This is a genomic window from Aestuariibaculum suncheonense, from assembly GCF_014596935.1.
GTDB lineage: Bacteria > Bacteroidota > Bacteroidia > Flavobacteriales > Flavobacteriaceae > Aestuariibaculum > Aestuariibaculum suncheonense.
This window is the reverse complement of the sequence record NZ_JACVXC010000006.1, coordinates 115344-173014: the sequence shown is the minus strand read 5'-3', so window position 1 is coordinate 173014 and position 57671 is coordinate 115344. Positions and strand designations below refer to the sequence as shown.

47 protein-coding genes and 2 tRNA genes (1 of these 49 only partly in view) are annotated in these 57671 nt (G+C 35.4%); 26 read left to right on the top strand and 23 right to left on the bottom strand.

All coding sequences use genetic code 11. The annotated features are described in order from the left end of the window. Nucleotides 1-7: 7 nt before the first annotated feature. Nucleotides 8-403, top strand: coding sequence for an SPOR domain-containing protein (locus ICJ84_RS14535; protein ID WP_188217140.1), 396 nt, complete (start codon nt 8-10; stop codon nt 401-403). A 134-nt stretch (nt 404-537) separates the two neighbouring features. Here the strand turns inward: ICJ84_RS14535 and infB are convergent, their stop codons facing one another. From infB to rimP, 3 genes are read right to left on the bottom strand one after another with little or no spacing between them, the layout of a single operon-like run. Beyond that, nucleotides 538-3375: a translation initiation factor IF-2 gene (gene infB, locus ICJ84_RS14530; RefSeq protein WP_188217139.1), complete on the bottom strand. Its 2838-nt coding sequence runs from the start codon at nt 3373-3375 to the stop codon at nt 538-540. A gap of 31 nt (nt 3376-3406) precedes the next feature. Then, nucleotides 3407-4639 (bottom strand): transcription termination factor NusA, encoded by a 1233-nt coding sequence (nusA, locus tag ICJ84_RS14525; RefSeq protein WP_188217138.1) that lies wholly within the window; start codon nt 4637-4639, stop codon nt 3407-3409. Nucleotides 4640-4652: 13 nt separating this feature from the next. Then, a complete protein-coding gene (rimP, locus tag ICJ84_RS14520) occupies nt 4653-5114 on the bottom strand; it encodes a ribosome assembly cofactor RimP (RefSeq protein WP_188217137.1) in 462 nt (153 codons plus the stop codon). 225 nt (nt 5115-5339) lie between these two features. On the opposite strand from rimP, the gene ICJ84_RS14515 reads away from it, so the two are divergent. Next, the gene (locus ICJ84_RS14515) at nt 5340-6170 is read left to right on the top strand and encodes a universal stress protein (RefSeq protein WP_188217136.1); all 831 of its coding nucleotides are present in this window, start codon (nt 5340-5342) and stop codon (nt 6168-6170) included. A gap of 73 nt (nt 6171-6243) precedes the next feature. Here ICJ84_RS14515 and ICJ84_RS14510 read toward each other — a convergent pair. Further along, nucleotides 6244-6316, bottom strand: a tRNA-Gln gene (locus tag ICJ84_RS14510). A 152-nt stretch (nt 6317-6468) separates the two neighbouring features. On the opposite strand from ICJ84_RS14510, the gene ICJ84_RS14505 reads away from it, so the two are divergent. Then, complete coding sequence (locus tag ICJ84_RS14505) at nt 6469-9780, top strand: glycosyltransferase family 117 protein (protein WP_188217135.1); 3312 nt, start codon at nt 6469-6471, stop codon at nt 9778-9780. 3 nt (nt 9781-9783) lie between these two features. Beyond that, a complete protein-coding gene (locus tag ICJ84_RS14500) occupies nt 9784-10437 on the top strand; it encodes a polysaccharide deacetylase family protein (protein WP_188217134.1) in 654 nt (217 codons plus the stop codon). Here the strand turns inward: ICJ84_RS14500 and ICJ84_RS14495 are convergent. The 3 genes from ICJ84_RS14495 to ICJ84_RS14485 form a co-directional block, all read right to left on the bottom strand. Continuing rightward, entirely contained in the window at nt 10434-10730 is a 297-nt protein-coding gene (locus tag ICJ84_RS14495; protein ID WP_188217133.1) for a thioredoxin family protein, read from the bottom strand. The two genes, ICJ84_RS14500 and ICJ84_RS14495, sit on opposite strands and share 4 nt — an antisense overlap. 179 nt (nt 10731-10909) lie before the next feature. Next, nucleotides 10910-12145 (bottom strand): metallophosphoesterase, encoded by a 1236-nt coding sequence (locus ICJ84_RS14490; protein ID WP_188217132.1) that lies wholly within the window; start codon nt 12143-12145, stop codon nt 10910-10912. Between the two features lie 90 nt (nt 12146-12235). Further along, entirely contained in the window at nt 12236-12967 is a 732-nt protein-coding gene (locus ICJ84_RS14485; protein ID WP_188217131.1) for a copper homeostasis protein CutC, read from the bottom strand. A gap of 239 nt (nt 12968-13206) precedes the next feature. Between ICJ84_RS14485 and polA the strand changes: the two genes are divergently transcribed. Next, nucleotides 13207-16059: a DNA polymerase I gene (gene polA / locus ICJ84_RS14480; protein ID WP_188217130.1), complete on the top strand. Its 2853-nt coding sequence runs from the start codon at nt 13207-13209 to the stop codon at nt 16057-16059. A 40-nt stretch (nt 16060-16099) separates the two neighbouring features. Here the strand turns inward: polA and ICJ84_RS14475 are convergent, their stop codons facing one another. Together ICJ84_RS14475 and ICJ84_RS14470 are read right to left on the bottom strand one after the other, a co-directional pair. Continuing rightward, nucleotides 16100-16864 (bottom strand): LytR/AlgR family response regulator transcription factor, encoded by a 765-nt coding sequence (locus tag ICJ84_RS14475; RefSeq protein WP_188217129.1) that lies wholly within the window; start codon nt 16862-16864, stop codon nt 16100-16102. Next, nucleotides 16851-18686, bottom strand: a complete 1836-nt coding sequence (locus ICJ84_RS14470) for a sensor histidine kinase (RefSeq protein WP_188217128.1) — start codon at nt 18684-18686, stop codon at nt 16851-16853. Before ICJ84_RS14470 ends, ICJ84_RS14475 begins: the two co-directional genes overlap by 14 nt. A 179-nt stretch (nt 18687-18865) precedes the next feature. Here ICJ84_RS14470 and ICJ84_RS14465 point away from each other — a divergent pair, with 179 nt between their 5' ends. After that, on the top strand, nt 18866-21655 hold the full coding sequence (locus ICJ84_RS14465) for an alpha/beta hydrolase family protein (RefSeq protein WP_188217127.1): 2790 nt from the start codon (nt 18866-18868) through the stop codon (nt 21653-21655). 64 nt (nt 21656-21719) lie between these two features. Here ICJ84_RS14465 and ICJ84_RS14460 read toward each other — a convergent pair whose 3' ends face one another. After that, nucleotides 21720-23663 (bottom strand): YgiQ family radical SAM protein, encoded by a 1944-nt coding sequence (locus ICJ84_RS14460; protein WP_188217126.1) that lies wholly within the window; start codon nt 23661-23663, stop codon nt 21720-21722. Between the two features lie 324 nt (nt 23664-23987). Here ICJ84_RS14460 and rplM point away from each other — a divergent pair, with 324 nt between their 5' ends. The 11 genes from rplM to ICJ84_RS14405 all read left to right on the top strand — a co-directional run bounded on the left by rplM (nt 23988) and on the right by ICJ84_RS14405 (nt 35686). Next, a complete protein-coding gene (gene rplM, locus ICJ84_RS14455; protein WP_188217125.1) occupies nt 23988-24443 on the top strand; it encodes a 50S ribosomal protein L13 in 456 nt (151 codons plus the stop codon). After that, nucleotides 24443-24829: a 30S ribosomal protein S9 gene (gene rpsI, locus ICJ84_RS14450; RefSeq protein ID WP_188217124.1), complete on the top strand. Its 387-nt coding sequence runs from the start codon at nt 24443-24445 to the stop codon at nt 24827-24829. Before rplM ends, rpsI begins: the two co-directional genes overlap by 1 nt. 162 nt (nt 24830-24991) lie before the next feature. After that, on the top strand, nt 24992-25756 hold the full coding sequence (gene rpsB / locus ICJ84_RS14445; RefSeq protein WP_188217123.1) for a 30S ribosomal protein S2: 765 nt from the start codon (nt 24992-24994) through the stop codon (nt 25754-25756). A gap of 85 nt (nt 25757-25841) precedes the next feature. Next, a complete protein-coding gene (gene tsf / locus ICJ84_RS14440; RefSeq protein WP_188217122.1) occupies nt 25842-26816 on the top strand; it encodes a translation elongation factor Ts in 975 nt (324 codons plus the stop codon). Between the two features lie 147 nt (nt 26817-26963). After that, nucleotides 26964-27671, top strand: a complete 708-nt coding sequence (gene pyrH, locus ICJ84_RS14435) for a UMP kinase (RefSeq protein ID WP_188217121.1) — start codon at nt 26964-26966, stop codon at nt 27669-27671. Nucleotides 27672-27719: 48 nt separating this feature from the next. Beyond that, a complete protein-coding gene (gene frr, locus ICJ84_RS14430) occupies nt 27720-28277 on the top strand; it encodes a ribosome recycling factor (RefSeq protein ID WP_188217120.1) in 558 nt (185 codons plus the stop codon). 61 nt (nt 28278-28338) lie between these two features. After that, a complete protein-coding gene (locus ICJ84_RS14425) occupies nt 28339-29610 on the top strand; it encodes a hypothetical protein (protein WP_188217119.1) in 1272 nt (423 codons plus the stop codon). Between the two features lie 47 nt (nt 29611-29657). Beyond that, nucleotides 29658-32048: an efflux RND transporter permease subunit gene (locus ICJ84_RS14420; protein WP_188217118.1), complete on the top strand. Its 2391-nt coding sequence runs from the start codon at nt 29658-29660 to the stop codon at nt 32046-32048. A 65-nt stretch (nt 32049-32113) separates the two neighbouring features. Then, complete coding sequence (asnS, locus tag ICJ84_RS14415; protein WP_188217117.1) at nt 32114-33553, top strand: asparagine--tRNA ligase; 1440 nt, start codon at nt 32114-32116, stop codon at nt 33551-33553. A gap of 67 nt (nt 33554-33620) precedes the next feature. Then, nucleotides 33621-35081, top strand: coding sequence for an RNA polymerase factor sigma-54 (gene rpoN / locus ICJ84_RS14410; protein WP_188217116.1), 1461 nt, complete (start codon nt 33621-33623; stop codon nt 35079-35081). After that, nucleotides 35078-35686 carry a hypothetical protein gene (locus ICJ84_RS14405; protein ID WP_188217115.1) on the top strand — a complete coding sequence of 203 codons (609 nt, stop codon included), beginning with the start codon at nt 35078-35080 and terminating at the stop codon, nt 35684-35686. Before rpoN ends, ICJ84_RS14405 begins: the two co-directional genes overlap by 4 nt. Here ICJ84_RS14405 and ICJ84_RS14400 read toward each other — a convergent pair. The 9 genes from ICJ84_RS14400 to ICJ84_RS14360 all read right to left on the bottom strand — a co-directional run bounded on the left by ICJ84_RS14400 (nt 35681) and on the right by ICJ84_RS14360 (nt 43418). Then, nucleotides 35681-36376, bottom strand: coding sequence for a porin family protein (locus ICJ84_RS14400; RefSeq protein ID WP_188217114.1), 696 nt, complete (start codon nt 36374-36376; stop codon nt 35681-35683). The genes ICJ84_RS14405 and ICJ84_RS14400 overlap by 6 nt on opposite strands. 124 nt (nt 36377-36500) lie before the next feature. Continuing rightward, nucleotides 36501-36977: an ExbD/TolR family protein gene (locus ICJ84_RS14395; RefSeq protein WP_188217113.1), complete on the bottom strand. Its 477-nt coding sequence runs from the start codon at nt 36975-36977 to the stop codon at nt 36501-36503. A gap of 17 nt (nt 36978-36994) precedes the next feature. Further along, the gene (locus ICJ84_RS14390) at nt 36995-37585 is read right to left on the bottom strand and encodes an ExbD/TolR family protein (protein ID WP_188217112.1); all 591 of its coding nucleotides are present in this window, start codon (nt 37583-37585) and stop codon (nt 36995-36997) included. Nucleotides 37586-37596: 11 nt separating this feature from the next. After that, nucleotides 37597-38019: a hypothetical protein gene (locus ICJ84_RS14385; RefSeq protein ID WP_188217111.1), complete on the bottom strand. Its 423-nt coding sequence runs from the start codon at nt 38017-38019 to the stop codon at nt 37597-37599. 21 nt (nt 38020-38040) lie between these two features. Then, the gene (locus tag ICJ84_RS14380) at nt 38041-38817 is read right to left on the bottom strand and encodes a MotA/TolQ/ExbB proton channel family protein (RefSeq protein ID WP_188217110.1); all 777 of its coding nucleotides are present in this window, start codon (nt 38815-38817) and stop codon (nt 38041-38043) included. A gap of 72 nt (nt 38818-38889) precedes the next feature. Further along, a tRNA-Ser gene (locus tag ICJ84_RS14375) sits at nt 38890-38977 on the bottom strand. 198 nt (nt 38978-39175) lie between these two features. Next, on the bottom strand, nt 39176-41470 hold the full coding sequence (locus ICJ84_RS14370) for a glycosyl hydrolase family 95 catalytic domain-containing protein (protein ID WP_188217109.1): 2295 nt from the start codon (nt 41468-41470) through the stop codon (nt 39176-39178). A 130-nt stretch (nt 41471-41600) separates the two neighbouring features. Beyond that, a complete protein-coding gene (locus tag ICJ84_RS14365; protein WP_188217108.1) occupies nt 41601-42632 on the bottom strand; it encodes an asparaginase in 1032 nt (343 codons plus the stop codon). An 18-nt stretch (nt 42633-42650) separates the two neighbouring features. Further along, a complete protein-coding gene (locus tag ICJ84_RS14360) occupies nt 42651-43418 on the bottom strand; it encodes a TatD family hydrolase (protein ID WP_188217107.1) in 768 nt (255 codons plus the stop codon). A 151-nt stretch (nt 43419-43569) separates the two neighbouring features. Between ICJ84_RS14360 and ICJ84_RS14355 the strand changes: the two genes are divergently transcribed. After that, nucleotides 43570-44019 carry a retropepsin-like aspartic protease family protein gene (locus ICJ84_RS14355; protein WP_188217106.1) on the top strand — a complete coding sequence of 150 codons (450 nt, stop codon included), beginning with the start codon at nt 43570-43572 and terminating at the stop codon, nt 44017-44019. Between the two features lie 46 nt (nt 44020-44065). Beyond that, a complete protein-coding gene (locus ICJ84_RS14350; RefSeq protein ID WP_188217105.1) occupies nt 44066-44698 on the top strand; it encodes a response regulator in 633 nt (210 codons plus the stop codon). Nucleotides 44699-45334: 636 nt separating this feature from the next. On the opposite strand, the gene odhB is transcribed toward ICJ84_RS14350, so the two are convergent. Further along, nucleotides 45335-46546 (bottom strand): 2-oxoglutarate dehydrogenase complex dihydrolipoyllysine-residue succinyltransferase, encoded by a 1212-nt coding sequence (gene odhB, locus ICJ84_RS14345; RefSeq protein ID WP_188217104.1) that lies wholly within the window; start codon nt 46544-46546, stop codon nt 45335-45337. Nucleotides 46547-46587: 41 nt separating this feature from the next. Beyond that, nucleotides 46588-49329, bottom strand: coding sequence for a 2-oxoglutarate dehydrogenase E1 component (locus ICJ84_RS14340; protein WP_188217103.1), 2742 nt, complete (start codon nt 49327-49329; stop codon nt 46588-46590). A gap of 163 nt (nt 49330-49492) precedes the next feature. On the opposite strand from ICJ84_RS14340, the gene ICJ84_RS14335 reads away from it, so the two are divergent. From ICJ84_RS14335 to ICJ84_RS14315, 5 genes are all read left to right on the top strand, one after another. Then, nucleotides 49493-50017, top strand: a complete 525-nt coding sequence (locus tag ICJ84_RS14335; protein WP_188217102.1) for an alpha-ketoglutarate decarboxylase — start codon at nt 49493-49495, stop codon at nt 50015-50017. Between the two features lie 166 nt (nt 50018-50183). Then, nucleotides 50184-50693, top strand: coding sequence for a c-type cytochrome (locus ICJ84_RS14330; RefSeq protein ID WP_188217101.1), 510 nt, complete (start codon nt 50184-50186; stop codon nt 50691-50693). Nucleotides 50694-50929: 236 nt separating this feature from the next. Further along, nucleotides 50930-51325: a hypothetical protein gene (locus ICJ84_RS14325; RefSeq protein ID WP_188217100.1), complete on the top strand. Its 396-nt coding sequence runs from the start codon at nt 50930-50932 to the stop codon at nt 51323-51325. 133 nt (nt 51326-51458) lie between these two features. Continuing rightward, nucleotides 51459-52304, top strand: a complete 846-nt coding sequence (locus tag ICJ84_RS14320) for a hypothetical protein (protein WP_188217099.1) — start codon at nt 51459-51461, stop codon at nt 52302-52304. Between the two features lie 60 nt (nt 52305-52364). Next, nucleotides 52365-54365 (top strand): TonB-dependent receptor plug domain-containing protein, encoded by a 2001-nt coding sequence (locus ICJ84_RS14315; protein WP_188217098.1) that lies wholly within the window; start codon nt 52365-52367, stop codon nt 54363-54365. 48 nt (nt 54366-54413) lie between these two features. Here the strand turns inward: ICJ84_RS14315 and ICJ84_RS14310 are convergent, their stop codons facing one another. Next, on the bottom strand, nt 54414-54764 hold the full coding sequence (locus ICJ84_RS14310) for a hypothetical protein (protein WP_188217097.1): 351 nt from the start codon (nt 54762-54764) through the stop codon (nt 54414-54416). Further along, nucleotides 54764-55738 (bottom strand): polyprenyl synthetase family protein, encoded by a 975-nt coding sequence (locus ICJ84_RS14305; protein WP_188217096.1) that lies wholly within the window; start codon nt 55736-55738, stop codon nt 54764-54766. Before ICJ84_RS14305 ends, ICJ84_RS14310 begins: the two co-directional genes overlap by 1 nt. Before the next feature lie 123 nt (nt 55739-55861). On the opposite strand from ICJ84_RS14305, the gene ICJ84_RS14300 reads away from it, so the two are divergent. Both ICJ84_RS14300 and ICJ84_RS14295 read left to right on the top strand, forming a co-directional pair. After that, the gene (locus ICJ84_RS14300) at nt 55862-56467 is read left to right on the top strand and encodes a TetR/AcrR family transcriptional regulator (protein WP_188217095.1); all 606 of its coding nucleotides are present in this window, start codon (nt 55862-55864) and stop codon (nt 56465-56467) included. Nucleotides 56468-56557: 90 nt separating this feature from the next. Beyond that, a protein-coding gene (locus ICJ84_RS14295) for a TolC family protein (RefSeq protein WP_188217094.1) crosses the window boundary here: on the top strand, nt 56558-57671 show its 5' portion. The gene runs 233 nt beyond the window's last position; the window shows 1114 of its 1347 coding nt (coding positions 1-1114); it begins with the start codon at nt 56558-56560; the stop codon falls past the right edge of the window.

The window sequence follows — 57671 nt, the reverse complement described above, 5'->3', positions numbered from 1 at the left end:
ATATAAAATGAAACCTTTGAAATTAAAAATCAAGCTATTAAGTCTTTTTTGCTTCGTAATAACCTCTGGTTTTTGTTATGCGCAGCAAGGCAATGTGACTATAAATCAAGATAAAAACATTCCTACATTGCTTAGTTTAAAGAAGCAAATTAACAGTAGTGAAAACGATTCTGAGAGATATAGAATCCAAATTTATTCGGGTAACCGAGCCAAAGCAGAGTCTACTCAAACGGAATTTACAAACCTTTTTCCTGACTGGCGAGCTTCTATTCAATATGAAACACCAAATTTCAAAATCTGGGCTGGTAATTTCAGAACGCGTTTGGAAGCTGACAGAGCTCTGAAAAAAATTAAAACAGAATTCCCTACAGCTTTTATTTTCAAACCTAAAAAGTCCAGTTAATCAGTAATCAAAACTTATATAAAAAGCGACCTTTTTAGGTCGCTTTTTTATTGAATGTCATTCGATTATTCATTGTCTTAAAACATAAAAAAGGCGCTTATCTCCATAAGCGCCTTTTCATTTATTATTAAGCTTTATTTAAGCTTTTTCTTAACTTCAACTTCGTGGAATGCTTCAATAATATCGCCTTCTTTGATATCATTGTAATTCTTGATTTGCATACCACAGTCGTAACCTTTAGCTACTTCCTTAACATCATCTTTGAAACGTTTAAGAGAGGCCAATTCTCCTGTATAAACAACTACTCCATCTCTAATGATACGAACACCAGAACTTCTAAAGATTTTACCATTCGTTACCATACATCCGGCTATGCTACCAATTTTAGATACTTTGAAGATTTCTCTAATCTCTGCAGTACCAGTAACCTCTTCTTTGAACTCTGGAGACAGCATGCCTTCCATCGCATCTTTAAGATCGTTAATTGCATCGTAAATAATTGAGTAGGTTCTAATATCGATTTCTTCTCTATCTGCCGTTGCACGAGCATTTCCTACAGGGCGCACGTTAAATCCGATAATTATCGCATCTGAAGCCGAAGCTAATAACACGTCACTCTCTGTAATTGCTCCAACTCCTTTATGTAAGATGTTCACCTGAATTTCCTCAGTTGATAATTTCTGGAACGAATCGGTAAGTGCTTCAACAGAACCATCCACGTCACCTTTAAGGATAATGTTTAATTCTTTAAAGTCTCCTAAGGCGATACGACGACCAATCTCATCAAGTGTGATGTGACGTTGGGTACGTACTGACTGCTCACGTTGTAATTGAGATCGTTTGGCTGCAATTTGTTTTGCTTCGCGCTCATCTTCGAAAACGCTGAATTTGTCACCTGCCTGTGGTGCACCATCTAAACCTAAGATTGATACCGGAGTAGACGGACCAGCTTCAACAATATCGTTACCACGCTCGTCGTGCATGGCTTTTACTTTTCCACTGTTTTTACCAGCTAAAACGTAATCTCCAACTCTTAAAGTTCCAGCCTGAACTAATACCGTTGCTACATACCCTCGACCTTTATCAAGGAAGGCTTCAACAACTGTACCCACAGCCGGTTTGTTAGGATTTGCTTTAAGCTCTAATAACTCCGCTTCAAGTAATACTTTTTCTAATAATTCTTTAACACCGGTTCCCATTTTAGCAGAAATATCGTGTGATTGAATTTTACCACCCCAATCTTCAACTAAAAGGTTCATGTTTGCCAATCCTTCTTTAATTTTATCAGGATTCGCTGTCGGCTTATCTATTTTATTAATCGCGAATACAATTGGAACACCCGCTGCCTGCGCATGAGAAATCGCCTCTTTTGTTTGTGGCATGATATCATCATCGGCTGCTGCAACAATAATAGCAATATCGGTAACCTGAGCTCCACGAGCACGCATTGCTGTAAAGGCCTCGTGACCCGGTGTATCTAAGAATGCTATTTTTTGTCCGCCATCTAATTCGACACCATAGGCTCCAATATGCTGTGTAATTCCTCCAGACTCACCTGCGATTACATTTTCCTTACGGATGTAATCTAAAAGCGATGTCTTACCGTGGTCTACGTGACCCATTACCGTTACAATCGGTGCTCTTGGTTTTAAATCTTCTTCTTTATCTTCTACAACTTCAATTGATTCTTCAATATCAGCCGTTACGAATTCTACCTGATAACCAAATTCATCAGCAACAATAGATAAAGTTTCTGCATCTAAACGTTGGTTCATGGTTACCATCATACCTAGTGACATACATGCCGAGATGATTTGCGTTACCGGAACATCCATCATAGTTGCAACTTCGTTTGCTGTAACAAACTCGGTTACCTTAAGGATTTTGCTTTCTGCAGCTTCCTGTAACAACTCTTTCTGAGTTTGATCTCTGTGCTGATCTCTTTTATCTCTACGGTATTTAGCGCCTTTACCTTTAGCTGATTTTCCTTGAAGTTTTTCAAGTGTTTCTCGCACTTGCTTTTTAACATCTTCTTCGCTAGGGTCTTCCTTAATAATAGGACGTCTGGCTTTGTTACCACCTTTATTAAAACGATCGTTTGGTCTGTTAGTATTTCCTCGGTTATCACCACCCTGACCTGGCTGTCCTGGCTGGTTTGGTCCTCCAGCTTTACTTATACGACGACGTTTTTTCTTGTTGGCATCAGCACCACTAGGCTTGTTATCGGCTTTTTTATCTTCCTTCTTCTTCTTAGGTTTATTAAATTGAGATAAGTCAATTTTATCACCTGCGATTTTAGGACCGGTAAGTTTTTGGTACTGTGTTTTTACCTTCTCTTCTGCAACGATTTCTCCGTTTTCGTTAGTCACAAGGGTTTTCTCTACTTCAGGACCTTTATTTTCTTTAGGTTTGTGCTCTGTTACAGGCTTAGAAGGTTCTACTTTAGGTTTCTCCTCTTCTTTAGGTGCTTGTACAGGTGCTTCTGCTTTAACTTCTGGTTTTGCCACTTCTTCCTTAGAAACTTCGGTTTTTACAGGCTCTTCTTTAGGAGCTTCAACCTTTGGTTCTTCTTGTTTTGGTGGTTCTGGTGTTTCAGCCTGAGGTGTTTCAGTAGGCTTTTTAGGTTCTAAATCTATCTTACCTACCTGCTTAGGACCAGAAAGTATTTTAGTGGCTTTTACAATTTCTTCCTTTCTAGCTGCCTCTTTTTGTTTTTCTTCAAGTTCACGCTCACGTTGCTCTCGCAGCACCTCTTTTTCTTTCTGCTTAGCCTCACTAACCTCTTTAGATGCTACTTTTTTGTTTGCATCTACCTGAAATTCACTAGAAAGCACATTGTAGACTTCCTGAGAAATTTTAGTGGTTGGTCGTTTCTCTATTTCGATACCTTTAGAATCTAAAAACTCCACGGCACGATCTAAAGAAATATTCAGCTCGCGTAATACTTTATTTAATCTAATTGTTTCAGCCATAAATTGCCTTTAAAATACTCAAATATATATGTTATTCTTCGAATTCTTCTCTTAAAATTCTAATAACTTCTTTAATTGTTTCTTCTTCTAAATCGGTACGTTTTACTAAATCTTTAACATCCTCTTCCAAGATACTTTTTGCTGTATCTAATCCAACTCTGCTAAATTCTTCAATAATCCATCCTTCTATTTCATCTGAGAACTCGCTTAATTCAACGTCTTCCTCAGCACCTTCTCTAAACACATCGATATCGTAACCGGTTAACTGACCAGCTAAACGGATATTATGACCACCTCTACCAATCGCTTTACTTACTTCCTCTGGCTTTAAGATAACCTCTGCTCGTTTGTTTTCTTCATCGATTTTGATAGAAGTTACTCTCGCAGGACTTAATGCTCTGGTAATGTATAATTGTAAGTTATTAGTATAATTAATAACATCGATATTTTCATTTCCTAATTCACGAACGATACCATGAATTCTTGATCCTTTCATACCTACACAAGCTCCAACAGGATCGATTCTGTCATCATAAGAATCTACCGCTACTTTCGCTTTTTCTCCTGGAATTCTTACAACATTTTTAATTGTAATTAAACCGTCGAATACCTCAGGAATTTCTTGTTCGAAAAGTTTCTCTAAGAATGAAGGCGCTGTTCTAGACATGATAATGGTTGGTTTCGCACCTTTAAGCTCCACACTATCAATAACACCTCTTACGTTATCTCCTTTTCTAAAGAAATCTGAAGGAATTTGTTTTTCTTTTGGTAATACAATTTCGTTACCTTCATCATCTAACAAAATAACTGCTCTGTGACGAATATGGTGCACTTCGGCAGTATATATTTCACCTACCAAGTCTTTAAATTGTTTAAAAACTATAGTATTGTCATGTTCGTGAATTTTTGAAATTAAATTTTGGCGTAATGCTAAAATAGCACGTCGTCCTAAATCTATAAGCTTTACTTCTTCTGACACGTCTTCACCTACCTCAAAATCCGGTTCAATTTTACGAGCTTCAGTTAATGAAATCTCCTGATTTGGATCTTCAACCTCGCCATCAGCAACCACAACTCTGTTTCTCCAGATCTCTAAATCTCCTTTATCAGGGTTTACAATAATATCGAAATTATCATCATCACCATATTTCTTCTTTAAGGCACTTCTAAAAACTTCCTCTAAAATCGCCATTAACGTAACACGGTCAATTAGCTTATCGTCTTTGAATTCTGAAAAAGATTCAATTAACGCGATATTCTCCATAACTCTTATTGAATTAAAATTTAATCATAACTTTTGCTTCTACAATATCCTCGTAAGCGATAGTCGCTTGTTTAGTTACAGTTACTTTACCTTTACCTACTGGCTTAGGCTCTCTAACTTTCCACTCTAATATTATATCTGTGTCGGTGGCTTGAGCAAGTGTGCCTTCAAACTTCTCTGAAGCTGTTCTTACTTTCAGGTCTCTATTCAGATTCTTTTTATACTGTCTTTTATTTACCAATGGTGATGCTGCTCCTGCCGACATAACTTCTAAAGAAAAATCATGTTCTTCTCTGTCAATATTATGCTCGATGGCACGACTTACAAACATACAATCTTCAACCAACACGCCATTATCGCCATCAATCACAATTTTAATATGATTATCACTGCCAATGGTAAACTCGATTAAAAACAAGTCTGAGCGTTCTTCCAACGCTGCATCTAGTAAATTTTTTACGGTTTCTTTAAACATTTTTTATTATAAAAAGAGGGGACTCCATGTCCCCTCGTTCTTAATTTCGCCTTTCAACGCTGCAAATATATAACATTTTATTGATTTTTAAAGGAATATTTCATAAATTTAGATGTAGACGGTATGTGTAACAAGCAAATTAAAATCACTAAATTCATACCATATTTATTAAAAATCAAACAACGATAACACCCATAAAACTCAAAATATTAAACCACAAAACCAATGAAAAAAATTCTTGTCCCTACCGATTTTTCAACCGAAGCTGAGAACGCCTTAAAAGTTGCCGCACAACTGGCAAAAAAGCACAATTGCGAACTTCACCTCCTACATATTCTTGAAATACCATTACATCAAGTAGACCCCATTAGTGGATTCAGCGAATTGCCTGAGGCTCTATTTTTTATGAAACTGGCTCACAAACAATTTACCGAACTTAGAGAAAAAAATTATTTAAAGGATATTAAAATTCAGGAACACGTAGAATTTCACGAAATCTTTAAAGGCGTTTTTCATGTTTGCAAAAAACAACACATCGATTTAGTGATTATGGGATCAAGCGGCGCCAACGGTTTAAAAGAAATTTTTATTGGCAGCAATACCGAAAAAGTGGTCCGCACATCAGAAACACCCGTTTTAGTTATTAAAAATGAGCACAATAATTTTAGTGTGGATAACATGGTTTATGCCTCAGACTTTGAAACCGATAGTCAAAGTGCTTTTGAAAGCGCTGTTAGTTTTGCCAAATTATTTCAAAGCAAACTTCATTTAATAATGGTAAACACCCCGAATTATTTCATCACAACCGAAGAAGCTAACGCGAAAATTGAACATTTCACCAAAGATTTCAATTTAAAAGACTACACCACAATCATATATAATGATGCCAGTGTTGAAAGCGGGATTTTAAATTATGCCAAATCCATTTCAGCAGATTTAATTGGCATTAGCACTCACGGCCGAAAAGGACTGTCTCATTTCTTCAACGGGAGCATTAGTGAAGATCTGGTTAATCACGCCAACAGACCAATTATCACCTTTAAAACCAAGGAGTAAACAATAAATCAAATCCTTAAATTTACAACATAAAAAAATCCTAACCTTATTAGATTAGGATTTTGCAATTTTGTTGGCCTACTAGGGCTCGAACCTAGACTCTTCTGGACCAAAACCAGACGTGTTGCCAGTTACACCATAGGCCAATGCTTGATTGCGGGTGCAAATTTATAACAAAGTTTGGTTTCTGCAAGTTTTTTTTAAAAAAATTTTCATTCCTTCCTTAACGTTTACTTAAAAAGGTAACGAATACCATATTTATTATTAAATTCGCCTTCATAAAAATAAAGAAAAATTCATGACCAATTTCAACTTTAAGAAGTGGAACACCATTTTAGGATGGTTTACTTTTTTAATTGCTCTTATCACATACACCCTAACTACCGAGCCTACTGTAAGTTTCTGGGATGCCGGAGAATATATTTTAACCTCTGCTAAATTACAGGTAGGTCACCCTCCAGGAGCCCCTTTATTTCAAATGCTAGGTGCCTTTTTTTCTATGTTTGCTCTGGAGCCATCTCAGGTTGGTTTCATGATGAATATGATGAGTGCAATTTCAAGTGCTTTCACTATTTTATTCATGTTCTGGACCATTACTTTATTATTAAAAAAATTAGTAGGTAATAACAAACCGTTAAGCCAGAATAACGCTTTAGCTATTTTAGGAAGTGCTTTGGTTGGCAGTTTAGCCTTTACCTTTACCGATTCATTTTGGTTTAATGCAGTTGAAACCGAAGTTTATGCCATGGCAACTTTAATTATGTCTGTGTTGTTCTGGTTAGGTTTACGCTGGGAACAAGACATGGATAAACCAAGAGGCAACCGTTGGTTAATTTTAATCTCCTTTATCATTGGTCTTTCTTTTGGAGTTCACTTTATGGGATTATTAACAATCCCTGCCATAGGTTTAATCTACTACTTTAAAAATTACAAAACCACAACTATTAAAAACTTCATCGTTGCAAATATTGCATCGGTAGCTGTTTTATTATTTGTCTTTAAATTATTAGCACCTAATATTCTTAAAATATTTAGTGCTTCCGAAATATTCTTTATTAACACTATTGGCTTACCGTTTAACTCAGGAACTATCATTGCTGGTATTGCTTTGGTTGCTCTTATCTATTATGGCTTAAAATACACCAAAACTAAAGGCTATGTACATTTAAATACCACGGTACTTTGCTTAACGTTTGTTATTGTTGGATTCTCGACCTGGTTAATGCTTCCTATACGTGCTAACGCCAACACGGTAATTAACGAAAATAATCCATCTAGTGCACGTGAGTTATTGGCATATTACAACTTAGAACAGTATCCTGAAACCCATTTGTTTTACGGACCACAGTTTACCGACCAATATGCTTTTCTTGATGAAAACAACCCGTATGTAGACGACAAACCTAAATACGAAAAAGACGAAGAAAAAGGAAAATATGTTATTGTTAACGACTACAAAAATGCAAAACAAAACTATAATTCTAAGCATGCTTCCTACTTACCGCGTATGTGGAGTGCAGAACATGCCGAAAACTATATGATGTTCACCGGGTTTTTAAATTTCAAATTAAAAGCCGAACATCAAATGGATAACCAGCTACGCAGTGCCGTTAATCAGTTTAAAAATGATGTAGCACAAGGCAATGTAGACCGTGAAGGCTACAACACCTTTTTAAAGCGTTTTAAAAGTTATATTGATATTGAAAAGCCAAGTTTAGCCGATAACATCAAATACATGTTCCAATACCAATTGGGTTATATGTACTGGCGTTATTTTATGTGGAACTTCTCCGGAAGACAAGACGACATCCAAGGAAAATACGACAACCACGGTAACTGGATTACAGGCATTAAACCTTTAGATGAAAAACTTCTTGGTTTATCGCAAGACAATCTGCCAAGCGATGTAAAAAACAATAAAGCAAGAAACACCTATTACTTACTACCCTTTTTATTAGGTTTAGTTGGTTTCTTCTTTTTATTCAATAAAGACAAAAAAGTTTTCTGGACGATGTTAGTCTTCTTCCTGTTTACAGGTGTTGCTATTCAGGTGTACACCAATGTACGTCCGTTTGAACCAAGAGAACGCGACTATTCGGTAGTAGGCTCATTCTACGTGTTCGCGCTTTGGATTGGTTTCGGAGTTTATGCCATTTACGACGCCGTTAAAAAATTAGCCCCTTCAAAATTCACCGCTCCCGCTATAACTATTGCTTGTTTAATTTTAGTACCGGGTATTATGGCTGGTAACAATTGGGATGATCACGACCGCTCAGGAAAATACACTGCCAACTCTATGGCTAAAATGTATTTGGACTCTTGCGAGGAAAACGGCATTTTATTCACCATTGGTGATAACGATACGTTTGCCCTTTGGTACGCTCAGGAAATTGAAGGCTACCGTACCGATGTTCGTGTGGTAAACACCAGTTTATTCCAAACCGACTGGTACATCGACCAAATGAAACGTCAAGCTTACGAGAGCGAACCTATTCCTTCACAATTAAAACATGCCAATTACCAATACGGAACGAATGACTATATAGTTATTGAAGAAGTTATTCCTGACACTTTAATGGTAAAACAGTTTTTAGATTTTGTAGCCAGCGATAACCCTAAAACCAAATACAAATACGTTTTACAACAAAACAATATCGACCTATCTCAGGTTCGACGTCAGGATTTAAATGCTACTTATTTACCAACACGTCATTTACGTCTTCCAGTAAACAAAGAAAACGCTTTAAAATCGGGGATTGTTAAACCAAAAGATGCCGATAAAATTGTTCCCTATATCGATCTTACAATTACCGGTAACGCCCTTTATAAAAACCGTTTATTGATGTTAGATGTTATTGCTAACAACGACTGGAAACGCCCTATTTATTTCACTGGTGGAAGTTTTGGTGACGACGATTACATCTGGATGAAAGACTATTTACAATTAGATGGTTTATGCTACAAATTAGTACCTATTAGAACACCTATCGATAAATCGAATCCGTTTGACATGGGGCGTGTAGATAGTGAATTGATGTACGAAAAAGTGAAAAACTGGTATTGGGGTAATAGCGGAAGTCCTGATATTTACCACGATCCTGAAACGCGCAAAAACTCTATTACCTATAGAAGTAATTTAGCCCGTTTAATCGAGCAATTATTAAATGAAAACAAACTGAAGAAAGCTGAAGAAATAGCAGATATCGCTATGACTAACATGCCGGTAGAACATTTCGGTTATTACACCTTATTGGAACCTTATATTAGCGCATACTACGAAGTAGGGAATAAGGAAAAAGCAGAAAACTTATTCAAACAGGTTGCTAAAAAATATCAGGAGAATTTAACCTATTACAGTAGTTTGTCTGTGGATAGTCAAAACAGAATGTTTGAAGAAATTTATACCGATATTCAGCGTTATAAAGCACTAGTAGATGTGTTGGTAAAATACGACCCTGAGTTCGCTGAAACGGAAGGCGATATTTTCAACAACCACTTAATGTTGTTCAAACATTTTTACGGTAATCAAGCCGATGAAGATGCTTATTCTCCAGACGAAGAAGACAGCACCTTTAGTCCACAAGACAGTAGTGCTGATATCTTAGATTAATCCATGCCAACCTCGTTTGTAAAAATACCTGTAGTTATTAAAAAGATGTTCCCAAACTATGTTTGGGACATCACAACTACAGACAAAGTTATTTACCTCACCTTTGATGACGGTCCAACACCTGAAATCACCAACTGGACCTTACAAACACTCAGAAAGCACAATGCTAAAGCTACGTTTTTCTGCATAGGAAACAATATTGAAAAGCACCCTGAAATTTTTCAAAATATTCTAAAGGAAGGTCATACTATAGGCAATCACACGCACAACCATTTAAGAGGCTGGAAAACCTCACTTCAGGATTACTTAGAAAATATAAAACAGGCACAAACTACTATTGAAGAACACAAATTAGAGGGCATACCTCTAACCATAAACCTGTTTAGACCTCCTTACGGCAAACTAAAACCTAAGCAAGGTAAGCAACTATTATCCTTAGGCTATAAAATTATTATGTGGGATATTATTTCGTTCGATTGGGATAAAGACATCCCCGAAGACGTTTGCTTAGAAAATGTGATTTCTAAAACTAAAAGCGGAAGTATTGTGGTTTTTCATGACAGCCTTAAAGCGGCAAAAAACATGCAATATGCCTTACCAAAAGTATTGAAACACTTTACAGAAAAAGGTTATCGCTTCGAGGCTATTCCGTATTAAATATATTGCTGAACAATACCAATAAGGGTATTAGCGTCCTGTTCTCCACTCTGACGCCATTTCATTTCGCCCCCTTTATAGATAATTAATGTTGGTATAGCTTTCACGCGTAAAGCTTCTGCGAGTTCTCCGTTTTTTTCAACGTCAATCTTAATCACCTTTGCTTTATCGCCCAATGCTGCAGCAACATCTCTTAATACAGCGTGCATTGTAGAAGACTGCTCATTCCAATCTGTAAAAAAATCTAATAAGACCGGAATTTCTACATCAATAAGTTCCCCAAATTTTGACATACTTTATTGTTTATGAGTCAAATATACTATTACAAACCTACACATTTTTTTCATATTACGAATATTCGTATAGCTTTATCACACATTTAACAATGCCTAATTATAAAAATACGCAATTTCTTTAGGAAATACAACATTTCATTGACAATCGAAATATTGCTTCTGGTAGCTGATTAACTTTAAGCGGTAGCCGTACCCTTTTTCAATTCAATAACAGTAATTTCAGGCCATATACCAACACGTCCAGGAAATGCCAAATAGCCAAACCCGCGATTCACATTAAGATATTGTCCCATTTCATTATACATTCCCGCCCAGTATTTATAACGCCATTTAGCCGGACTCCATTTAAACCAACCTGGAATTTCAATACCAAACTGCATACCGTGTGTATGTCCGCTTAGCGTTAAATGATAATGATAGTCATCGTCTTTCACTTTCTTTTCCCAGTGTGTCGGGTCGTGACTCATTAAAATTTTAAAATCGTTGGCATGCACATCTTTAACAGCTTTCTTTAAATCACCTGCTTTCTTAAAACCACCGGTTCCCCAGTTTTCCACACCAACAATAGCCAATCGTTGTCCGTAGCGCTCAATAAATCTACTTTCATTAAGCAATAAATCGAAACCTATTTCTTTTTGATGAGTTTTTAAATCTTCAAGATTCTGATGTTTTGCAGCTTCAGAATCCCAAGTTACATAATCGCCATAATCATGGTTTCCTAAAACGGAATACAATCCGTCTTTTGCTTTTAACTTTCCGAAGATACCGAGATAAGGTTTCAACTCTTCCGCCTTATTATTTACCATATCACCTGTAAATAATATCACATCGCTTTCCTGTTCGTTAATCAGGTTAATTGCGTAATCAACTTTATCAATATCATCAAAACTTCCGGAGTGAATATCACTTACCTGAGTCACCTTATAACCATCAAAAGCATCTGGCAAATCGTCAAAAGTTAAGGTGTATTTTAAAACTTTAAAGTTGTATTTTCCTTTGTAAATACCATAAATGATTGACGCAAACGGAATCGCCGCAACACCCAAAGCAATTTTACTTATAAACTGACGACGCGAAGCAAAATAATTACCTTCAGCTGAGCTGCCTTCAGTAAAGTATCTGTAAATCGCCTGCGGAACTCTAAACAAATCTTCACCCAACATAGCAATCAACACAATCATTTTAGGCACCAGTAATGCTATAAAGAATCCAAAAGCAAAGGCATGTCTGTGCGTAAAACCATCACTTCGATTAAAACCGTAGTAGTTGTAAACAAAATTACCGATAACCAATAGAGAAATAACCCAATATATAGCCTGAAGCCAATGGTTTCTGGTTACCGTTTTAAAGGCCTGAAAGGCATACAAATCGGCAATAATATAAATGATCAGGAAAATCGCCCAACGCAGCATAACTTATTTTTTTATCAAATATAACTCAATTTAAACAGTAAAATAAACCCTCAAATGGTTTTAACGCTACCTTAAGAATTATGTAACTCACTATTTTTCAGAAGCTGTAATCGATAAAATCTGCTTGATGGTATTCACATCGGAATAAGATTTTATGGTTTCATCGAAAAACTTCACACTATTCATAGCAACCTTTGGAGAATCAATAACGGTTTCTATCGTTGATGCCGACACATGGATCTCTGAAAAGCCAGCCGCTTGAAACTTCGCTACATTAACAGGCTTAATACCACCACCAGACAAAATATGAATTTTATCTTCTGTTTTATCCTTTAATTTCTGAAGTAAATCAAGACCCTTTTCAGCGGAAGATTCCTGTCCTGAAGTTAGAATACGATCAACACCTAAATCTTTCAATTGCTCTAAAGCTTCTTCCGGATTGGGAACCCAATCGAACGCCCTATGAAAGGTAAATTGTAATGGCTTTGAAGTTTCAATTAGCACTTTTGTTTTATCAATATCAATGGTATTGTCAATATTCAAAGCCCCAGAAACAATTCCTGCGCAACCTAACTCCTTACAAAGCTTAATATCGTGTTTCATAATCTCCATCTCGTCATCGCTAAACGTAAAACTTCCACTTCTTGGACGAATTAATACAAATACTGGAATCGATAATGTTTCAACCACTTTTTTTATGAGTCCGAATGACGGTGTAATACCTCCAACCGCCAGTTCGGAACACAATTCAATGCGATGCGCTCCGGCTTTTTCGGCATTAACAGCCGATTCAAACGAATTTGCACAAACTTCTACAATCATAAGTCTTAATTATATAACAAATATAAAGATTCATAAAGACTAATCAACACCACAAAAAATGGTTGGTAATTAAAACTATGATTCAGCATAATTTCTCTCAAAAGTCAAACTATCTCAGCCTAAGAACACAAGACATTTTCTGAGATAAAAAGTTGATTTAATAACAAGCCTCAGTCTATTTAGACCTCGATAATCGCGTAAGTTTTTGTAGTTTTGAACTTCTTATCAAAACAAACATTATGTCCGATCAAAAACGTCTATTTTTAGTTGATGCCTACGCTTTAATTTTCCGTGGGTATTACGCCTTTATAAAGAACCCAAGAATTAACAGCAAAGGTATTGACACCTCTGCCATTATGGGTTTTATGAATTCCCTTTTAGATGTTATTAAACGTGAACGACCAGACCATTTAGCCGTTTGTTTCGATAAAGGCGGAAGTGCCGACCGTGTAGAAATGTTCGAAGCTTATAAAGCGAATCGAGATGAAACTCCGGAAGCTATTAAAGTAGCGATACCATACATTCAGGAAATTTTAAAAGCGATGCACATTCCTATTATGGTTAAGGAAGGTTATGAAGCCGATGACGTCATTGGAACCCTTTCCAAACAAGCTGAAAAACAAGGTTATCAAACGTTTATGGTAACGCCTGATAAAGACTTTGCTCAGCTCGTCTCTGAAAATATTTTTATGTACCGCCCAAAATCGTTTGGTGGTGGTTACGAAACCTGGGGCATTGAAGAAGTAAAACAGAAATTCGAAGTCACCAACCCACTTCAAGTAATAGACTTTTTAGGTATGATGGGCGACTCGAGTGATAACATTCCCGGGCTTCCAGGTGTTGGCGAAAAAACCGCCAAAAAATTTATTGCCGAATATGGCAGCATGGAAGGTTTACTGGAGAATACCCATGAACTTAAGGGTAAAATGAAAGAGAAAATTGAAGCCAATAAAGAACTTGGTTTACTTTCAAAAAAACTGGCAACCATTATGCTGGATGTTCCGGTTGAATTCGACGAGCATGATTTTGAAATGTCTGAACCTGACATTGAAAAAGTAACGACTATTTTTCAGGATTTAGAATTCAGACAATTAACTACCAATTTCCTGAAAACCTTTTCTGCTAATACTGAAGTAACAACTCCTCAACCTGCAGCGTCCACTGAAACAGCAGTTAAAACAGAATCTAATAAAGAACCTGCTTCAGCTGGAGCCGGACAGTTCTCTCTTTTTGGAGGCAGCGATGAAGAAGACCATTCTTCTCATAATGAATACACCAGAAAAACAGTTGAAACCACATCGCATTTTTACCAGAGCGTAGCATCGGGAATGGCGACTAAACTATTCATTAAAAACTTAATGAGTCAAACATCGGTATGTTTTGATACGGAAACGACAAATCTTAATCCATTAGCTGCCGAATTGGTTGGCATAGCCTTTTCATGGGAAACCGGGAAGGGATTTTATTTACCATTCCCTGAAGATAAAAACGAAGCCCAAGAACTTATCGAACAGTTACGTCCATTTTTTGAAAATGAAAGCATCGAAAAAATTGGTCAGAATTTAAAATACGACATTAAAGTTTTAGCCAAATACAACATTACGGTTAAAGGCAAATTATTCGATACCATGCTTGCACACTATCTGATTAATCCAGATATGCGTCATAACATGGATGTCCTGGCTGAAACCTATTTAAATTACACGCCTATTTCAATTGAGTCTTTAATTGGTAAAAAAGGTAAAAACCAGTTATCGATGCGTCAGGTGGCTTTAGACAAGCAAACCGAATATGCTGTAGAAGATGCCGATATTACCCTTCAGCTTAAAGAACATTTCGAAAAAGAATTAGGCGAAGCCAATACACAAAAGTTATTTGATGATATTGAAATTCCGTTATTACGCGTATTATCGTCAATGGAACTGGAAGGCATCAACCTAGATAAAGACTTTTTACATAGTCTGGCTGATCAATTAGACAATGATATTAAAACCTTGGAAAGCAAAATTTATGAGATTGCCGGAGAACAATTCAATATCGCCTCTCCAAAACAATTAGGTGATATTTTATTTGAAAAACTAAAACTGATTGATAAACCCAAAAAGACCAAAACTGGGCAATATGCGACTTCCGAAGATATTTTAAGCTATCTAGCAAAAGACCACGATATCATTCAGCATATTTTAGATTTCAGAGGTTTATCGAAACTTAAAAGTACCTATGTTGATGCGTTACCGCTTCAGGTCGATGAAGTAACCCATCGCGTTCATACCGATTATATGCAAACTGTTGCAGCAACTGGTCGTTTAAGTAGTAACAACCCGAACTTACAAAACATCCCGATTCGTACCGAACGCGGACGTCAGGTACGTAAAGCCTTTATTCCTCGTAATGAAGATTACACCCTACTTGCTGCCGATTACAGTCAGATAGAGTTACGTATTATCGCTGCATTAAGTGAAGAAGAAACCATGATTAATGCTTTTAAACATGGTGAAGACATTCACGCCTCGACAGCTTCAAAAGTATTTAATGTACCTATTGAAGAAGTGACTCGCGAACAACGTAGCAATGCAAAAACCGTAAACTTTGGAATTATCTACGGGGTTTCTGCTTTCGGATTAAGCAACCAGACTAATTTATCGCGTAGCGAAGCCAAAGAACTTATCGATACCTATTATGAAACCTATCCGAAGTTAAAAAACTACATCAGCCAACAAGTCGATTTTGCACGAGACCATGGTTATGTGCAAACCGTTTTAGGGCGTCGTCGTTACTTAAAAGACATCAACTCTCGTAACGCTGTAGTTCGCGGGGCTGCAGAGCGCAATGCGGTAAATGCACCTATTCAGGGTAGTGCCGCCGATATTATTAAAATCGCTATGATTAATATTCATAAGAAATTAGAAGCTGGTGATTTTAAAACCAAAATGCTACTGCAGGTTCATGATGAATTGGTGTTCGATGTTTACAAACCAGAACTCGACACCATTAAAACCTTAGTAAAAACCGAAATGGAAAACGCCTACCAATTGGCTGTGCCTTTAGATGTCGATTTAGGCACTGGTAATAACTGGTTGGAGGCGCATTAATAAAATAAAAAAAGCGATTCAAAATATTGAATCGCTTTTTTTATATACCCATCCACGCTTTTATTTGTGGCTGATAACTTCTACCACTTTTTAAAATTGTTTTATGCTTATCATTCATTGTGATATTATAACAACTATTAAAATGGGTAAAAACTTCTGAAACCATATTTGTATTTATAATAAGGCTACGATGAATTCGCAAAAAACCTTTAGGGAGTTGATCATCTAATGTGGATAAACTCTGGTCTGTGATATGTTCTTCTCCTGGCTTTGTGAAAATAGACACATATTTATCGGTAGACTGGAAATATGCGACGTCTTCAAGTTTCACAAAACTAATTTTCTTACCCACCTTTACCGTAATAGAGGCTAGCTCCTTGCCTTTAGTCCGATTATCATTAAAATGTTTTAACAATTCTAAAATTTGCTCGGTCTGTTTTTCATGTTTAAAAAAAGTAAGCTTATCTATGGTTTGTTGTAGTCGCTCTTTTCTAACAGGTTTTAATAAATAATCTAAACTATTAGTGGCGAAAGCTTGCAATGCATATTCATCAAATGCTGTACAAAAAACAACTATTGGAATATTTTGTAGCTTTTGCAACATTTCGAACCCATTCATTTCTGGCATTTGAATATCTAAGAAAATAATATCTGGTTTTAAAATCTGAATTTTTTCAACACCTTCTTCCCCATTACAAGCTTCATCAACAACCAAAAAAGTTTCAGAAAAATCGCCAAGTAATTCTTTTATCCGTTGTCTTGCTGGTGGTTCATCATCTATAATAAGGGTTCTATACTGCTTCATTTATAAATCGCTTCATATTATTAAATCCTTTTTCACTAATGGTAATCCATATACGCTTAGCAGGTTCATTTTCCCAATGTAATTCTCCTTCGCCCTCGTAACTTAATTTTAAAATATCGTTTATACTTTGCAATCCGTAACCTGTAATAACACCTTCTGGAAAATCAGGGCCATTATCGGACACACTAATTTCTACAACTTCATTATTTTTTTGGATCTTTACTTTAATAATACCTTCGTGTTTTATTTTCGATACGCCGTGTTTAATAGCATTTTCTACCAAAGGTTGAATAATGTTTCGGGGGATTTCAAACTGCTCTATGCTTTCATCGACTTCAATTGAAAATTTCATACGGTCTCCAAAACGAATTTGTTCTATTTGCAAATAAGCGCGAACCGCTTCAATCTCCTCTTTTATAGTTGAACTCAAGGTATTATTTCGATTAATGTTATAGCGAAATAAATCGGACAAAGACAAGGCCATTTGTTCTGTTTTTTCAGGATTACTTCTTACCAAACCTACTATTGAATTTAACGAATTGTATAAAAAATGTGGATTAATTCTAGCATTTAACGAAGCTACTTCTGCCTGCGCCTTTAACGCTTTCATCTTACTCAGCTCGATATCTTTTTTTCGTAATTGTATTTCAGTTTGCTCCCTTAAGTATAAAAATGCAGTTCGTATTGAAAAAACAACAATTCCAATGAGACTGATAATAAAATTAAATTTATTATCACTATTAAAAACAAACATTAAAACAATAATTGTTATAATCACCAAAAATGTGAATATAATTTTCAACTTTAATTGCTTTGCTATGGTCCATTCTTTATTAATAATATTCTTCTCTAAAACATAAAGTAAACTTAATACAATTAAACATATTGGTATATACACGATTAAAGTCACGAACCATGAATACAAATAAAGACCTAACCCTCCTGAACTCGTTAAATAATCATATAAATTAATTCCAATATATGAGGTAAACATCAAAACCATGCCTGGCATTAAATAATTTAAATAACCAACTCTATATCGTCGTCTAAATACTCTACGATAAGAAAAAATAAAAATTAAGAAAGTAATTAAAACTGATAAAATCACACCAAAGAACTTCATTTCATTTTTATAGAAAAAGTTTAAATAATACCTTTTAGTATAATTGCTGAGTATATAACTTTTAGCTTCCTTAAGCAAGTCTTTAGAATATAATTTCTGAAGCAAAAACCTATCCGACAAGCTAAATTTTGTTAAAACAGGATCAGGATCAAAGTCATCAAATATTGCATATCCCGTTTTTGTACGATATTTGACATTTTGAATACCACACAACGATCTTATCACAAAAAACTCCAATATTCGTTTTCTACTCTCGAAACTATCAGAATCATTAAAACCTATTTGATATTCCTTAAATATGATTCCAGATTTTCCTATTTTTGATCTACTTCCAAAACGAGTGCCGTTAGCGACTATTTCAATAATAACATTTCCTTTTTTTTGAGTTGAGAAATTAATGTTATTAGGAATAATTCCCTTTAACTCTTGTATTAGATTGCAAATAATTATTGAATCATTCTCATTAAATGAATTTTTTAATTGGATACTGATATCACTACTAAACTTAATAACATCTCTGTTAACCCCGTTGAAAATTCTTTCTTTCGTCCAAAACCAAAAAGTTTTATAAAAAGGTGACGATTTATCAAACTGAACATATTTTTCCCAGACTGTGTCTGTCATCATTTTTCGTATTTCTTCCTGAGCGTTTAATTTTAATAAACCAGCAAAGAGTAATAAAATAATTATTTTTTTCATTTGTGTAAATTTAAAAGGTTGATTAACGTTCATAAATAAAAAGCAATCAATTATCCCAAAACAGCTAATTCTGACCAACTGCGAAACGAGCTGACAAACAGCATACTTTGTTAAACTTAGTTTAACAGTTGGCCCAATTTGGTTGGTTTAATTATTTTTACCCTTTTTAAATCTTACACATGAAATTAAACCTTACCTACATTTTCATTTTGGTGTCTTTTGTTTCAATCGCACAAAAAAAAACACTTGAATTTTCAGATATTCAACAATGGAATAGTATTAAAAACGAAGCTATTGCTCCCAACGGACATTTTATAGTTTACGATTTAGAACAGGAAAATGCCGATAGCCATCTTCATGTAACATCTAACAAAGGAGCAAACCTTTTAGAATACTTTAGAGCTACAAATGGTCAGTTTACCTACGATTCTAAATTTTTAGCCTTTACCATAAAACCACTAAAAGACAGTTTAGATAACATGCTTCGTCACAAGGTGAAGAAAGATAAATTACCAAAAGATTCTTTAGCAATTTACAACCTTGACTCCAAAGAACTCGACAAAATAGGCAATGTAAAATCATATCAACTCCCTGAAAAATGGTCGGGCTATATCGGGTATCTTCTAGAAGATATTAAAGCTCCAAAAAAAGAAATCAAGACTGATAGCACCGAAACCAAAGACGATAAAAAAGATGCAAAACCTAAAAAGGTAAGCAAAACCAATGGTTATCATTTAGTGATTAGAAACCTTAACTCTAAAGCACAGGACACTTTTAAATATGTTACTCATTACACCTTTGCTAAAACAGGTAAAACACTGGCATTTTCAACAACCGGTGATAAAGATAATAACGGTGAAGGTGTGTTTATTTACGATTTTAACACATCGCAATTAACCAATATTTATTCCGGAAAAAAAGCAAAATACAACAAACTAAGCTTCAGTGAAACCGGAAAACGTTTTGCCTTTGTGGTCGATGCCGACACAACTAAAGTACAAATTAGACCAAACGAACTTTATATTTGGGAAGCCGGACAAGAAACTGCCAGTAAACTATACGACAACGCAACCACTCCAAACGGTTATTTAGTTTCTAAAGATGGTACAATAACGTTTTCAAAAGATGAATCTAAGTTATATTTCGGATTACGAAAACCTCCTATCATTAAAGACACCACGTTACTAAAAGACGAAATTGTAAATTTAGAAGTGTGGACGTATAACGAACCTAGACTATACACGGTTCAGGAGTTGCAGGTAAAAAACGACACTATTAAGTCTTATGAAACTGTTTATAATTTCAATAATAAAAAAACGGTTCAGATTGAAACGGAAGCCTTCCCTTATTCAACGCTTACCAATAAAGGCAACTCTAACATCACATTAGTAAATACACCAACACCATACTCACTTGAAAGTCAATGGACAGGAAGATCTCTCAAAGATTACGCTATTGTAAATACTAAAACCGGCAATCAAAAAATCATTTTAAAACAGATGCCAAATGCATCTTTAAGTCCGAAAGGCGCATTTGTTTTTGGGTATCACTCCATTGACAGTACCTGGTTTACCTACAATGTAAAAACTAACAAATATTTAGAATTGACCAAAGGAAAAGTATTTTACGACGAATTAAATGATTCACCAGATTTCCCTAGCTCTTATGGTACTGCCGGATGGATGGAAGACGATAAACACATCTTACTTTACGATCGCTACGACATCTGGAAATACAATCCGAATACGGGTGAAACTTCAAACTTAACCAACGGACGCGCCAATAAAATCGTTTACAGATACATCAAATTAGACAAGGAAGAAGAATCTATAAGCGTGAAAAACGAGTGGTTGTTATCAACATTTAATGAAACCACCAAAGCTGGAGGTTTTGCTGAATTCAACCCTAAAAACAACACCATAAAACAATTAGAGGAAGGCGATTTTAGTTATAGCAAACCAACAAAAGCCGAATTAAGTGATGCTTTACTATTTACACGCGAATCGTTTACTGAATTCCCTAATTTACGATTAACCGATTTAAGTTTTAAAAAACAAACCGTTTTAAGTGATGCCAATCCGCAACAAAAGGATTTTAACTGGGGAACGATAGAACTGGTGAAATGGACTTCTTTAGACGGTGAAGAACTGGAAGGCTTATTGGTTAAACCCGAAAACTTCGACCCGAACCAAAAGTACCCAATGATTGTTAATTTCTACGAACGCAGTTCAGACGATATTCACAAACACAGACCACCATCTTTCGTGCGTTCTACCATTAGCTATAGCTATTACGCCAGTCGCGGTTATGTTATTTTCAACCCGAATGTAAAATACCGTGAAGGCTACCCTGGCGAAAGCGCCTTAAGTTGTGTGGTTTCCGGAACCAACGCCATCATTAAACAAGGATTTATAGACAAAAATAATATTGGCTTACAAGGTCACAGTTGGGGTGGCTATCAAATTGCATATCTAGTAACAAAAACCAATATGTTTAAAGCTGCTGAATCTGGCGCTCCCGTTGTGAATATGATTAGCGCTTACGGCGGAATACGATGGTGGACTGGATTAAGTCGTCAATTTCAATACGAGCATACCCAAAGTCGTATTGGAGGAACACCTTGGGAATATCCAATGCGTTATATTGAAAATTCACCTATTTTCAATATTGATAAAATTAACACTCCTTTATTGATTTTACATAACGATGCCGATGGACACGTACCGTGGTATCAAGGTATTGAGTTCTTTGTAAGCTTACGCCGATTAGGTAAACCCGCTTGGTTTTTAAATTACAATGACGAACCGCACTGGCCATTAAAATACCAAAACAGAAAAGACTTTACCTTAAGAATGTCACAGTTTTTTGATTACTACTTACAAGGTGCCGCAAAACCTGTTTGGATGGAACGCGGTGTTCCTGCCATTGAAAAAGGAATTAATCAAGGCTATGAACTTTTAAAAGAGTAGCCATAACCGCTATAAAAACAAAAAGCCTTGTATTGAATACAAGGCTTTTTTTATTTCTTACGAATTAACGTTTATTCTTTGATTTAAATTTGGCTTTATTTTTACGCTTATTAAACGGCACTGCATCATCAAACGTATGCTTCGGTTTACCTGGTTTATTTTTTCGCCACGAATCGTTTTCAGGAAGCAATACTTTTAATAAGTCCTGACGTCCTAATTTGTTCAAAGTATTTTTTATCCAGGCTTTATTTTCATCTTTATACCAGAAGAAGAAACGGTGTTGTTCATCTTTCTCTTTTCTGGTTTTTGGCGTATTGACTTTCTTCAACGTATATGGATGATATCCGCTATAATAAATTACCGTTGCTACCGTCATAGGGGTCGGCGTGAACCCTTGCACCTGTTCTAACTGAAAGCCCATATCTTTGGTTTCAGCTGCCAGATTCGCCATATCTTCAGCTTCACAAGCCGGGTGATTCGATATGAAATAAGGGATTAACTGAAGTTTCAATTTGTGCTTCACATTAATCTTATCGAAACGCTCCTTAAATTTATGAAAATAGGTAAACGATGGTTTACGCATTAATTTTAAAACCGGATCACTAGTATGTTCTGGCGCTACTTTTAGTCGACCAGAAACATGCTTGGTCATCACCTCTTCAGTGTAATCATCAAGTTCTTTAGGATCGGCATTCTTATTGAATTCCGGCACCAGCATATCATGACGAATACCACTACCTATAAACGATTTCTTCACTTTAGGATGACTATCAACCGCCTGATACAATTCCGTTAACGGTTTATGTGACGTATCCAGATTACTACAAATAACTGGAGAAATACATGAAGGTGCCACACACTTGTCGCATATAGACTGAATTTTACCCTTCATTTTATACATATTTGCACTTGGCCCGCCAATATCAGATAAGTAACCTTTAAAGTCTGGCATGTTGGCAACCTTATCAACTTCTTTTAAAATAGACTCCTGACTACGAGAAGCAATAAATTTACCTTGGTGTGCCGAAATCGTACAGAAACTACACCCTCCAAAACATCCACGGTGAATGTTAATGGAGAACTTAATCATTTCAAAAGCTGGAATGGGTCCGCGTTTATTATATTTTGGGTGTGGTAATCGTGTATATGGTAAATCGAAAGACGCATCAATTTCTTCTTCCGTCATAGTTGGGTACGGCGGATTAATCATTAACGTTTTATCTCCCACCTTTTGAAAAATACGACGCGCTGCCAATTTATTTGACTCCTGCTCGATCACCTTAAAATTAGATGCATAAGCCTTTTTATCTTTTAAACAGGTTTCATGTGATGCGATTTCAACATCTTCCCAATTACTGTTTTTTGGAATAGATTCATCCTTTTTTATGAGAACCGCTGTCTGATTTATAGTATTCAAACTACTAAATGGCACTCCTTTTTGTAACAAACGAACAATTTCACGAAGCGGTTGCTCTCCCATTCCATACACCAGCATATCAGCTTTAGATGACTCTAAAATGGTAGGCATAAGTTTATCACTCCAGTAATCGTAATGCGTAACACGACGTAAAGAAGCTTCAATCCCTCCAATCAACACCGGAACATCAGGCCATTTTTCCTTTAATATATTAGAATATACCGTTGTGGCATAATCAGGACGAAAGCCTATTTCTCCATTTGGTGTATAGGCATCTTTATCACGACGCTTTTTATTAGCATTATAATTACTAATCATAGGGTCCATACAACCGCCGGTAACCCCAAAGAATAATTTAGGACGACCAAGCTTTACGAAATCCTGAAGGTTATCGTTCACATTAGGCTGCGGCACAATAGCTACTCTTAATCCATAACTTTCTAAAGTACGACCAATAACGGCCGGGCCAAAGGTTGGATGATCCACATAAGCATCACCGCTAAACAGGATAACATCGAGTTCTTCCCATCCGCGTATTTTAACCTCTTTGTTTGTGGTAGGTAACCAATCTGAAAGTTTTAGTTCTTGCATAACGCTGCAAAATTAATCAAATTTCGGTTCTTGTTCTTTATTTATTAAAGCTTTATGATTTTTTCACCTGTTTAAAACCTAAAATTGATGTACAAATCTTCCGATTACAATTCCAACTTATAAAAAAATATAAACAGATACATTTTAACACCTAAAGCACAAATAATTCATTTTAATATATTTACATTTAAATTTCACAATAATCCAGTAATTTAAAAAGCTGTATAAAAATAACTTAGCACACTATTTGGTAATCAAATAATTAATCGTAAATTTGCAAACTCTTTTTGAGAGAGGAATGTTTAATAAAAATTAATTAAAAACGTGGACACATTAAGCTACAAAACAGTATCAGCTAATAAAGCTACTGCAGATAAGCAGTGGGTTTTAGTTGACGCCGAAGGACAATCTTTGGGTCGTTTAGCTTCTAAAGTTGCAAAACTTTTAAGAGGTAAACACAAGCCTAGCTTCACACCTCACGTTGATTGTGGTGATAACGTAATCGTTATTAACGCTGAAAAAATCAACTTAACTGGAAACAAGTGGAATGACAAAACTTACATCCGTCACACAGGTTACCCAGGTGGTCAAAGAAGTTTAACAGCTACAGAATTGTTTGGAAAAGATCCTGCAAGAATCGTAGAAAAATCAGTAAAAGGAATGTTACCTAAAAACAAATTAGGTGCAGATTTATTCCGTAACTTAACAGTTGTTGTTGGTACAGAGCATGCACATGCTGCACAAAAGCCAGCTACAATTAACTTAAATGAATTCAACTAATGGAAGTGATTCACAAAATTGGCCGTAGAAAAACGGCTGTTGCTCGTGCGTATGTTGCCCCAGGAAGCGGTAACATCACTATTAACAAAAAAGACATAGCTAGCTACTTTACTACTGCTACTTTACAGTACAAAGTTAAGCAACCATTAGTTATGACTAACAATGAAAGCAACTTTGATATTACCGTAAATGTATATGGAGGTGGTATTACTGGTCAAGCTGAGGCTATCCGTTTAGCTGTTTCTCGTGCTATGTGCGAAGTAGATGCAGAAAACAGATTAACTCTTAAACCAGAAGGTTTATTAACAAGAGACCCAAGAATGGTAGAGCGTAAGAAATTCGGTCAGAAGAAAGCTCGTAAGAAATTCCAGTTCTCTAAACGTTAATCCTATTGTTGAAATTTTTTCAACGCAATTAAAAAAATTAATAACAGTTATTGTTGTCCTAGTCCAAAAGACAGGATTTAGTTTAGCATCTAAATGAAGCCTAAGGCTTAACCTTAGCCAAAAGGAACATTGCTAATTCAACAGAACGTAAACTATTACAAAATGGCAGTAGAAGTAAAAGAATTACTTGAAGCAGGTGTACACTTCGGACACCTTACTCGTAAGTGGGATCCAAACATGGCTCCTTACGTATACATGGAGCGTAATGGCATCCATATTATCAATTTATATAAAACTGCAGCTAAAATTGAAGAAGCTGGAGCAGCATTAGCAAAAATCGCAGCTTCTGGTCGTAAAATTTTATTTGTAGCTACTAAAAAACAAGCAAAAGATATCGTTGCTGAAAAAGCAGGAGCTATCAACATGCCATACATCACTGAAAGATGGCCAGGTGGTATGTTAACAAACTTCGTAACTATTAGAAAAGCTGTTAAGAAAATGGCTTCTATTGATAGAATGAAGAAAGATGGTACGTTTAACACGTTATCTAAAAAAGAACGTTTACAAGTAGATCGTTTAAGAGCTAAGTTAGAGAAAAACTTAGGTTCTATCAGCGACATGACTCGTTTACCTGGTGCTTTATTTGTAGTTGATATTAAACGTGAACACATCGCGATTAAAGAAGCTCAAAAATTAAACATTCCTATCTTTGCTATGGTAGATACCAACTCTGACCCTCGTCAAGTTGATTATGTTATCCCAGCAAACGACGATGCTTCTAAGTCAATCGATAAAATCTTATCTCATGTTACTGCTTCTATCTCTGCTGGTTTAGCAGAAAGAAAAGCTGACAAAGTTGAAGGAGAAGATGCTCCTAAAGCTAAAAAAGCTGCAACTAAAACAGTTGCTGCTAATGAGGAAGAATAATTAACATTTACACAATATAAATAAGTCGTTTAATTATTTTCTTTGCTAAAATATTTGAACGACTTTTTTTTAAAATTTAAAATACATGGAATCTACAGTAAAAATTACAGCAGCAGAGGTTAATAAGTTAAGACAAGCTACTGGTGCAGGGATGATGGATTGTAAAAAAGCTTTAGTTGAAGCTGGTGGAGATTTTGATAAAGCAATTGAAGTTTTACGTAAACAAGGACAAAAAGTAGCAGAAAAAAGAGCTGACAGAGAAAACTCTGAAGGAGCTGCTGTTGCTAAATTAAACGCAGACAACACTGCTGGTGTTGCTATCGTTTTAGGTTGTGAAACTGATTTCGTTGGTAAAAACGAAAACTTCTTAAAATTAGCTAGCGATTTAGCTGAAGTAGCTTTAAACTACAACACGAAAGAAGACTTCTTAGCTGCTGATTTTGGTGGTATTACCGTTGCTGAGAAATTAGTTGAGCAAACTGGTGTTATTGGTGAGAAATTAGACATCACTTCTTTCGAAAGATTAGAAGCTCCTTATGTTGGTTCTTACGTTCACATTAACAAAATTGCTGCTTTAGTAGGTTTATCTGCAAAAGTTGATAACGCTGAAACTTTAGTAAAAGATGTAGCAATGCAAGTAGCTTCTATGGGAGCAACTACATTATCTTACAAAGATTTCGATCCTGCTTTCGTTGCTTCTGAAACTGAAGCTAGAATTGCTGTAATCGAAAAAGATAACGAAGAGTTAGCGCGTTTAGGTAAAACACTTAAAAACGTTCCTAAATACATCTCTATGTCTCAATTAACTCCTGAAGTTTTAGCGCAAGCTGAAGAAGATGCTAAAGCACAATTAGCTGCTGAAGGTAAACCAGAAAAAATTTGGGCTAACATCTTACCAGGTAAAATGGATCGTTTTGTTTCTGATAACACTACACTTGATCAAGAGAAATGTTTATTAGATCAAAACTTCATTAAAGACGAAAAAATTAATGTTGCTAAATACGTAGCTTCTTACGGTGATGTTACTATCACTGATTTCAAAAGAGCTTCTGTAGGTTAATTTACATAACAACAAAAATATAAAACCATTGTACTTTAGGGTACAATGGTTTTTTTATACATACATCTCTAGTTCTCAAATTGCCTAAAAATTCACTTTAGCAATTTATTATATTGATTATATTTGCACAACCTTGAGTAACAAATAATGAAATACAAAAGAATACTCCTTAAATTATCTGGTGAAGCTTTAATGGGAAATCGCCAATATGGTATCGATCCTGAGCGTTTAGCCGAATATGCAGCCGACATTAAACAAATAACCGATAAAGGTGTAGAAGTTGCCATTGTTATTGGTGGTGGAAACATTTTTAGAGGTGTTGCCGGAGCTAGTAACGGTATGGATCGTGTACAAGGAGATCACATGGGTATGTTAGCCACCGTAATTAACGGCTTGGCTTTACAAAGTGCCCTTGAAGATGCCGGAATACCTACACGCTTACAATCGGCTATTAAAATCAATGAAGTTGCAGAGCCTTTTATTAGAAGAAGAGCGATGCGTCACCTGGAAAAAGGTCGTGTGGTAATTTTTGGTGGTGGTACCGGAAACCCTTATTTTACTACCGATTCTGCAGCCGTATTACGTGCTATAGAAATTGAAGCCGATGTGATTTTAAAAGGAACTCGTGTAGATGGAATTTACAATGCCGATCCTGAAAAAGACGCAAAAGCGACTAAATTTAATTTCATATCTTTCGATGACGTTTTAAGAAAAGGCTTGAAAGTTATGGACACTACAGCATTTACCCTAAGTCAAGAAAACCAATTACCAATTATAGTTTTCGATATGAACAAAAAAGGAAACCTTTTAAAAGTCGTTTCCGGAGAAAACGTTGGTACCGAAGTTAACCTATAACCTTTGGCGCAATTTTTGAAACATTGATTTTACTTAAAAGCTAAAAACATGAACGAAGACATTCAATTTATACTAGACACTGCGAAAGAATCTATGACTAATGCGATTAAGCATTTGGAGAAGGCATTTGTTAACATTCGTGCCGGCAAAGCAAGTCCTGCCATGCTAGGTAGTGTTTTAGTTAACTACTACGGATCTCCAACACCATTAAGCCAGGTAGCTAATGTTAATACACCTGACGGAAGAACCATTACAGTTCAACCATGGGAAAAAAACATGCTTCAAGAGATTGAGAAAGCTATTATGATAGCAAACCTTGGGTTCAACCCAATGAACAATGGAGACACCATAATTATAAACGTTCCGCCACTTACTGAAGAGCGCAGACGCGATTTAGCAAAACAAGCTAAAGCTGAAGCTGAAGATGCTAAAATTAGTGTAAGAGCGGCCAGAAAAGATGCTAATAACGATATTAAAAAATTAGAAGACGTTTCTGAAGATTTAAAGAAAAATGCTGAAATAGACGTACAACAAATCACAGATAAGTACGTTAAAAAGGTGGATGACCTTTTCGAAGTGAAAGAAAAAGAAATCATGACCGTATAATTTAAAAGCGACATTTAAGTCGCTTTTTTTTGTAAACCATTCGCTTTTTAATCGCATTTATATGTTAAAGCATTGTTTTTTTATTCTTTGTTTATGTGCTTCTTTTTTGTTGCAGGCCCAATCATTCTCAGAAGACAACACAGAAACAGTAAAAGATTCTCTAAAAAAGAAAGCTTTTATAGAACATTTAGGCAATGGTTATTTCCCTACCAAATATTTTAACTTCGACCTTCGCTATCTCATAAAATATAACCAGTACGAAGCACTAAGAACCGGACTTGGAGGCATTACAAACGATGCACTTTCAAAAACCTTTCGCATTAATGGCTATTTAGTTTACGGTTTTGGTGATGATAAATTTAAATACAGCGTTGGTGGCGCTTATCGTTTAGCTGAAAAAAGTAACACCTGGCTTAGCGCATCCTACACCGATGATTTACAGGAAACCGGAAGCACCAAATTTTTAACCGATAAACGTTTTTTTCAGTTTTTCGAACCGCGCTTACTTAACATTAGCCTTTTTCATGCGCATGTCACAAAAACGCTTAGCTTAGGACATCAAATAACACCAAAATTACTTACGGAATCAGAATTCTCTATAAGTCATATCGATCCGACGTATAGCTATATTTATGCGGTTGGAGATGAATCATATTCTGAATTCGATATCAGTTCAGCCAAATTTGCAATACAATGGAATCCGTTTAGCACTTACGAAGTGTCTAAAAATGAACAAAAAGAAGTCAAAGAAGGCTTTCCGAAGTTTACACTTCAGTATACCAAAAGTTTTAAAGATGTTTTTAAAAGTGATTTCAATTTTTCAAAATTCGATTTCAGAACCATCTATCAATTTGGTGATGAAAAAGGAAGCTATTCACAAATTGTACTGGTAGCCGGAATAGCAAATGGCAACGTCCCCTTAACACATTTGTATCACGCCTACCCAAATAACATCAATAAAGAAACCATTTTACAACGCTTTTCAGTGGCAGGTATTAACAGTTTTGAAACCATGTTTTTTAATGAATTTTTTTCTGATAAATTTACTACGTTTCAATTTAAACATTACTTAAAACCTTTCGATATCTCTCCTAGCTACAAACCCCAGATGGTTTTAATTACGCGTTACGCTTTAGGTAATATCGATCAGCCGGAGCGCCACGAAAATATCTCCTTTGGCTCGCTGGATAAAGGCTATACCGAGTCGGGTTTCGAACTTAATAAATTACTTTTTGGTTTTGGTTTAAGCTTCACGTATAGATATGGCGCTTACCACCTTCCGGATATTGCCGACAATATCGCTTTTAAGTTTACATTTAACTTGACTTTATGAGGTAATACACTTGTTTTTCCTACCTTTGCCCAACTTTTATTAAAGGCATGCTTAAACTATTTACAAAACACTTTTGGGACGTTATTGCGCGAATTATTCTGCGTAATAAAATAGGGATACTTCTTGGTATTTTAATAATCACCGTTTTATTCAGTACACAATGGAAAAACATGCGTTTTACCAATACCGAAGCCAACCTGTTACCAGACGACCACGAGGTAAATATTGAGTATAACAATTTCTTAAGTATTTTTGGTGAAGAAGGAAATCTAATCATCCTTGGTGTTAAAGACTCGACACTTTTAACGGTTGAAAAATTAAACGCCTGGAACAACCTTGCTCAAGAGTTTAAAAAATACGACGAGGTAGAAACAGTAGTTTCTGTAAAAGACTTACAGAAATTGGTTAAAGATACCGAGCATGAGAAATTTACCCTAGAACCCTTCATTAAAGATTCTATTGCTTCGCTACAACAAATTGAATCTTTAGAATTCGAGCTGTTTAATAAATATCCATTTTACGATAATGTCTTATTCAACAAGGAAACACAAACCATTAGAACAGCCATCTATCTAAAAAAAGATATTGTAAATACCTCGATTAGAAAAGACTTTGTTGCCAACACTCTTGAACCTAAAGTAAATGCTTTTGAAGAGACCTACAATTTAGATGTTCGTATTTCGGGCATGCCGTACATCCGAACTCTAAACGCGCAGGTTATTGTTAGTGAAATTGGCTGGTTTGTTGGCGCTGCACTTCTGGTAACCTCATTAATATTCTTCTTTTTCTTCAGATCATTTAGAGCAACCTTCATTTCACTGATTGTTGTATCTATAGGTGTTATGTGGACTTTAGGAATTTTAGGGGCTCTTAATTATGAAATTACCGTACTTACTGCTTTAATTCCGCCGCTTATTATTGTGATAGGAATTCCTAACTGTATTTTCTTAATCAATAAGTACCAAAATGAAGTTAAAAAACACGGAAATAAGGTGAAGTCTTTACAACGTGTTATTACCAAAATTGGTAATGCCACTTTAATGACTAACATTACCACTGCATCTGGTTTTGCAACATTTATACTTACTGAAAGCACCTTACTTAAAGAGTTTGGTATTGTAGCGTCGTTAAGTATTCTTGCCATTTTCGTATTGTGTTTATTGATTATTCCAATCATTTATACCTTTTTACCTTATCCAAAAGACCGTCACTTAGAACACCTAAACAAACGTTGGATTGGTGGTTTTGTAGACTGGATGGAACGCATGGTAAAACACGAGCGCATTGCGATCTATTGTTCCGGTTTAGTTTTACTTATTGTGAGTATTATTGGTATTTACCAGATAAAAATCACAGGGAGTTTAATTGAAGATATGCCTCAGGATTCTGAATTCGTAAATGACATCCGATTTTTCGAAAGTGAATTTAACGGCATTATGCCTGTTGAAATCATGATTGATACCAAGCGTAAAAAAGGCGTTATGAAACTGGCGACTTTAAAACGTATGGACGAATTACAGGAAGCCATCAATGAAATTCCTGAATTATCGAAACCCATTTCAGTCGTTGATTTAGTAAAATATTCTAAACAAGCGTACTACAATGGCAACACAAAATATTATCAGCTACCAACCAGTCAGGAGAACAGTTTTATTTTATCGTATGCTAAAAATTCATCGTCAAATGTCGATTTACTGAAAAACTTTGTGGATAGTACGGGGCAATACGCACGTATTACCACGTTTATGAAAGACATTGGTACCGAAAAGATGGAGCGTATTGAAGAAAACCTTCAAACTAAAATTGATAAGTTATTTCCAAGTGATCGTTACAAAGTAACCATGACCGGAAAAGCCGTAGTGTTCCAAAAGGGAACAAAATACTTAGTTAAAAACTTAGTGATTTCATTATCCTTAGCCATCATCTTAATCGCTGTTTTCATGGCTTATATGTTCAGATCACTAAGAATGATTGTCATTTCATTAATTCCAAACTTATTACCATTATTAATAACCGCAGGTTTAATGGGCTATTTGGGTGTGCCTATCAAACCATCAACCATTTTGGTATTCAGCATTGCTTTTGGTATTTCGGTAGACGATACCATCCATTTTTTAGCCAAATACCGTCAGGAATTACAAGCCAGACACTGGAAAATTAAGCCATCGGTTTACGGTGCGTTACGTGAAACCGGTGTGAGCATGTTCTATACCTCTATTGTACTGTTCTTTGGCTTCTCAGTTTTTACCATTTCCAGTTTTGGCGGAACGGTAGCTTTAGGTGCCTTAGTATCGGCCACACTATTATTCGCTATGTTATCAAACTTATTGCTATTACCTTCGTTATTATTATCGTTAGAACGTAGTATTGCTAATAAAGAAGTTTTAAAAGAGCCTTCAATAAATATTATTCCTGAAGAAGACGATAACGAAGATTAAGTCGTGATATTCATTTTAATATAAACAGGCTAAATTTTATATTTACACTATTAATTTTAATACCTATGAAATCATATACCGTTTCAGAATTATTATCTCAAAATAATATCGCTCCAAATACTGAAGTTGACATTAAAGGCTGGGTAAGAACCTTTAGAGCAAATCGTTTTATTGCGTTAAACGATGGCTCAACTTTAAACAATATTCAGTGTGTTGTAGATTTTGAAAATTTTGATGAAGCATTATTGAAACGTATCACCACAGGTGCTGCGGTTCACATTAAAGGAGACTTAGTTGAAAGTCAAGGAAAAGGACAAACCGTTGAAGTGCAAGTGAAATTTGTTGATGTCTTAGGTGACTCAGATCCTGAAACTTACCCGATTCAACCAAAAAAACACTCGTTTGAATTTTTAAGAGAGAACGCGCACCTTCGCACTAGAACAAGTACATTCAGTGCCGTTATGCGTTTGCGTTCTGCTTTGTCATTCGCAATTCACAAATACTTTAACGAAAATGGATTCTACTACATGCATGCACCAATCATTACAGGTAGCGATGCTGAAGGCGCCGGAGAAATGTTTAGAGTAACTAATTTAGATGCTAAAAATGCACCTTTAAATGAAGCTGGAGAAGTAGATTATACAAAAGACTTTTTTGGTAAAGAGACCAATCTTACCGTTTCTGGTCAGTTAGAAGCTGAAACTTACGCCATGTCTTTAGGTAAAGTGTACACTTTCGGACCTACTTTTAGAGCTGAGAACTCAAATACGTCTCGTCACTTAGCAGAATTCTGGATGATTGAGCCAGAAGTTGCCTTTATGGATTTACCAGGCAACATGGATTTAGCTGAGGACTTTATGAAATCGGTTATCAAATACATTTTAGATAATAACAAAGAAGACTTAGAGTTCTTAGATAACCGTTTACAGGAAGAAGACAAGAAAAAACCACAGGCTGAACGTAGCGAAATGACTTTGATCGAAAAATTAAAATTCGTTACCGATAACAACTTTAAACGTGTGAGCTACACTGAAGCGATTGATATTTTACGTAACAGCAAGCCTAACAAAAAGAAAAAATTCAAATACATTATCGATGAGTGGGGTGCCGATTTACAAAGTGAACACGAGCGCTACTTAGTAGAAAAACACTTTAACTGTCCGGTAATTTTATTTGATTATCCAGCAAATATTAAAGCCTTCTATATGCGTTTAAACGATGACGGTAAAACCGTTCGTGCTATGGATATTCTATTCCCTGGCATAGGTGAAATCGTTGGTGGCGCCCAACGTGAAGAGCGTTTAGATGTTTTAAAAGAAAAAATGGCTGCCATAGGTATTCCTGAAGAAGACCTTTGGTGGTATTTAGATTTACGTAAATTTGGCACGGCTGTACACTCTGGTTTTGGTTTAGGTTTCGAACGCTTAGTTATGTTTGCCACCGGAATGAGCAATATTAGAGACGTAATTCCGTTCCCTAGAACACCACAAAACGCCGAATTTTAGAAAACATTAATTAATGGTTACACATCAGTAAAAGTTTTTTTACTTTTATCTTATACCAAATCACAAGATGCTCAAGCAACATTTACAATTTAAATTATCGCAAAAGCTGTCGCCGCAACAAATTCAATTAATGAAATTGATTCAGTTGCCTACGCAGGCTTTTGAGCAACGTATAAAACAGGAACTAGAAGAAAATCCTGCTTTAGATAGTGGAAAAGATACTGTTGAAACGGACTATGATAGTGATTTCGATAACTCGAATGATGAGTATAACGATAGTGAAACCATTGGTAATGACGACATCAATGTTGATGAATATTTAAGTGATGATGAAATTCCTGATTATCGTATGCAAGCCAATAATTACAGCAGCGATGATGAAGAAAAAAGCATGCCTTACGCTGCAGGAACCTCATTTACACAACACTTAATTAGCCAACTTAACACCTACCGATTAGACGATGAAGAACGCGAAATTGCTGAATTTTTAGTTGGTAGTGTTGATGAAAGCGGCTACATTCGTCGATCGCTTTCGGATATTATGGACGATCTGGCATTTACCCAAAACGTTTATACTTCCGAAGAAAAAATTAATAAAGTACTAAAAATAGTTCACCAGTTAGATCCTGCGGGTGTTGGTGCAAGAAACCTGCAAGAGTGTTTAAGCATTCAATTACACCGTAAGGAAAAAACACCCGATACCGAATTGGCCATTGATATTATCGATAATGCTTTCGAGCAATTCACAAAAAAACATTACGATAAATTATTACAAAAATTTGACGTTACAGAACTGCAACTCAAAGACGCCATTCATGAAATCGAGCATTTAAACCCAAAACCCGGAGGATCTTATGCTGGTAACAACCGTATTGTAGAACACGTTGTTCCCGATTTCGCCATTAGAATTGTTGACGGCGAACTGGAACTAACCCTTAACGGACGTAATGCCCCTGAGCTTCATGTTTCCAGAGGTTACAACGACATGCTTAAAGGCTATAAAGAGTCTAAAGAAAAATCGAAATCTCAAAAGGATGCTGTGATCTTCATCAAACAAAAGTTAGACGCTGCGAAGTGGTTTATTGAAGCCATAAAACAACGTCAGCAAACCTTATTTGTTACGATGAGTGCCATCATGCATTATCAGGAAGAATATTTCTTAACCGGTGATGAGCGTAACTTAAAACCGATGATTCTTAAAGATATTGCAGACGAAATTAATATGGATGTTTCAACGGTTTCCAGAGTTGCTAACAGCAAATATGTGGATACACCTTATGGAACGAAACTGATTAAAGATTTCTTCTCTGAAGCTATGAAAAATGATCAGGGTGAAGATGTGTCTACAAGAGAAATTAAAAAGATTTTAGAAACCGTTATTGAAGAAGAAAACAAGAAAAAACCCCTAACCGACGAACATTTAGCCTCTATTTTAAAAGACAAAGGCTATCCTATTGCAAGGCGTACGGTTGCAAAATACCGGGAGCAACTCGACATTCCTGTTGCCCGCTTACGTAAAAAGATATGATAGATAAGATCTTAAAAAGTATTTCGTTTGTTTTTCATCCGTTAATAATGCCTGTTCTGGGTGTTATTTTTTACTTTTCTAAATCTCCTCGTTTCATTCCTCAAGAAATTATACAGGCAAAGTTACTTTCCCTTGGAATTTTAACCATTATTCTTCCTGTTTTACTTTACTTTTTACTGAAAACTTTAGGAAAAGTAAAATCTATTTATATGCCAACCTCCGAAGAGCGTATACTTCCCTTAGCCTTAAACTGCATAGTAGTCATTGTTATTTTACAACGTATTTTAACTGCAAACCAGATAGTTGAACTTTACTATTTCTTTTTGGGCATTTTAATCTCAACCATGACCTGTTTAATGCTTGCCGTATTTAAGATTAAAGCCAGTATTCATATGATTGGTATTTCGGGAGTTTTTATGTTTTTTATAGCCCTAAGCATTCATTTTAGCATAAACATAAACGGAACTTTAGCTATCATGAGTATTATTACAGGTGCGGTGGCCACTTCTCGTTTACATGCCAATGCACATACCAATGTCGAGTTGATTTTGGGCTTTCTTGTAGGGATGTTTCCGCAGTTAATTTTAGTAACCTACTGGTTATAGAATATAGAATATCAATCCTATTTTAATATTATTCATATCGATGCTCTCTCCGTTGATTTGATTTTCTTTTGAAAATATAGGCGATAACGCATAATACAGATAAGCATTCCAGGTATTGTAACCAAAACTTAAGTTTAAACCATACTGAAACTTCTCGAATACCTTAATATTATTGTATTGTATGTCTCCTAAATCGCCTCGATACTTCACACGATTACCAAAAATATACCCTAGCTTAAACCCCGTATAAATACGCCAGAATTTATATTCTTCCGGAGTGGAGGTTCGCCACCTGAATTCAATTGGCATTTCTACAATATGATTACTGAATTTATTTTTGGTATAGGTATCGCTTTGCAGAATAATATCGTAAGTTGTTACCTGGTTCTCATCTTGGCTAATATAAAGGTTATGATAAAAGGAATTCGTTGAATAGCCTAAACCAATACTCAAAGCCACATTACGTCGCTTATTTAACGGCATGTCCTTCATAAAACCTAGGTGTAATCCGTTAGAAAAACCGTTTTGAGAGAGATCTACAGGACGATTTCCAAATAAGTTATAAGTTACAGCTAAATAAAACTGATCTTCCTTATAAAGTGAGTCTACAACCTTTTCAATAGTATTTTGGGCTATCACTTGATACACCCCTGAAATCCATAAAAAAACAAACCATATCCTATTTCTCATCAAAACCGATTTAAACCTAAATTGTTAAGGAACCATAAATTTATAATAATTCTATACGCCATAAAAAAATAAAAGCGTTTTGATATCTCAAAACGCTTTTAAATATAAAATTAAGAATTAAAATCTATTCGCCTGTTACACTACCCTTTTTAGTAGTATAGTTAATTTTTAGCGCATTCACTTTACGCAATTCCTTCTTAATATCCATTATTAATCCCATGTTTGCATCTTGATCTACTTTTAAAGCAGTTGATAAAAATGGAACTAACTCTTCTCTTTTTGATGCGCGCTCTGCTGCAATAAAGGCAGCGATTTCGCTAACATCAGCAAATTTATCATTAAGCTGAATTTTAGCCGCTGTACCAAATTGCTTCGTGTAATTTTCACTTGGTTTTCCTGCATAAATATACATTACCAAATCTTTTTTATCTAACTTCTCAATCTGATCAGCAAATGGCAAATTATTTTCAACCATTAATGTATTTTGCCTCATTACGGTAGCCACCATAAAGAAGAATAATAACATGAATACAATATCTGGCAGCGATGCTGTAGATATCGCCGGCATATCACCGCTTTTTTTCTTATTAAATTTAGCCATAAAATGTTAAATTTTAATTATTGTACTTCAGAAAGCTTTTGAGGATATTCTAATTTTATCTGCTCAATTTGTTCTTTCAATTTAGTTTTATTTCCTGGCCAATTTACATCGTCATAATTAGCTTCCATTTCTGCGAACGTCATTCCGTATTGCGATTTTGCTCTACGATCTCTTAACACATTATATGCCGCAACTAATTCATTTTGTACTGCGATATACGTTTTATAAGTAGTTTCACGTTCGTTTTTCAACGAAATAATAGCTTTATCTGGATTATCTGATGAATCCGGATCCTTTTTACCGTTACAATATTTACACGATCCGTCGCCACCATTATCTAAGAACTCAATAGCTGCTTGTCTAAGATCTTTAATTTCCATTAACTCATCTTCTACAAGTAACTGATCTTTTCCGTTTAGTAAAACCTCAAAGATGTTCTTCTTTTTAATTGTTGGCGGCTGAACGTTTTCATCTTCCATAGGTGGTAACTTACGGTTGATTCCTGCATCTGTTTCAATAGTAGTTGTTACTAAGAAAAATATTAACAGTAAAAACGCGATGTCGGCCATGGAGCCTGCATTTACTTCTGGAGCTGCTCTTTTTGCCATATCTTACTTTTTTATTTGTGTAATAATTTTTTAACTGTTGAAAGCAATGTTGCTCCAATAGCTGTAACTGAAAGGATATAGAAAGCTATTAAACCAGCACCTACATTTTTAGAGATAGCTTCGGTAATGCCTAATCCTTTTGCGTTAAACGGTGCTAAATCTAGATCTGTTCCAGAAGAAATTCCGTAAGAAATTGCGATTACAGCTAAAAATAATCCTACAGTTAATAGGGTCTTTTTAATATCGCCTGCAAACAGACCTTTTACAACATATATAACGATTAATGCTAATACTATGAAAAGCACCGTATAAGTAACATAAAGAATGTTATCTATTAGCCCTTCAGAGTCTGAGGTCATAATCATTAGTGCAAGAACCGCACCAACGATACCCAGAACATACGCTATATATTTAAGAATTGTATGTAATTTCATAATTCGAGTTTTGTTTTATTATTACTTTTTGTTTCTGATTAATAGATCCATTAACGTAATAGAAGCATCTTCCATAGAGTTAACGATACTATCAATCTTAGCAATAATGTAGTTGTAGAATACTTGAAGAATCATCGCTACAACAAGACCGAATACTGTTGTTAAAAGTGCTACTTTAATACCACCAGCTACAAGAGATGGTTGCATATCACCAGCTGCTTCAATTTTATCGAATGCTTGAATCATACCAATTACCGTACCCATGAATCCTAACATCGGTGCTAATGCGATAAATAATGAAATCCAAGACACGTTTTTCTCTAATTGTCCCATTTGAACACCACCGTAAGCTACAACAGCTTTTTCAACTGCGTCTAAACCTTCGTCTGTTCTATCTAAACCTTGGTAGTAAATAGAAGCAACAGGACCTTTAGTATTTCTACAAACTTCTTTAGCAGCTTCTACACCGCCTGAGTTAAGAGCATCTTCTACTTCTTGGGTTAATTTTTTAGTATTAGTAGTAGATAAGTTTAAAAAGATAATTCTCTCGATAGCAATTGCTAAACCTAAGATTAAACATAAAAGTACAATCCCCATAAATCCAGGACCTCCTTCTATAAATCTCTTTTTTAATTCTTGATGAAACGTAAGCTCTTCAGCAGGTGCATCAGCAGCGTCATCTTGTGTAGTTGTTACAGTTGTTGTAGTAACTGCAGTTGTGCTTGCATTTGTAGTTGCATTAACAGTTCCAAAAGCCATCATTCCTGTAATGGCAAGGATAGAAAATAATCTTTTCATGTTCTAGATCTTAATTTTATTAGTTAAAGTGTTAAAGATATAAAAAAAATACAATTTAAAAACATATTTCAGCAGAGAGGAAGGGATTCGAACCCTCGATACGCTTTTGACGTATACACACTTTCCAGGCGTGCGCCTTCGACCACTCGGCCACCTCTCTGTAATTTTTCTAATGCACTTTTTTCGGGGGCTCAAATAACGAAAAATTCTTTGAACCTTAAAATTTTAACCGTTAATTTTAGGTCATTTCTCCTCTTAAGGGAATATTTACTGTCATTTCGACACCATACATTAATATAAATAAGCTTTTTAGTTCCAAAAATGAAACCAAATAATTAGACTTTCCTTTTTTAATATACTATTTCTCAGATGTAGTTATTTTAATCTCCTGATTTTTTTCTGTATGAATAACTATTATTCCATCTTGTAAAGTATATTCTGTGTCTATATGAAATTTTAAGTCATCAAACGGATTTCTTAATTTCAAAAGACCTCCTTGTTCAGAAACAATAGTTACTTGGTTTACCTTACCATCCTTTTTCTTTGCCGAAACCAAAAACGCACCTTCAGTTCTAAGCTTGTCATAACTGACATTAGTCCATTGCTTTGGTATGGCCGGAAAAATTTGTATTACTCCTGTATGACTCTGAATAAGCATTTCTTGTAATCCTGCAGCAAAAGCAAAATTACCCTCTAATGTAAATGGCCTATATTTAAACTTCGAATACCCTCTATTATGTTGCTCTCCATTAACATGAAAGGAATTTGGCAAGCAAAAGTTCTCTGCAAATATTTTTAATGTTTTAGCAGCAGCCTCTCCATCAAATGCTCTGGCTTGTAAATTAGCCAACCAACTAAATGAATATCCTGTATAATAATCTGACCCCTTTTCTAGTAGATGATTAATTGTATTGTCTATAATCTTCTTGTCTTCATCACTCTTACTATAATCTATAAGCCCTAAGGGGTGATACGCCAATAAATGTGAAAAATGACGATGCGAATGCTCATATTTATTTTCTGGAGCAATCATTAAGCCTTCTGCTTCATCTATGGCAAAATAAGGCCATTCTGCCAACATTGACTTCCACCTTTCTGCTTCTTCATTGTTACCCAACTCTAAAGCCAGTTCTGAAGCCTTCTCGTACGTCCAACGAATAGCAGCCAAATCGAAATTTGTAGTTTCACCAAACCAAGCTCTTCTAGAGTTATTATACATCTCTGGGCTTGCACTTATTGGCAACTTTCTAAATCCGTTTTCACTTTTAACCGAAATATCTTCAAAAAACGTGGCAACCTCTTTTATCCATGGATAAGCTTCATTTTTTAAAAATTCTCTATCCATGCTATAACGCCAATGCAAATAGAAATGCTGACTTAACCAACCGGAAACTGTCGGTCCAAATGCATATTGAATCCATCCACCCATAGGCTGTCCTTCAATTGTAGTAACACCTGGCACAGCTAATCCATCAGATTCATAATATTCTCTAGTGTACTTTTTAAAGTTCGCTTTACACTTAAGCAACCAATCTAAATACCCCTTTTCTAAATCAATATGATTAGAAGAATAAGAAGACCAATAGCTTAACTGCGTATTTAAATCGTGATGATAGTCTCCTTTCCATGGTGGCAATTTACCGTTATCTGCAGTCCAAACAGCTTGTAATGAAATTGGTGGAGCCCCAGTTCTTGCGGCAGACCCAAACTTATATTGTTCTAAATACCATTGCTTTTCCAAGACTTCGTCTGGAATATTGATTTTAGATTTTGCCCAAAAATCTGACCACCACTTGTTGTGACTAACAAAATCGGTATTGAAACCACGTTCTATAGCCTCCGCTGTTAACACATTAGAATCTAAAACAGCATCTGAATTTGGAAAATGAGCACTAATGCTCCAGCATCCTTCCAAAGTTTCGTTTACATATTTCCATCTTACATTAACATCGTATTTAAAGCCTCCCCATCCTTCTTGCACATATGTTATACTATTTTCTTCTTCTTGAACTTGTCCTTTTTTATAACCAAGACGTCTTAAATCCTGACCTGCAACAGGTGATTGTTCATTATCTTCTCCCTCTAAATTATAAGCAGGAGGTAATAAAACTGGCTTAAAATTCTTTGAAACTCCTTTAAATTTAAACCATCCTATTTTTTCAGTAGCATGTACATAGCTACTAAACTCCATTCCGTTCTTCCAAGAAATAACTCCAAGACCATTTTTTATGAATAATCGAGTGGAATCAATTTTTCCTAAATTAACTATATTGAATTCTATTGCCGCTCCTGGAATTTTTGAAGGCGCAGGAGATTTATCATAAGGAGCATCAAATCTATTTTGCACCTCTTTGTACGTATCATTCTTCCACTGTTCATAAACCCATGAAAATTTATAATCAGGGGTGTTCAAATTCTCCATTGGACGAATATCCCATAAATTTACATTATCTAAAGACATTCTTAACTGTCCTTCATTTTGCCAAACCAATGCACCTATAAAGCCATTACCTAAAGGCATGCCTTCATCCCATCTTTTTGCTAAATCATTAGAAACTAAGTCGTGTTTAGTAAATACCTTTTGAGGTTCAATATTTACTTTAAAACATGACACCAAAACAAGTATCATAAAAACAAAAAGAAGGTTTTTCATTATATCTATTAGTTTAAATTTATCTCTCTACGACAAAAAAGTCTTTTATTTTAAATTTCCATGTCAATTATTATACATCTATAGACAATACAATTGCAATTGAATAATTGTGAAATATAAAACGAATGAATTAAGACATTTCTCCTCTTAACGGCGTCTCATATGCTGTTTTGAAGACTTTTTCCGAAACATTTTGCCCCAACATATACATTAATTTACTCAAAGCAGCTTCGGTAGTCAGGTCTTTCCCTGAGATAACTCCCATATTTTTAAGCTCATTACTGGTTTCGTAATGCCCCATCATCACGCTGCCCCCTGAACACTGAGTAATATTAACTATATGAATCCCTTTTTGAATCGCCGCTTTAATATTTTTTAAAAACCAGTCTTCAGTAGTCGCATTTCCTGATCCGTAGGTTTCAATTATCACCGCTTTTAAATTTTCGGTGTTTAAAATATTATTTAACACCTTATCAGACATGCCCGGGTAGACTTTAATAAGCGCAATATTAGTATCTAAATTTTTATGGACCTGAAAGGCTTTCTTTAGATTAGGCTTAAATAAATATTCATTATTCACTTTTAAATGCACACCCGACTCTGCTAGATCGGGATAATTTGAAGACGTAAAAGCTTCAAAATGTTCCGCATTTATTTTAGTTGTTCGATTGGCACGATATAATTTATACTCAAAATATAAACAAACTTCTTTTATAACGGGATTTCCTTTATCCTGAAGCGAAGCCATTTGAATAGAGGTAATTAAATTCTCTTTAGCGTCGGTACGTAAATCCCCAATAGGTAATTGTGACCCGGTAAACACCAAAGGCTTTGCTAAGTTTTCTAACATAAAACTTAAAGCTGAAGCCGTATAACTCATCGTGTCGCTACCGTGCAATACCACAAAACCATCAAAAGATTGATAATGATGTTCTATAATTTCAGCAATCTGCACCCAGTATTCTGGATTCATGTTACTGGAATCTATGGGTTCATCAAAGGATACCGTATCAATATTACAATCTAATAGTTGTAATTCCGGAATCTGTTTCAAAAGGTTTTTAAAATTGAACGCTTTTAAAGTTCCGGTTTTAGCGTCTTTAACCATACCAATGGTACCTCCGGTATAAATTAATAGTATATTTGGTTTTGATGTACTCATCATTTCTAAGCTTTTAAATTAAATACCGAATATGTCTTTAGAGTTTTGCGTGGTTATATTTGCAATCTCCTCTTCACTCCTATCATATATATAAGACAGTTTTTCTAAGACCTTAATAATATAGGCACTTTCATTTCGCTTTCCGCGATACGGAACTGGAGCTAAATAAGGGGCATCGGTTTCTAATACAATATGTTTTAAATCGATATCTTTTAAAAACTGATCGATTTTACCGTTCTTAAACGTAGCGACACCACCAATACCTAACTTCATATTGTAGGATATGGCCTGATGTGCTTGCTCTAAAGTTCCTGTAAAACAATGAAAAACACCAAACAAATCGTCGCCTTTCTCTTCTTCTAGAACTTCAAAAATTTCATCAAAGGCTTCACGACAGTGAATCACAATAGGCAATTTGTAATGTTTCGCCAATTGAATTTGACGCTTAAAGGCAATTTTCTGAATCTCTAATGTGCTTTTTTCCCAATACAAATCGATACCAATTTCGCCTACAGCATAAAAATGACGTGCGGCAAGCATTTCTTCCACATGTTTTAATTCAGCTTCATAATTCTTCTGCACATGCGTTGGATGCAATCCAGTCATTAAAAACACATGATTAGGAAAATCCTGTTCTAACAGTAACATCGATTCGGTATACGTCGAATCGATGGCCGGAATAAAAAAACGAGAAACACCTAAATCAATCGCTCGATTAATCATTTCATGTCGGTCGTCATCAAAAGCTTCACTATATAAATGGGTATGGGTATCGGTTATTATCATGAGGTAAAAATAAAAAAGTCAGCCCTTTTAATAATGGTCTTTTAGATAATTTTAGATTTAAATCACAATCTTATAGATAATATAGAATTTTATATCTTTTTAAGTGAAGCATCCCTGTATTTATAGTACTTTTAGCGCACAATCATCACATATGGAAGACACATTAGAACATTTTCTTCTTAATAAAGGATACACCAAAGTTAAACTGCGTTTAACAAAAACCAATCATTTCGAAGTTAAGGCCACTTTAAATGGCGTTAAAGGTCGTTTTATTTTAGATACTGGTGCTTCAAATTCTTGTGTGGGTTTTGAAGCTATCGATACTTTTAATCTAAAAGTCAAGGATTCTGAAATTATGGCGGCCGGTGCCGGTGCCATAAATATGGAAACTAAAATGTCTAAAAAGAACAAACTAAGGATTGGCAAATGGAAACAAAACAAAGTTGTTTTAGTCCTTTTCAACCTTAGTCACGTGAACACCGCTTTAATAAATCACAACTCAAAACCAGTTGATGGTATTATTGGAGCTGATATTTTAAAAAAATCGAAAGCTATTATAGATTACGAGAAGAAATACATCTACTTGAAATTAGAAAATTAGTATATTTACTCAACAAAACTAATAGCAGAATACTCCCTTTTAATAAATGAAGCCATCTATTGTTATTGCAGATGACCATCCTCTTATGCTTAGAGGCATGTCTGATTTTTTAACTTCTAAAGGATTTGACATCGTTGGAAGCGCGCAGGATGGTAATGCCGCGTATAATCTTATTGTAAAGCTAAAACCTGAAATTGCGATTTTAGATATCAGAATGCCGTACAAAACAGGATTGGAGATTGCTGAAGCATGTAAAAAAAATAATTTGGCCACTAAAGTCATTTTAATCACCTTTGATAAGGAAGAAGAACTTTTTGATCAGGCCAAAGAATTCAACGTATACGGTTATATTTTAAAGGAATTTGCTGTTGAAGAAATAGAAACCTGCATTTCGCACGTATTAAAAGGGGAACCTTATTTTAGTGAAGAAATTGCTTCTTATTTAAACATAAACAATCATAGTAACAGACCTAAGAATTTAGATTTACTCACCAAATCGGAACTAAAAATTGTAAAGCTGGTGGCCGAAAACAAAACCAGTCAGGACATTGCAAACGAACTATCTATATCCGTTAGAACCGTAGATAAACACCGTAGTAATGCTATTAACAAACTGGAACTTGACGATAAACCAACATCACTTGGTATCTGGGCAAATAACCACAAAGCATTTCTGTAAAAAAATAAGTAGAACTGCGTATTTTTTTTTGCCTTTGCATCCCTTACCTTTACGTTGCTATTAATTAATTCTTAGGGAGGATTATACAGGAGGCTCTGGACTTTATTGTTTAGAGCTTCTTTTATTTTAATAGATTCTTAAATCGGAATCGAAAAATAAGTAGAACTGCGTATTTTTTTTAGCCTTTGTATACCTTACCTTTACATTGCTATTAATTAATTCTTAGGGAGGATTATACAGGAGGCTCTGGACTTTATTGTTTGGAGCTTCTTTTATTTTGCACAGACCTAAATCTGAAACAAAAAATAAGTAGAACTGCGTATTTTTTTTCTCACAGATCATCTTTAATTTTATCTCGCTATTAATCAGTCTCTTAACAGGTAATTATATATTAATCCTGCGCTTTAAGGCGCAGGATTTTAAACAGACATCATTAATCACTTAAGTCTCCTATCATGGAAAAGGAAAACGAATACTTAAACAAATACTTTATCATTGGATTAGCTACCCTAGTAATTATAGTAATCGCAATAAACGTTTTAGTTTTATTTTAGTTAGTTTTTTAGTTAAATAAAAAAAGTACTAGTGAAACACACCAGTACTTTTTTTATTTTGATAAAGCCCGAGCTAACTAATTTATAGTTCTAAAGCTTTTTTGATATCGCTATTCATCAATAACTCAACCGGGTTCTCAATACCCTCTTTAACAGCTACTAAGAAACCAACACTCTCTTTACCATCAATAATTCTGTGATCGTAAGACAATGCTACGTACATCATTGGATGAATTTCAACTTTACCATTCACAGCAATTGGACGCTCGATGATGTTGTGCATTCCTAAAATACCACTTTGAGGAGGGTTAATGATTGGAGTTGATAGCATACTACCAAATACACCACCATTGGTAATCGTAAATGTACCACCTGTCATTTCATCAACAGTAATCTGACCATCACGAGCGCGTAAAGCTAAACGTTTCACTTCAGATTCTACGCCTCTAAAACTTAAGTTTTCAGCATTACGAATAACAGGAACCATTAATCCTTTCGGTCCTGAAACAGCAATACTAATATCACAGAAATCGTAAGAAATCATTTCTTTATCATCGATCATTGAGTTTACTGCAGGATACATTTTTAATGCTCTAACTACTGCTAACGTAAAGAAACTCATGAAGCCTAAACCAACACCGTGTTTGTTTTTAAAGGCATCTTTATACTCGTTTCTTAATTCAAATATAGGCGTCATGTTAACTTCGTTAAACGTTGTTAACATAGCTGTTGTATTTTTAGCTTCCACTAAACGCTCTGCTACTTTACGACGTAACATAGACATTTTAGTTCTTGAAGTACCTCGGCTTCCTCCTGAAGGTGTTCCCATTGAAGGTACTGCTTTAACAGCATCTTCTTTAGTTACACGACCATCTTTGCCTGTTCCAGAAACTGAAGCTGCTTCGATACCTTTCTCAGCTAAAATCTTTTTAGCTGCCGGGCTAGCTGAACCTGTTGCATAGGTCTTCGTTTCAGCGGCTGCAGGAACTGGAGTTTCAGCTTTTGGCGCTTCTACTTTAGCTTCTGCTTTAGGGGCTTCACCGCCTTCTGGCTTAGCAGCGCTTGTATCGATTAAACATACTACTGCCCCAACGGCAACAGCATCACCTTCTTCAGCTTTAAGGGTAATAGTTCCGCTTACTTCAGCAGGCAACTCTAAAGTTGCTTTATCACTATCAACCTCAGCAATAGCCTGGTCTTTTTCTACATAATCACCGTCTTCTACCAGCCATGTTGCTATTTCCACTTCTGTAATGGATTCCCCTGGCGAAGGCACTTTCATTTCTAAAATCATTATCTTATAATTTTAATTGAATTTTTTACTTTATTATATAACTAGTTATTATCGAAAACAGCATCAATAACGTTACGCTGTCTCTTTTTATCACGTGTACTTGATCCTGGTGCTGGTACAGAGTTGTATGGTCTTGAATAACAAGCCAATTTAACCAATTCCATACGTTGTGCAAGATACATCCAAGCTCCCATGTTTTTAGGCTCTTCCTGTGCCCAGGCGTACTCTGCAACATTTGGATAACGGTTAATAACTTCCTGAATTTTATCTAAATGAAGCGGGAATAATTGCTCGATACGCACTAATGCCAAATCTTCTCTTCCTAACTCTTCGCGTTCTGCTAATAAATCGTAGTAGAATTTACCTGTACAGAATACTAATTTCTTAACGTTATCTGGATTTACGGTATCATCAATAACTTCCTGGAAAGTTCCTCCAGCCAATTCATTAATACTTGAAATCGCTTTAGGGTGACGTAATAAACTCTTAGGTGTGAAAACGATTAATGGTTTTCTGAAGTTACGTTTCATTTGACGACGTAACAAGTGGAAGAAGTTTGCAGGTGTTGTACAATCGGCAACAATCATATTATCTTCTCCACACATTTGTAAATAACGCTCCATTCTAGCTGAAGAGTGCTCAGACCCCTGACCTTCGTATCCGTGAGGTAATAACACCACAATACCATTTTGCGCTTTCCATTTATCTTCTGCAGCCGATAAATACTGGTCGAAAATAATTTGTGCACCATTACTGAAATCACCAAACTGTGCTTCCCAGATGGTTAAGGTATTCGGATTTGCCATAGCATAACCATAATCGAAACCTAACACACCATATTCTGATAAAAAGGAGTTGTAAATATACATCTCGCCTTTGTTCTCAGGGTTCGTGTTCAATAAATTGATACGATCTTCTGAAATCTCATCACGTAAAATCGCGTGTCTGTGACTGAACGTTCCACGCTCTACATCCTGACCTGAAATACGCACATTGAAACCTTCTTCCAATAAACTTCCGTAAGCTAATGTTTCAGCCATACCCCAGTCTAAAGTATCTGTTTCAAATACCATTTTTGCACGACCTTCTAAAATACGTTCTGCTTTACGCACAAACTTCACGCCTTCTGGAACGGTTGAAACCACTTTAGAAATACCTTCCAATTTTTCCTTAGCATAAGTCGTATCAGTCGGCACTAACATGCCTTCTAATTCAGAACGCTCAAAACCTTGCCAGCGCTCCTGCATAAACTCTCTTACTTTTGAAGATTCTGCTTCTCTAGCTTTAGTATATTCAGACTCTAAAGTATCTTTAAACTCGTCTACAATACCTTTTTTATAAGCTGCATCAATAGTATTTTCAGCAATTAACTTGTTTGAATAAAGATCAAACGGATTGTTGTGTTTCGCAATCGCTTTATATAATTTAGGTTGCGTGAAACGTGGTTCATCACCTTCGTTATGACCATATTTTCTATACCCTAATAAATCGATGTAAACATCCTTTTTATAACGCATTCTGTAATCTAGTGCTAACTCCACAGCGTGAACTACAGCCTCAGCATCATCAGCATTAACGTGTAATACAGGCGATAAAGTTACTTTAGCCACATCTGTACAATAAGTACTTGAACGCGCATCTAAATAGTTGGTTGTAAATCCAATCTGGTTATTCACCACAATGTGTACAGTACCACCTGTCTTGTATCCGGCAAGCTGGCTCATTTGCGCTACCTCATAAACAATACCTTGTCCGGCGATAGCTGCATCACCATGTACAACAATAGGAATGATTTTAGAATCATCACCATCGTAATCATTATCAATTTTAGCACGCGTAATCCCTTCAGCAACCGATGCAACAGTCTCTAAGTGCGATGGGTTAGGCACTAAGTTCATTTTAATATTCTTTCCGTTTTGATAGGTTTTATCTAAGGTTAGTCCTAAGTGATACTTAACGTCTCCATCGATATCTGCATCTTCGAAGTCTTTACCATCAAACTCACTGAATAATTCATGCATTGGTTTTCTGAAGATGTTCACCAAGGTACTTAAACGTCCACGGTGTGCCATACCAAGTACACATTCCTTTACACCATACTTTTCTACAGCATAAAATAATACGTTACTAATTGCCGGAATTAAAGACTCCCCTCCTTCAAGAGAGAAACGCTTTTGTCCAACATACTTAGTTTGTAAAAAGTTCTCAAACGTTACCGCCTGATTTAACTTAGAAAGGATGTATTTTTTCTTTTCTGCATCAAAGGTAGGCTGGTTGTCGTTTTGATTTAACTTCCCTTGCCACCAAGCAATCACTTCCGGATTACGTAAGTACATGTACTCTACACCGATAGAACTGCAATAGATCTTCTCTAAATGCACTAAAATTTCACGTAATGGTTTTGCACCAATACCTAAAACTTCACCCGCATTAAAAACGGTATCTAAATCGTTTGAGGATAAACCAAAATTTTCAATTGCTAAAGTAGGCGAGTAAGATCTTCTGTCACGCACAGGGTTTGTTTTAGTAAACAAGTGCCCACGCATTCTATATCCGTCAATAAGTTTAAGAACCTGGAATTCTTTTTGAAGATATTCTGGCATTTGCGCCGAAACACCTTCAACAATCTCTCCTTCTAAACCGTAGTTCTCACTACCAAAATCGTAACCCTGAAAAAAGGCTCTCCAACTTGGCTCTACGGCGTCTGGATTCTCTAAGTATTGATCGTATAAATCAGCAAAGTAGGCTGTATGCGCTGCGTTTAAAAAGGAATATTTATCCATTATTATATATAATTCACTATCAATTAGTCAAATTTACCGGCAAAAATACAACTTTTGCGAATATTAGATGTTTATTTTGTTATATTTATGATTATCATAACACCCATATAATTAAAAATTAAATTTTCAGTTTAATTTGTTAACATATTTCAAAGAACTAAGTATGATTACTTTAATTAATAAAAAATCCCTACTGCTTTTATTAACAATTATTTGGAGTTTTAACACTTTAACTGCACAACAGTTAGAAAACGACTTTTGGAAACACGTCCGTTTTGGCGGCGGTATAGGATTAAGTTTTGGAAACGGTTTTTTCAGCGGAACACTAGCACCAAGCGCCCTTTACGAATTCAATAATAGCCTAGCTATGGGCATAGGACTTAATGGCACCTATAATAGCAGTAAAGATTTCTACAAATCGACTATTTTTGGAGGCAGTTTAATTGGTTTATACAGCCCGATTAACACCATTCAGTTATCTGCCGAATTTGAAGAACTTTACGTAAGCAGGAAATACGACAACCGACTTAATTTTCAAGACGACAACTATTGGTATCCAGCCTTATTTTTAGGTGCTGGTTACCGCAACCGCAATGTTACCTTTGGCATTCGCTACGATGTGCTTTACGACCGAAATAAAAGTATTTATGCCGATCCTTGGGCGCCTTTTGTAAGGGTTTATTTTTAATTTCAAACAACTATTTCCATTTCATTTTCTATTCTTTTTTATAAAAATCAGTAAAACCAATTAGCCTGAATTGAAACTTAAAACAAGAAAAACACACTATTTATGATGATTGTCATATTTAATAATCATTTCAGAACCTAACTTCGCAAAAATCTAATTCATCATTATGAAATCAGCATTTAAATTACTGACTTTAATTGTTGCCTTAGCTATTTTTAGTTGCGGAAGCAAGGAAGAAAAAAAGAAAAGTGGATTTTCTTATGAACAAAAAACAGCAACACAACAAACAAATAAATCTTCTGAAGCACCAAAAGCCCTTAGCGCATCTCAAAGGGTAGATTTAACCGATAAAGGTATTGGCCCGATTACCTCGATTATACTGGCTAGTGAAATAGACCAAAACATAGCTTCTCATGGTAAAGACATATTTAATAAAATGTGTACCGCTTGCCACCGTCCGGACAAAAAATTTATCGGCCCATCTCCTGTTGGCATTCTAGAAAAGCGATCTCCTGAATGGATTATGAATATGATTTTAAATCCTGAAGAAATGGTACAAAGAAATCAATTAGCTAAAGATTTACTTATTGAGTTTAACGGATCGCCAATGCCTAATCAGAGCCTTTCTGAAGAGAACGCCAGAGCTATTTTAGAATATTTTAGAACGTTAAAATAACACCATAAACATTATACACACATCTACCACCTCAATATAAGACATTAGCTTTTTCACGGTTAACTAATGCTCACACCTCCCTTTGGCACCAGCACCGGATTAATTATCTCATTATCTGTTCTTATTATTTGGGTAATTTTACCCATTTTCAGAATTGTTATGAAGTCGAAGAAAAAAGATTTTTAAATGTAATAATTATCACTTTTCAAAAGAAAACGAAACCGTAAATTTGCAGCATGTTAAAATTCTTGGTCAATAAAATAACCGCGCTTGTTCTGGTAGTTATCCTACTGGCACATAACATCAATACGCTTGTTATTGTGGTTGATTTTGTCGCCAATCAGGATTTTATTGCCAAAACACTTTGCGTTCAAAAGGATAATCAGCAGGGGTGTAACGGTAAATGTCATTTGCAAAAACAACTGGCGAAAAACGAAACTGGTGCCGACCATAAAACACCTTTAGAAGAAAACAAACGTATGGTGTTAGATGCTTTTTTCATTTCAAACATCGATACGATTGATACTCAAAATACATTGCAATTAACTTCGCAATCTAAGTTAATTTACAAAACTCCGGCGATTTACGAAAGCACCATCGCTGTCGATACACCGCCTCCAAACATTTCGTAATTCCATAATTTATCAAAAAACAGGCTCAAATTCATCTCAATTGATGTATTAGACAAAACGCCTATGTTTAAACATTAACTGTATAGCTTAAGACTTATACACACTGTGACTATACCCTAAATTGAATTACAAAATGAAATTTTCACATATATTACCTATTCTGTTTATCACTTTATTTTCTGCTAGCTGTTCTACCGATAACGATGATGACCTTATAATTAACGAACTGGAGAACTTAATTAAAGTTCAAAACCTTGTAAACGACACTCATACTATTGAGGTTTACACTAAATCAGGAAGCTTTTACACAGGATACAACGCCGTAAGCCTTAGAATTGTAGATAACACCTCTAAAAGTTATATTGAAAATGCTTCAATAAACTGGATGCCGGTTATGCAAATGCCAACCATGCAACACTCGTGTCCAAAATCAGACGTATTAAAAACTACAAACAAAAAAACCCTTTACGACGGCTACATTATTTACCAAATGACAAATACAGATGGTTCTGGCTGGTCATTAACAATAAATTACACTATTGATGGTATAACATACGTGGTTACCGATACAATCACGGTTTTACAAAGTAAATTACAAAATGTAAGTAGTTTTCAAGGAAGCGACAACAAGCGTTATGTGATTGCCATTATAGAACCTACAAAACCTATTATTGGCATAAACAATCTGGTTGTTGGCTTATACTCCATGGAAACAATGATGTCTTTTCCCGAAGTTGAAAACTACAGCTTAGCCCTGGATCCTAGAATGCCAGGTATGAGCAACCATAGTTCGCCTAACAATACTGATTTAACATATAGTAGTACAGATAGTATGTACCATGCCGACCTGTCCTTAACCATGACCGGGTATTGGGTTTTAAACTTAAAACTTGTCGATGCTGAATACACCGTTTTAAAAGGTGAAGACGTTACCGAAACAAACACCCAAAGTAGCTTATATCTAGAATTAGAATTTTAACACACTAGAGATTGCATCCTGTTAATAAAACACGATGCAATCCTTACAACACATAGCATTATGAAAAAGCTCATTGTTCTTATATTGGGCATCATATACAGTGGAGTTTCTTATGGTCAGCAAAGCGATGTAATTATAAAGAAAGACACTACACAATTAGATGAAATTATAGTATTAGGTAACCGAAACCTGAGTAATTATCGACAGGAAAAAACCTTGTCAAGCATTGACAATTATTTAGAAAAATCGAATCGTGTGACCATGATTAAACGTGGTAACTATGCCTGGGAGCCTACACTAAATAATATGACCAGCGAACGCTTAAATGTCACCATAGACGGCATGCAGATTTTTGGTGCCTGCACCGATAAAATGGATCCCATAACATCGTATGTTGATGTTTCAAATCTAAAGCAGGTAACAATCAATTTTGGTCAGGAAGGCACTGAAAACGGTCATAATATTGGTGGTGCTATCGATTTACAAATGCCAGAATCTAAATTTAATCATTCAGGATTAAAGTCAAGTGTCGATTTGGGCTACGAATCCAATGGCAACTACAAAACCTGTGGTTTAGAACTGGAATATTCAACCAATAAGTTTTACCTAAATACGGATGGTATTTACAGAAAATCTGACAATTACAACGCCGGAGAAAACAAAGAAGTCCCCTTTTCTCAATTTGAAAAATTCAATATTTCTACACAGGCAGGTTATAAATTATCAAATAACCACAGTTTGGATGCTAATATTATTTACGACAAAGCTACCGATATTGGTTATCCGGCGCTACCTATGGATGTCTCATTAGCCGAGGCTATAATTACATCGGTAACACACAACTACAAAAGCAACCTCAGCTATATTACATCCTGGGAATCAAAATTGTATTTCAATACCATAACCCATATTATGGACGACTCCAAACGTCCCGATGTACCTATTCGTATGGATATGCCCGGTTGGAGTGACACTTATGGATTTTATAGCAAGTTAAAATTCACTGCAAACAAACATCAGTTTCAGTTTAATCTCAACGGATTTTACAACCGATCTTTAGCCGAAATGACCATGTACCCAAACGACTCCAATCAACCGAGTATGTTTATGTACACTTGGCCCGATGTCAGAACCTTGTACAGTGGCTTGTACATAAGAGACAACTATACTTTAAGTGATGCTGAATCGATAAGTACTTCCGTACGATTCGGGTTTCACAACAACACAATTGCAAAAGATGAAGGTTTGGAAAGCTTAAAAATTTTCTATCCCGATTTAACCAATTCTAAACATCGCTTTTTAACTTCGGTAGCTTCAAATTATCATTTAGAAAAAGAAAATTACCATCTTTCATTGGGTTTAGGCTATGGCGAACGCGCAACTTCAGTGAGTGAAGGTTATGGTTTTTTCCTGTATAACAACTTCGATAATTTTGATTATATCGGAAACCCAACCCTAAAAAATGAAAAATCATTTGAAGCCAATATGAAAGCAAATTATCTTTTCGGCAATTTTAAAATAGGTTTAGAATCGTCATATTTCCATATAAGAGATTACATTGTTGGCGAGATTGATGCATCGTTAAGCCCTATGACTATTGGTGCCAACGGTGTAAAAATTTATACGGCATTAGATTATGCTTCTATTTTCGATATCTATTTAAACTCGAGTTATCTGTTATCAAAAACCTTATCTATAAATGCTTCTGTTGGTTATAACTACGGCAAAGGCAGTAATAACGAACCTTTGCCCCTAATAAAACCTTTCTCGTATTTAGCCGAATTAAATTATAACACCACCAATTTTAATGCTGCATTACAATTGGAAGGCAACGGCAACCAAAGTCAGTACTCAAGTTTTTACGGAGAAAACGAAACGCCGTCTTATGGTATACTAAATTTAAACTTCGGAAATATATTTTATTTAAAAACGAATAAACTGGTTCTAAAATATGGTGTAGAAAATATTTTAGACCGTTATTATTCTACCTATGCCGACTGGAATAATATTGCGCGACAAGGACGTAATTTTTATATCAACACGTCTTTTGTCTTTAATTAATAACAAAAAAAACACCCTCTTAAATTTTATCTTCAAGAGGGTGTTTTTTTATTGATATTTATGCCTAAACCAAACTTTTTGCCATTCGCGCTTTAAAATTAAAAACGCTACATCTTCCGAAAGTTTTAGCACATCACTTCCATCGAGTTCCTTAACTTGTCGCTCAGAAACATCAATAATGTAGAGTAGATTCAAATAATCGGCGAACTTTTCCTGAATAAGTTTATAGATGGTCTCGTGCAGCATCAACTTTAAACTAGAAGGCAAAATAGCTTCATCAAAATCTAAATCGATATTCGCTAGTAAAAAGTCTTTATTTAACTGCACCACCAACTTACTATACAAGTCCAGATTGTTAGCTTCACTAATTAAATCTTCAAACGTTGATGGCAACTGCATTATACCTTTCTATCCATTAAACTTGCTCCGAACGCTTTTAATATTTCCTTGTTGTCTGTAGAAATATTCAAAGTTTCTAAAACCTCGAAAGCCTTATTTGTATAATTTTCAATTTCATTTCTGGTGGCTTCAGCAGCACCACTCGACTTAAAAATATTTTTTGCTGTTTCTATTTTATCGGAAGGATCACTCGGACTCAAACTGAATAAATGCTGAAGCTCCAACTTATTATCTTCTGAAGCAAACTCGACAGCTTTGATGTATAAATAGGTCTTTTTATTTTCAATAATATCACCTCCTACTTGTTTCCCAAAGGTTTTTGGGTCTCCGAAAGCATCTAAATAATCATCCTGCAACTGAAAAGCAATCCCTAAATTTTTACCAAACTCGTAAATTCCTTTTTGGTCTTCTTCTGAAGCTTCCGCCACAATGGCTCCCATTTGCATCGCCGCACCAACCAAAACTGCTGTTTTGTATTCAATCATTTTTAAATACTCTGGAATAGTCACATCATCGCGCGTTTCAAAATCGACGTCGTACTGCTGACCCTCACAAACCTCAAGTGCCGTTTTACTAAACAACTTTGCTAAAGCCTGAAATATGGTAGGCTCGTAATTTTCAAATAGCTGATACGCCATAATCAGCATGGCATCGCCCGATAAAATGCCTGTATTTACGTCCCATTTTTCGTGTACCGTTTCTTTTCCGCGTCTTAACGGTGCATCGTCCATAATATCATCATGCACCAAAGAGAAATTGTGAAATACTTCAATACTCAACGCCGCATTTAAAGCTAATTTATAATCGACATTAAAGGCTTCAGCGGTCATTAAGGTTAACACCGGACGCAAACGCTTTCCGCCTAATTGTAAAATATAATTGATAGGATTATATAAAGAAACAGGTTCGCGTTGCGTGGTAAACCCATTTAAATACGACGTTATAGCGTCTTGATAAAATAGTACGTTTTGCATACAGCAAAAATAAAGTAATTGCCCTAACTAATGCAACCTATTTAAACCCAATATTAAAAAACTGTTAAAACTCAGGAAACTTTTTTTGTTTTTAAAGTTTCTTAGCTTAATTTTGTGGGGATTATGAAAGATGATATTTTAAAAACTGCAGCAGAATTATTCTTAAACTATGGGTTTAAGAGTGTAACGATGGATGAAATTGCCAATGCACTTGGCATGTCGAAAAAAACCCTTTATCAGTATTTTGAAAACAAAAACGACCTGGTCGAAGAAACCACCTTATACATGTATCATGTTATTCAAACCGGTATTAACGACATCATCCTGCAAGATAAATCGCCAATTGAAGAGATTTATGAAATTAAGCGTTTTGTCATGAAGCATTTAAAAGATGAAAAATCGTCACCACAATTTCAATTACAGAAATACTACCCAAAAATTTACGACGATTTAAAGGAAAAACAGTCCTGCGTTATGGGCGACTGTGTGATTAGCAACTTAGAGCGAGGCATTCAATTAGGATTGTACCGAGATACTATCAATAAAGAATTCATATCGAAAATCTATTTCAGCTGTATGATGTCGCTAAAGGATAAAGATCTGTTTCCTTTAAATAATTTCTCGATGCAGACCTTAATGAACAACTATTTAGAATACCATTTGCGAGGCATTTGTACGCAAAAAGGTCTTGATTATTTAACCGAATATTTAAACAACAATCAATCATAAAACATGAAACCGAAATGATTAAAATAAGCTCATTTACTACTATAATCATTGAAGGTTACCTGTGACCATTAAAACAATAAAAACTAACACATGAAACAAAGTCTAATACTTATATTTGGTTTATTACTTTCAACCACTTTGTTTTCACAAGAGCAATCGTATAGCTTCAGCCTGGAAGAAGCTATTAATTTTGCTATTGAAAACAACCGAACAGCCATAAACGCTGCGAAAGATATTGAAGCCGCTAAAAAACAAAAATGGGAAACCACAGCGACCGGTTTACCACAACTTAGTGCCTCGGTAGACTACCAGAATTTCCTAAAACAACAGGTATCCCTTATTCCAGCCGAAGCTTTTGGTGGTAACCCGGGTGAATTTGAAGAAGTGGTGTTTGGTACCAAACAGAATGTAGTCGCTACAGCCACAGTAACTCAAAAAATATTTGACGGGTCTTATATTGTTGGCTTACAATCGGCAAAAGTATATTTAGATATTTCTAAAAACGCTAAAGAAAAAACCGATTTAGAAATTAGAAAAGCAGTCATTAACGCTTACGGCAATGTACTTTTAGCAGAAGAAAGCCTGATTCTTTTAAATAAAGACCGCCAGATTTTAGAAGATAATATTAACGAAACCACAAAAATTTTCGAAAACGGTTTAGGCGAAGAAGAAAGTGTAGAGCAGTTACAAATAACCTTATCGAGCTTAAACAGTAATTTAAACAAAACCGAACGTTTAAAAATTTTAGCCTACCAAATGTTAAACATAACTTTAGGTTTAGACATAAATACCAATACTTCGTTAACCGATAAACTGGAAATGTTAACCGCTCAAAACATCAGTCTGTCGCTACTAAGCACCGAGGAAAACGTAGAAAATACGATAGATTATAAAATTGCAGAAAACTCTATGGTGTCACAGGAATTACTTTTAAAATTAGAAAAAAGCAAAGCCTTGCCAACTCTAAACGCCTTCTTGAATGGCGGATATTCGGGTTTTTCAGACACCTTCAACTTTTTCAGCAGTGACCAGCAATGGTTCGGGTCTTCATTATTCGGTTTAAGTTTAAACATCCCCATTTTTAGTTCTTTAGGCAGAACAGCTGCAACAGCACGTGTTAAAATAGATCTTGAAAAAGCAGAAAACGACCTAAAAGAAACCGAACAACAATTAAAACTTCAAATTGCCTCAGCTAAAAGTGAAT

Bases quoted from the DNA above. Each gene is read 5' to 3' on its own strand.
- ICJ84_RS14535 (WP_188217140.1), top strand. From the start codon at position 8: ATGAAACCTTTGAAATTAAAAATCAAGCTATTAAGTCTTTTTTGCTTC.
- infB (WP_188217139.1), bottom strand. From the start codon at position 3,375: ATGGCTGAAACAATTAGATTAAATAAAGTATTACGCGAGCTGAATATT.
- nusA (WP_188217138.1), bottom strand. From the start codon at position 4,639: ATGGAGAATATCGCGTTAATTGAATCTTTTTCAGAATTCAAAGACGAT.
- rimP (WP_188217137.1), bottom strand. From the start codon at position 5,114: ATGTTTAAAGAAACCGTAAAAAATTTACTAGATGCAGCGTTGGAAGAA.
- ICJ84_RS14515 (WP_188217136.1), top strand. From the start codon at position 5,340: ATGAAAAAAATTCTTGTCCCTACCGATTTTTCAACCGAAGCTGAGAAC.
- ICJ84_RS14505 (WP_188217135.1), top strand. From the start codon at position 6,469: ATGACCAATTTCAACTTTAAGAAGTGGAACACCATTTTAGGATGGTTT.
- ICJ84_RS14500 (WP_188217134.1), top strand. From the start codon at position 9,784: ATGCCAACCTCGTTTGTAAAAATACCTGTAGTTATTAAAAAGATGTTC.
- ICJ84_RS14495 (WP_188217133.1), bottom strand. From the start codon at position 10,730: ATGTCAAAATTTGGGGAACTTATTGATGTAGAAATTCCGGTCTTATTA.
- ICJ84_RS14490 (WP_188217132.1), bottom strand. From the start codon at position 12,145: ATGCTGCGTTGGGCGATTTTCCTGATCATTTATATTATTGCCGATTTG.
- ICJ84_RS14485 (WP_188217131.1), bottom strand. From the start codon at position 12,967: ATGATTGTAGAAGTTTGTGCAAATTCGTTTGAATCGGCTGTTAATGCC.
- polA (WP_188217130.1), top strand. From the start codon at position 13,207: ATGTCCGATCAAAAACGTCTATTTTTAGTTGATGCCTACGCTTTAATT.
- ICJ84_RS14475 (WP_188217129.1), bottom strand. From the start codon at position 16,864: ATGAAGCAGTATAGAACCCTTATTATAGATGATGAACCACCAGCAAGA.
- ICJ84_RS14470 (WP_188217128.1), bottom strand. From the start codon at position 18,686: ATGAAAAAAATAATTATTTTATTACTCTTTGCTGGTTTATTAAAATTA.
- ICJ84_RS14465 (WP_188217127.1), top strand. From the start codon at position 18,866: ATGAAATTAAACCTTACCTACATTTTCATTTTGGTGTCTTTTGTTTCA.
- ICJ84_RS14460 (WP_188217126.1), bottom strand. From the start codon at position 23,663: ATGCAAGAACTAAAACTTTCAGATTGGTTACCTACCACAAACAAAGAG.
- rpsI (WP_188217124.1), top strand. From the start codon at position 24,443: ATGGAAGTGATTCACAAAATTGGCCGTAGAAAAACGGCTGTTGCTCGT.
- rpsB (WP_188217123.1), top strand. From the start codon at position 24,992: ATGGCAGTAGAAGTAAAAGAATTACTTGAAGCAGGTGTACACTTCGGA.
- tsf (WP_188217122.1), top strand. From the start codon at position 25,842: ATGGAATCTACAGTAAAAATTACAGCAGCAGAGGTTAATAAGTTAAGA.
- pyrH (WP_188217121.1), top strand. From the start codon at position 26,964: ATGAAATACAAAAGAATACTCCTTAAATTATCTGGTGAAGCTTTAATG.
- frr (WP_188217120.1), top strand. From the start codon at position 27,720: ATGAACGAAGACATTCAATTTATACTAGACACTGCGAAAGAATCTATG.
- ICJ84_RS14425 (WP_188217119.1), top strand. From the start codon at position 28,339: ATGTTAAAGCATTGTTTTTTTATTCTTTGTTTATGTGCTTCTTTTTTG.
- ICJ84_RS14420 (WP_188217118.1), top strand. From the start codon at position 29,658: ATGCTTAAACTATTTACAAAACACTTTTGGGACGTTATTGCGCGAATT.
- asnS (WP_188217117.1), top strand. From the start codon at position 32,114: ATGAAATCATATACCGTTTCAGAATTATTATCTCAAAATAATATCGCT.
- rpoN (WP_188217116.1), top strand. From the start codon at position 33,621: ATGCTCAAGCAACATTTACAATTTAAATTATCGCAAAAGCTGTCGCCG.
- ICJ84_RS14405 (WP_188217115.1), top strand. From the start codon at position 35,078: ATGATAGATAAGATCTTAAAAAGTATTTCGTTTGTTTTTCATCCGTTA.
- ICJ84_RS14400 (WP_188217114.1), bottom strand. From the start codon at position 36,376: ATGAGAAATAGGATATGGTTTGTTTTTTTATGGATTTCAGGGGTGTAT.
- ICJ84_RS14395 (WP_188217113.1), bottom strand. From the start codon at position 36,977: ATGGCTAAATTTAATAAGAAAAAAAGCGGTGATATGCCGGCGATATCT.
- ICJ84_RS14390 (WP_188217112.1), bottom strand. From the start codon at position 37,585: ATGGCAAAAAGAGCAGCTCCAGAAGTAAATGCAGGCTCCATGGCCGAC.
- ICJ84_RS14385 (WP_188217111.1), bottom strand. From the start codon at position 38,019: ATGAAATTACATACAATTCTTAAATATATAGCGTATGTTCTGGGTATC.
- ICJ84_RS14380 (WP_188217110.1), bottom strand. From the start codon at position 38,817: ATGAAAAGATTATTTTCTATCCTTGCCATTACAGGAATGATGGCTTTT.
- ICJ84_RS14370 (WP_188217109.1), bottom strand. From the start codon at position 41,470: ATGAAAAACCTTCTTTTTGTTTTTATGATACTTGTTTTGGTGTCATGT.
- ICJ84_RS14365 (WP_188217108.1), bottom strand. From the start codon at position 42,632: ATGAGTACATCAAAACCAAATATACTATTAATTTATACCGGAGGTACC.
- ICJ84_RS14360 (WP_188217107.1), bottom strand. From the start codon at position 43,418: ATGATAATAACCGATACCCATACCCATTTATATAGTGAAGCTTTTGAT.
- ICJ84_RS14355 (WP_188217106.1), top strand. From the start codon at position 43,570: ATGGAAGACACATTAGAACATTTTCTTCTTAATAAAGGATACACCAAA.
- ICJ84_RS14350 (WP_188217105.1), top strand. From the start codon at position 44,066: ATGAAGCCATCTATTGTTATTGCAGATGACCATCCTCTTATGCTTAGA.
- odhB (WP_188217104.1), bottom strand. From the start codon at position 46,546: ATGATTTTAGAAATGAAAGTGCCTTCGCCAGGGGAATCCATTACAGAA.
- ICJ84_RS14340 (WP_188217103.1), bottom strand. From the start codon at position 49,329: ATGGATAAATATTCCTTTTTAAACGCAGCGCATACAGCCTACTTTGCT.
- ICJ84_RS14335 (WP_188217102.1), top strand. From the start codon at position 49,493: ATGATTACTTTAATTAATAAAAAATCCCTACTGCTTTTATTAACAATT.
- ICJ84_RS14330 (WP_188217101.1), top strand. From the start codon at position 50,184: ATGAAATCAGCATTTAAATTACTGACTTTAATTGTTGCCTTAGCTATT.
- ICJ84_RS14325 (WP_188217100.1), top strand. From the start codon at position 50,930: ATGTTAAAATTCTTGGTCAATAAAATAACCGCGCTTGTTCTGGTAGTT.
- ICJ84_RS14320 (WP_188217099.1), top strand. From the start codon at position 51,459: ATGAAATTTTCACATATATTACCTATTCTGTTTATCACTTTATTTTCT.
- ICJ84_RS14315 (WP_188217098.1), top strand. From the start codon at position 52,365: ATGAAAAAGCTCATTGTTCTTATATTGGGCATCATATACAGTGGAGTT.
- ICJ84_RS14310 (WP_188217097.1), bottom strand. From the start codon at position 54,764: ATGCAGTTGCCATCAACGTTTGAAGATTTAATTAGTGAAGCTAACAAT.
- ICJ84_RS14305 (WP_188217096.1), bottom strand. From the start codon at position 55,738: ATGCAAAACGTACTATTTTATCAAGACGCTATAACGTCGTATTTAAAT.
- ICJ84_RS14300 (WP_188217095.1), top strand. From the start codon at position 55,862: ATGAAAGATGATATTTTAAAAACTGCAGCAGAATTATTCTTAAACTAT.